This window comes from Streptomyces sp. NPDC002886, assembly GCF_042888445.1.
Classification (GTDB): domain Bacteria; phylum Actinomycetota; class Actinomycetes; order Streptomycetales; family Streptomycetaceae; genus Streptomyces.
Window position 1 is genome coordinate 1209462 of the sequence record NZ_JBIAPV010000002.1, and the last position, 54636, is coordinate 1264097.

Consider the following 54636-nt stretch of genomic DNA (forward strand, 5'->3'; position numbering starts at 1 on the left):
TGGGCTGTGCCGGGTGGGCCGGGTGCGTGGCCTGGCTGGCGGGTGTGGTTCGTGTGGTGCCTGTGGTGGGGTTCATGGGCGCGGTATGCCCTGTTCGAGGTGCTTGGACGCCCCGCTGGGCGATGTTTCGGAGCAGCCCGTGGGCGCCCTCACGGCCGTCCTCCGCCACCCTCGGCCGTCCTGCACGTCCGGTGACGCTTCGCGTCGCGCGACCCGTCGTTCCGGTGGCGGACAGGTTCGGTCGCGCCGGCGGTATGGAACACGACCGGAGCGCCAGGGCTCCCCGGATCCGGCCGGTGGGCGTGCCGGTCGGGCGATCGATGGCCCTGACGATGTGCCTGGCAGGCAGTCGAACGATGAGCCTGACGGTAGAGCCGTCGCTAGAGCCGTCGCTAGAGCCCTCGGTAGAGCCCTCGGTAGAGCCCTCGCTGAGCCGTCGGTAGAAGTGCCGGTAGGGCCGCCGGTGGGGCTGGTGGCCGGCTGGGGGTCTGTCGGGCCATCCGCCTGGCGGCCGGTCGGGTCGTCGGCCAGAGCCAAGTGCCCGCGGGGGTGCTCCGTGAGGGCGGGGGTATCTCTCAGCGGTCGGCGGCCGGTTGGACGGGTTCCCGGCAGGCGGCGGGCCCGTCCCAGCTGCGGGCGACCGCCCCCAGGCCCGCCCGCTCCTCCACCGAGGCCAGGCCGGAAGCACGGAGCCGCCTCCTGCCGACCCGTCGCAGCCGGGGCTGTACACGAGCGATCAAGTAGCCGAGGAGCACGCGCCGGGCAGGACGCCCGCGCAGAAGAGTGCGCAAGTTCTGTCGTCGACCGATGGTCCGGTCCCTAATCGGGTTGTGCCAGCGCTTCGTCCCAGACGTTGCCGCCGTCCGCCCAGGTCCACAGCCACTGGCGCAGTGATGGCGCCGCATACCGCAGGCCGTCATGAGGGTCCTGACCCCAGTCCGGTTCCCAGCCGTCGGCATCCCAGAGCAGCACCGGGTGATCAACCGCTATCAGGGAGACGTACCACTCCATCGTGCAGCCGCCGCCCGTCAAGAAGAACCACGACGCCGACGCCCCCCGCCCCGCCCGCTCGGCGTGGATGGTTGTCGCGCAATGCCAGTCCGGCACGTGCCAACGCGGAACATGGCGCGGCGTCAGCGACGCAAGGCCACCCTCCGGCCCGAACCCCCCGTCGCCCACCTCCGTGTAGATGCGGCGGAGCAATCCAGGCAGGGGATACCCGAGGCTGCGTTCGGCAAGGTCCACTTCCGCGTTCGTCAGAGGCGGGAACGGCTGATCCGGGAGGCACCCACGAGAGGCGGGCACGCTCTCCGAGCCCCACGCGAGGGCGTGCAGCCTCTCCAGAAGCGCGTCGTCGTCCGCAGCGGTGCGGTGCGCGGCATCGGTCACGAGCCGGGACTGTAGGCGTAGGCGGGTTAGGCCGCTCGGTTCGGGTGGTCCGGGGACAGGAAGACGATGACGCCCGTCTCCGTGCCGGGGAGGGGGGCTACCTCGTGCCAGCCCAGGCGGCGGTACGTGGCCACCGTGTTCTTGGCCAGGCGGCTGGTCAGCAGCCAGGCGCGGCGGTCCGGGGCGTCGGTGGTGATCTCGGCGAGGAGGTCCCGGGCGGTGCCGCGGCCGCGTGCGTAGGGGCGTACCGCGAGTTCGTCTATCTCCAGCGCCCCGGTGAGGAGTTCCTTCACCCGGGCCGACCCGAGCTGCGCCGCGACCTGGGCGTACGCACGGTTCTTCGGGAAGGCCGCCGGGGTGAGCCAGCCCGTCGCGAAGCCGTCGATGCCCGTGGCGGACTGGATGAATGCGGTACGGAAACCACGGCGCCTGGCGTCGGCCGGGAGGCGGGCGGCGAACTGGCGAATGGTTTCTTCGTCTTCGTTCCACGGCGGGGCGGAGAAGACGTCGGCGTAGGCGTCGACCAGTTCGTCCGCGAGGTCGAGGACGGCCTGTCCGTAGCAGATCACGATGTCCTGGCTCCTGATGTGGGTGGGGTGGGGCGGGCGGGTGGGGCCGGGGTGGTTTGCCCCTTTGGGTGGGAGATTGAATTTATGCCCATCGGGTTCCATCAGCAGACATCGCGCGGATCCGGCGAGTGTGCGACAAATCCCCTCGGTGCGGTCCGTGTCGGGCGGCCGGGCGGCCGCGTTGAGCAGCACGTGGACAGACTCCTTCGGGCCGTCGGCGGGTGCGGGCTCGCGTTTCTGCTCGTGTTGGGCGTGGTGGCGGTGCTGCCGCGCGGTGTGCGGGACGCGGTGCCGGATCCGGTGATCGGCGGTGCCGTACTGGTGTTGGCCGCGGTGGGGGCCCGGCGGGTGGTCAAGCGGTCGAGTTAGCCTCGGGGGCGAATAGGTGTGCGCGTATGAACCGATGAACCGATGAGGTGAGGGAGTTGGACAGCATGGCACGGGTACCGAGCTCTGTAGTGGCGGCCGCCGGTCTGGTCGGGGGTTACGCCGTCGCGCGGTGGACCAAGAAGCGGCCGCTCGGCGGTGTCGTCCTCGGTGCCGCGGGCGTCGTGGCCGGGCGGGAGTGGCACAAGCGCGGCGGCGTTCCGGCCGCCGCCGGGCTCGGCGCGCTGTACCTCGCCGGCTTCGCCGGTGCGCACCCGCTGGCCAAGAAGGTCGGCGCCTGGCCGGCGGTCATCGGCGCCGCGGGTGTGGTCGCCGCCGCGTCGTGGGCGGTTGCCGACCGGGGCTGAACCCCGGCCGGGGCCCCTGTCCGAAGTCCCTCGGACGAAGCCCGGGCCGGCCGCGCCGGGGCCTGCCCCGTCCCCCGCCCGGGTCACATCCGGTCCCGTCCGGCCCGCCCGCCGCGGTACGCGGCCCCGTGCGGGCATCCCCTTCGAGCAAGGAGCTCCGGCATGCCCGATCGTGCGCTGAGCTTCGGAGCGCGGGCGGAAACGTACGAGCGGTTCCGGCCGGGGTATCCCCCGGAGTTGTTCGACCTCGTGCGGGAGTACGCCGGCGGTCCGGTCACGAGCGCCCTCGAAATCGGGGCCGGGACCGGGAAAGCGACCCGGCTGTTCGCCGGACAGGGGGTCGCGGTCACCGCGACCGACCCGGACGGTGCCATGCTCGCCGAGCTGCGCAAGCACGTGCGGGCCGCCGGCGTCAGGACCGTACGGGCCTCCCTCGAGGACCTGCGGCCGGGCCTCCGGCGGTACGGGTTGGTCTACGCGGTGGCGGCGCTGCACTGGACCGATCCGGAGGGCCGGTGGGCGCGGGTGGCCGCCCTGCTGGAGCCGGCGGGGGTGTTCGCCTCGGCAGGCGGGCAGGTGCGGCCGGCCGACCCCGCCGTGACCGAAGCCGTTCGTGCGGCACGGGCTCCGTTCCTGGAGAGCGACGAGGTCCCGTCTCCGGACGGAACACCACCCGGGGACGCCATGCAGTGGCCGGGGACCGAACTGCGGCGGGCCGGCTCCGCCTGGTTCGGCGGTGTGCGGCAGGTCGTGATCGACCGCCGGCTGGCGATGAGCGCCGACGAGTACACCGGCTACCTCTCCACCGTCTCGGCCTATGCCGCGCTCCCGGCTCACGAGCGGGAGCAGGTGTTCCACCGGATCGCGCGGGTCCTGCCCGCCCGCGTCGAGATCGTGGCCGACTTGGTCGTCCATCTCGCCCGGCGCCGCTGACCACGCCCCGGGGGCCCGTACGGCGCCGCCCGCCATGCCCGGCCGGCGCGTCGCCCGGCCGGGGCGGGGCCGTCTCGGTCGCCGGACCCCGTCGCCCCGGCCCCGTAGCCGCCGGGCACTGCCCCGCCGCCCCGCCACCGGCGCCCCGCCCCGCCGAGGCGCCCTACGCCCCGAAGGCCCGTGACACCGTGTAGATCAGGAGGCCCGCCAAGGCGCCGACCACCGTGCCGTTGATGCGGATGAACTGGAGGTCGCGGCCGATGTGGGCCTCGATCTTGCGCGAGGTGTGCTCGGCGTCCCAGCCCGCCACCGTGTCCGTGATCAAGGAGGTGATCTCCTTGCGGTACGTGGTGACCACGTACACCACCGCGCCCTCGATCCAGCCCTCCACTTTGTCTTGGAGCCGGCCGTCCGTGGCCAGCCTCGAGCCCAGGGACATCAGCGAGGAACGGACCCGCAGGCGCAGCGCGCTGCGTTCGTCCTCCGCCGCGGAGATGATCATCGAGCGGACCGCCGTCCAGGTGGAGGCGATCACGTCCTGGATCTCCTCCCGCTGCAGGATCTCCGACTTCAGGCGCTCCACCCGCGCCCGCGTCTCCGTGTCCGACTGGAGGTCCGCCGCGAAGTCCGCGAGGAAGCGGTCCACCGCCCCGCGCGCCGGGTGCTCCGGCATGTCCCGCATCTCCTGGACGAAGCGGAGCAGTTCCTTGTAGACGCGGTCGCCGATCTTGCGGTCCACGAACCTCGGGGTCCAGCCCGGCGCCCCGCCCTGCACCGCCGCCTCGACCGACTCGGCGTGGGTGACCAGCCAGTCGTACGCCCGCGCGCACACCAGGTCCACGACCCGGCGGTGGCCGCCGTCCGCGACGACCTTCTCCAGCGTCTTGCCGATGCCCGGCGCGATCTCCGCCGTCTCCGCCCGCCGCGTGATCGCCTCGCCCACGACGGCCTGCACATCGGAGTCCCGCAGGACGGTCAGCGCCCCGCGCAGGGCCGTGGCCAGCTCCGCCGTGACCCGGTCGGCGTGCGCGGGCTCGGCCAGCCAGGCACCGAGCCGGCCGCCGATGCCGAGGGCGTGCAGCCTCGTACGGACCACGTCGGCGGAGAGGAAGTTCTCCCCGACGAACTCCCCGAGCGAGACCCCGAGCTGGTCCTTCTTCGTCGGGATGATCGCGGTGTGCGGGATGGGCAGGCCGAGCGGCCGCCGGAAGAGAGCGGTGACGGCGAACCAGTCCGCGAGCGCGCCGACCATGCCCGCCTCGGCGCCGGCTGCCACGTACCCGGCCCAGCCGCCCGCGCCCGCGTGCTCCGCCCACTTCGCCGCCACGTAGATCAGCGCGACGAGGATCAGCAGGCCGGTGGCGGTCCGCTTCATCCGGCGGACGCCGCGGCGGCGCTCCTCGTCCGCCTCGCTGAACACGAACCCGCCGCGCGCCGCGGCCGGCCCAGCCGGTGACGTCGTCGACGACTCCGACGACTTCGACGAAGAAGTCGGTGAAGACGTCGGCGAAGGCTCGGCCTCCTCCGTAGTCGTCGTGCTGCCCTGCTCCACGTGCTCCTGCCTTCCCCCGGGCGACGGTTTCGTCCGCAAAGCGTCCGACTCCATAGCATCCGACTCCCGGGGCGCCCGGGGAGTTCCCGGCGCGCCGTACTCGTCCCCCGGCTGAGGGACCCCGCGGGCCCCTCCAGGCAGCCGCCGGCCGCCTACAGCTCCTTGCGCGGCTTCTGCTTCGAGACCGACCGCTGCTTCGGCGGCTTCACCTTCACCTCGACCCCGCCCCAGAAGGCGAGGCCCGTCACCACCACCCGCGGAGCCCCCGCCTCGACGGGGCCGGGGCTGTCGCGCTGCTCGAAGCTGCCCATCACGCCGATGCCGCGTACGTCGACCTCGATGCCCGGCGGCACGATGATCTCGATGCCGCCCATGATGGCGACGCAGTTGATCACCACCTCCCGCTCCGCGAAGTTCGCCTCGCGCAGGTCGATCTCACCGCCGCCCCAGAACGCCACCGTGTGGAACCGCGCGGGCACGGTCCAGTTGCCCTTGCGCTGGAAGCCCGACATGACCGCCACGGCCATCGCCGGGCCGCCCGCCGCTCCTCCCCCGCCCACGATCCGGTCCGGCCAGGCGGCCACCGAACCCGCCGGCACCCCCTTCGTCAGCCCGACCGGACCCACCGGGGCGGCCGCGATCGGGGCCGTCGCGCCGGGCGCGGGCAGATCCCGGGTCAGCGGTTCGAGCTCCGCGTACGTGCGGGACCGGTACGCCGTGTCCAGCCGCTCCTCGAACTCGTCCATATCGAGCCGGCCCTCGGCGACGGCCTCCCGCAACCGGTCCACCACCCGCTCCCGGTCGGCGTCCGAGGCCCTCAGCTCGGGCAGCGGCGACTTCTCGGGCAACGGCGGCAACGGCGTCTCAGGTCGCTCATCACTCATACGGCCCAGCCTATGCAGTCACCCCCCGGAGCGGTACGGGCCGAACCCCGCTCCGGCTCAGGGTTGTCCCTGATTTAACCCCTGACCCGACCCGCCCACCTCCTACCCCCTACCCCTCTCCCCCCCTACCCCCGCCCCGCATACATCCGCGCGATCACGTCCTCGATGTCCGGCTCCCGCACCGACAGGTCCAGCAGCGGGTACTCCGCCGCCACCGCCGCCACCAGTGGAGCCGCCGAAGCCTTCGCCGGGAAGGCCAGCCACTGCCGCGCGCCCTCCACCTTCACCACGCGCGCCCCCGCCACCTCGATCGGCGGGAGCTCCCGCTCCAGGTCCACCACCAGCGTCCGCTCGCTCACCGCCGCACCGTCCGCGCCGTCCGCCGTGTGCAGTCCGCCCAGCGAGCCGTCGTACACCAGCCGCCCGTGGTCGATCACCATCACCCGTTCGCAGAGCTGCTCGATGTCCTGGAGGTCGTGGGTGGTCAGCAGCACCGTGGTGCCGAGCTCCTCGTTCAGCTGCCGCAGGAAGCCCCGTACGCTCGCCTTGCTCACCACGTCCAGCCCGATCGTCGGCTCGTCCAGGTACAGCACGTCGGGGTCGTGCAGCAGCGCCGCCGCGATGTCCCCGCGCATCCGCTGCCCCAGCGACAGCTGCCGTACGGGTACGTCGAGCAGCTCGGCGAGGTCGAGCCGGTCCACGCAGCGCTCCATGTTCTGCGCGAACCGCGCCGCCGGGATCCGGTACATCCGCCGCATCAGCGCGTACGAGTCCTTCAGCGGAAGGTCCCACCACAGCGTCGTGCGCTGCCCGAACACCACGCCGATCCGGTGCGCGAGGCGCATCCGCTCCCGGGCCGGGTCGATGCCGGCGACCCGCAGCCGGCCGCCGCTGGGGGTGAGGATGCCGGTCAGCATCTTGATGGTGGTGGACTTGCCGGCGCCGTTGGGCCCGATGTAGCCGACCATCTCGCCCCGGGCCACCTCGAAACTGATCCCGTCCACGGCCCTGACCTGCCGTTTCTCCCGGCGCACCAGGCCCACCCGGCGCCGTACGTCGAAGACCTTCTCGACCTCGTGCAGTGAAATCAGCGCTTCCGGATCCGACATGGCTAGCTCCCCGTGCTGCGGTACGAACGAACGCCCGCGCGCCAGGCCAGCGACGCGGGGAGGAACACCACGAAGGCCACCAGCGGGCTCGCGAACGCCACCCACCCCGGCAGCCCCAGCGGATCGGGCCGGCCCAGCACGTACAGCGCGGGCAGCCAGTTGACGAAGGCGAGCGGCACGATGAAGGTGACCCCGCGCAGCAGGTCCTTCGCGAAGACGGTCGGCGGGTACTGGAGCATGGTGCAGCCGCCGTAGGTGAAGCTGTTCTGCACCTCCGCGGCGTCCCCGGCGACGAACTGGAAGGCCGCGCCGGCCACCATCACCGCGCCGAAGATGGCCGCCCCGGCAATGATCATCACCGGCACCATCAGTGCCTTCCCGGCGGTCCAGTGCACCTGGTCCAGCTCCGAGACCGCCCACCCCAGCACCGCGAGCCCCTGCCCGATCCGCCCGAGCCGGCGCAGCGCGAAGCGGTCGGCCGCCACCTGCGCGAGCACCGGGACCGGGCGCACCAGCATGGTGTCGAGGGAGCCGTCGCGGATCCGGGTGCCGATCCGGTCGGTGTTGCCGAGCAGCAGGTCGGCCAGGCCCAGGGAGGCCGAGCAGGACCCGTACAGCAGGGCGATCTCGGGCAGCGTGAAGCCGCCCAGCTCGTCCACGTGCGAGAACATGATCATGATCGCGACGAAGTCGAGGAGCGTGACGGCCGCGTTGCCGAAGGCGGAGAGCAAGAAGGAGGTGCGGTACGTCATCGTCGACCGGATCCACATCGCGGCGATCAGCCCGTAGCCGCGCAGCCCTTCCAGGACCCGGCTCCGCCGCGGGACGACAAGCTCCGCCGCTGCCCTCGCAACGCTCACCCCGGCCCCGCCCTCCGCCACCCGCTCAACCACCCTGGACCACCACCTTCCGCGTCGCCGCCGACTGCACCAGCCGCCCCAGCCCGAGCAGCACCACCGCCCACGCGGCCTGGAAGCCCAGCGCCCCCGCCGTACGCGCGGCCCCCGCGCCCCCGCCGAGCAGGACGTCCACCGGGACCTGGAGCATCGCGGCCCAGGGCAGGACGCGGACGAACTCCCCGAAGCCGCCCGGGAACACGGTCAGCGGCAGCAGCATCCCGGAGCAGAAGATGGAGACGACGGTGGCCATCATGTTGATCCCGGCCCCGTCCATCAGCCAGAACGCCGCCAGCCCCAGCAGGTAGCGCAGCGCGAAGCTGACGACGAGCCCGAGGAGCACGGACACCAGGAAGAGCAGCCAGCGCAGCGGAGCGGTGGGCAGCGCCAGCTGGAAGGCGAGCCCCCCGATCACCAGCGGCACTACGCCGCGGCCCAGGAGTTGAAACCCCGCCCGGCCCAGATCACCCGCGAGCCACCACGCCTGGAGATCGGCCGGACGGTACAGGTCGACGGCGATGTCACCCCTACGGACGCGTTCCTGGAACTCCTCCTGGAAGCCGCCGCCGATCAGCGCCCCCGCGGAGAGCAGCGCCTGACTGACCCACATGAACGTCAGGGCTTCGGACTGGTCGTAGCCGCCGAGCCCGGGCCGCTCGTCCCAGAGCGCGATGTACGTGTAGGCGAGGATGAAACCGAACACGGTGTTGGTGAACACCCCGGCCGCGGTGGCCGTCCCGTAGGTGGCGTACCTGCGAAAGCCCCCGGCCGCGACCGCCCCGTAGAGCCCGGCTCGTCCCACTACCGGCTGGCGCACCTCGTCCCCTCCGTTTCCCAGGTCCTAGCTGCGTCGTTCCTACGTCGGCCAAAGCGCGCGAGCTTAGTGCGGAGGGGCGATCCACGCGAACGAATTACGCCCGTCCGGAGCGGAACCGGCGGCCATCGGGTAGACAGCATGAGGTACAGATGTGGATATTTCGTACGGCGCCGAGGAGTCCCGGAGATGAGCGACCCGTCACCACCGCCCGGCTGGACGCCTCGCGACCCCGACACCCCCGACGGACAGCCGGCTCCGGGCACCGGCGCGCCCCGGCCATCCGGAGCGCCACCCACGGCCAAGGAAGCGAAGAGGGCCCGGAAGGAGCAGGCCAAGGCCGCCAAGAAGGCCAAACGCAAGCGCACCGGCTGGCGCCGGCTCCTCCCGACCTGGCGCATGGTCCTGGGCACGTTCCTGCTGCTCGCCCTGCTCGTCTGCGGCGCCCTCGTGGCCGGCTACCTGCTCGTCCACATCCCGCCCGCCAACGCGGCCGCCACGGCGCAGTCCAACGTCTACCTCTACACCGACGGCACCCAGCTCGCCCGCGACGGCGAGGTCAACCGCGTCAACGTGCCGCTCTCCCAGATCCCCCTGACCGTCCAGGAAGCCGTACTGGCCGCCGAGGACCGCGACTTCCACTCCGAACGGGCCGTGGACCCCGCGGCGATGCTGCGCGCCGCCTGGAACACCGCGACCGGCAAGGGCACCCAGTCCGGGTCGACCATCACCCAGCAGTACGTCAAGAACTACTACCTGGGCCAGGAACAGACGATCAAGCGGAAGGTGAAGGAGTTCTTCATCGCGATCAAGCTCGGTCGTGAGAAGTCGAAGAACTACATCCTCGAGGGGTACCTGAACACCAGCTACTTCGGCCGCAACGCCTACGGCATCCAGGCCGCCTCCCAGGCCTACTACGGCAAGGACGTCGGCAAGCTCACCACCGCCGAGGGCGCCTACCTCGCCACCCTCCTCAACTCCCCCAGCGCCTTCGACGTCGTCGCCCACCCCCAGGGCCGCGGCCGCGCCACCGCCCGCTGGAACTACGTGCTCGACGGCATGGTCAAGAAGGGCTGGATGACGCCCGCCGAACGCGCGACCACCCAGTTCCCCGAGCCCGGCAAGGTCCGCCCGGCCGCCGGCCTCTCCGGACAGCGCGGCTACCTCGTCGAGGCCATCAAGGACTACATCGTCGAGAACAAGATCCTCGACGACAAGACCCTCGCCGAGGGCGGCTACCGCATCAACACGACCATCGACAAGACCCGTCAGACCGCCATGGTCGACGCCGTCAACGACAAGATGGTCAGCAAGCTCGACCCCGCCAAGCGCAAGGCGGACCGCGTCGTACGCACCGGTGCCGTCTCCATCGACCCGGCCACCGGCAAGGTCGTCGCCCTGTACGGCGGCATCGACTACACCAAGCAGTTCGTCAACAACGCCACCCGGCACGACTACCAAGTGGCCTCCACCTTCAAGCCGTTCGTCTTCGCCTCCGCCGTGCAGAACGACTCCCGCACCCAGGACGGCCGCACGATCACCCCGTACACGATCTACAACGGCGACAACAAGCGGCGCGTCGTCGGCACCCGCATCCCCTACGCGCCGGAGAACGAGGGGCAGGTCAGCTACGGCAACATCACCGTCAACGCCGCCACCGACCTCTCCGTCAACGCCGTCTTCGCCCAGATGGTCGTCGACGTCGGCACCGACAAGGTCAAGCAGACCGCCATCGCCCTCGGCATCCCCGAGAACACCCCGAACTTCGACGCGGGACCGGCCATGGCACTGGGCACCATGCAGGCCAGCGTCCTGGACATGACCCAGGCCTACGCGACCCTCGCCGCCCACGGCCGCCACACCCCGCACACCTTCGTCGAGAAGATCACCAAGGCCGGGGACACCGTCCCGCTCCCGCCCCGCGACCCGGCCCAGGCCGTCAGCCGCGAAGCCGCCGACACCACCACGTCCATGCTGGTCAGCGTCGTGGACAACGGCACCGGTACGGCCGCCCTGGCCGCCGGCCACCCGGCCGCCGGCAAGACGGGGACCGGCGAACTCGACCGCTCGGCCTGGTTCGCCGCGTACACCCCGAACCTGGTCACGGTCGTCTCGATGATGGGCCAGGACCCGGACACCGGCTCCCTGGAATCCCTCTACGGGGCCCTGGGCGAGGCCCGCATCGGAGGCGGCGGCTACCCGGCCCGGATCTGGGCCCAGTACACGAAGACGGCCCTGGCGGACAGCGACCCCGTGGACTTCGACCTGGAGCTCATGCCCGGCGCCAACCGGCCCCCGCCGCCCCCGCCCGTGGAGCCGAACCCGAGCCAGTCCGAGGAGGAGACCCCGGGCGACCGCCCCTCGGGCCGGCCGGGCCGCCCGACGCGGAGCCCTTCGACGGGCGGGCAGACGGACGGAGGCCGCACGACGGGCGGCCAGAACACCGGAGGCCGGACGGACGGGGGCCAGACCACGGGCGGCGAAACCACCGGAGGTCAGACCACCGGCGGCGAAACCACCGGAGGTCAGACCACGGGCGGCCAGACCGACGGCGGCACCACGAACGGCACCACGAACGGCACGACAACGGGCACCCAAGGCGGCGCCACCGAGGGCCTACGCCCACCGGCGGACCTACTGGAGTGACCCGGCCGACCCGGTCGACCCGGTCGCGGCGGTCGCAGCGGTCGACCGGGTCCTCACTCAGTGACCGGAGGTCGCCTTCAGCCCCACCACGGCGACCAGCAGCAGACAGATGAAGAAGATCCGGGCGGCGGTGACGGGCTCCCCCAGCACCGCCATACCGAGCACCGCCGCACCGGCGGCGCCGATACCGACCCAGACGCCGTACGCCGTACCGATCGGCAGGGTCTTCGCGGCGTACGACAGCAGCACCATGCTCGCCACGATGCCCGCGCCCGTGAACACGCTCGGCCACAGCCGCGTGAAGCCTTCGGTGAACTTCATGCCGATCGACCAGCCGACTTCGAGCAGACCGGCGAGAAGAAGCAGAACCCAGGCCATGACAGGCACCTCCGGGACGAGAGCGGAACGGGGTGCGTCGTCTTGTCATGCAGCCATCGGCAACAGCGCGACAGCCACCCGGTACGGCGCGTCTCGTCGGGGGTTCTCTCCTACCGTAGCAAAGCACAACGAAAAGGGCCGGTGACGATGGTCACCGGCCCTTCCCACACGCACACGCACACTCACACGCACGATCTAGAGATAAAGCCCCGTGGAGTCCTCCGACCCCTCCAGCCGCTCGGCGGCCACGGCGTGCAGGTCCCGCTCCCGCATCAGCAGGTACGTCGCCCCGCGGACCTCCACCTCGGCCCGCTCCTCGGGGTCGTACAGCACCCGGTCCCCGGGCTCGACGGTCCGTACGTTCTGCCCGACCGCGACCACCTCGGCCCAGGCCAGGCGCTTGCCGACGGCGGCCGTCGCCGGGATCAGGATGCCGCCGCCCGAGCGGCGCTCACCCTCCGGCGAATCGGATTTCACGAGCACGCGGTCGTGCAGCATGCGGATGGGCAGCTTGTCGTGGGTGGTGGTGTTCTCGCTCACGCACCGAACCTACCCGGCCACACCCGCCCCGCACCCCGCCGGGGCCTCAGCGCTTGCGTCGCGCCGAGATCACCAGCAGCCCCACGACACCGATCGCGAGCAGCGCGACCGGCACGATCCGCTCGACGCGCGGGGCGCCGTCCTCGTGACGCAGCCCGTCGCCGGCATCGGTCACCAGACGGTTCACCGTCGCCACGGCGCGACCGACGACGTGGTCGATGTTCCCGACCACCTTCGCCTTGGCGTCCCCGACGATCGTCTTGGGGTGCATGCGCACCCCGATCTCGTCGAGCGCCTCGGCGAGCTGCTCGCGGCGGCGGACGATGTCCGCCTCGATCTGTGCGGGGGTCCTGGCTTCCGGCACCGCGCTGCCTCCGTCGTCGTGGTCGGTCCCATGGCGGGCGTAGCCCGCCATGAACAGTCAGTCAGCAGCTTAGTCTCGACTTCGTACCGATCCCCTCTTGAGGAGACTGTTGAGCATGAGCGAGCGACTTGAGCCGGGCGACATCGCCCCCGCCTTCACCCTGCCCGACGCGGACGGCAACGAGATCTCGCTCGCCGACCACAAGGGCCGCAAGGTCATCGTCTACTTCTACCCGGCCGCGCTGACGCCTGGCTGCACGAAGCAGGCCTGCGACTTCACGGACAACCTGGCGGTGCTGGCCACGGCCGGCTACGACGTCATCGGCGTCTCGCCCGACAAGCCGGAGAAGCTGGCGAAGTTCCGCGAGCAGGAACACCTGAAGGTCACCCTGGTCGGCGACCCCTCGAAGGAGGTCCTGACGGCGTACGGGGCGTTCGGCGAGAAGAAGCTGTACGGCAAGACCGTCACCGGGGTCATCCGCTCCACGGTGATCGTCGACGAGGAGGGCAAGGTCGAACGCGCCCTCTACAACGTCAAGGCCACGGGCCACGTAGCCAAGATCATCAAGGACCTGGGCATCTGACCCGCCCGTCTCCTTACGCAGCGGCCCGCACCCACCCGGTGCGGGCCGTTCTGCATGCCGGACGAAACCGCCCGTAACTGTCCGACTATCGGTCCGTTACTCCGTACGAGGGCCGCACGCGCGGCCGATCCGGAGGAACCCATGACCGACCCGTACGACCGAGACACACTGGCAGCCGCCGTCGCCGCCTCGAAGGGCTGGGCAGACCTCATGCGACGACTCCACCTCAAGGAGAGCGGCGGACGACGCCGCACACTGCAGGAGAGGGTCGCCTCTTTCGGGATCGACAGCAGCCACTTCGCGAAGCGCAGTCCGTGGCGCAAGTACCCGGACGAGGCGATAGCGGCGGCCGCCGCGTCATCCAGCACACTGCGCGAGGTGGCCCTCAAGCTCGGCATACGCCCTGCCACCGGCGCCCTGTCGCACATCGTCCGACGCATGACGGCAGCGGGCATCGACACGAGCCACTTCACCGGCATGCGGCGTGAGGTGATCGAACTGCCATTCACCTCCACAGAGCTCGCCGAAGCGGCAGCCTGCGCTGACAGCATCCGCGGTACGGCTCGCGCGCTGGGCATGGCCGACGACAGTCGGTCCCGATCCGTTCTCGGGAGAATGCTCCGGACCTACGGCATCGACACCACACACTTCCGCAATGCCCGGCTGACCATCCCCGAGGAAGTCCTGCGCTCCGCCGCGCCGAAGGCGAACAGCTACGCGGACCTCATGCGCGCCCTCGGTCTCAAAGTCGACGACGTCAATCACCGCAGGGTACGCCGACGCGTCGCCCAACTCGGGCTCGACGTGGATCACTTCAAGCGGCGCCCCTGGGCTTCCGGCATAGCTGTGACGCCGAGAGCCGTCGCACCCGACACCCTCGGCGTCCTCCCAGAGGAGTCCACCCGGCTCAAGCGGCCCCGCCTCCACCGCGCACTCCAGGAGGTCGGAGTTCCCTGCACCTGCGCGAACTGCGGGAACCCCGGCGAATGGCTAGGGCGGCCGATCACGCTCCACATCGACCACATCAACGGGGACTGGCGCGACAACCGGCGCGAAAACCTCCGCTACCTGTGCCCCAACTGCCATGCGCTGACCGACACCTGGTGCCGCGGAGGCCGCGGCCGCAACGGTGTCGCCCGCCGGAGCCAGGCAGTCGTACACTAGCCGCAGCCGGCCAAGCCTGATGTCCGAATTGACCGGTTAGTCGCGGTCGTGGTGGAATTGGCCTACACGCAACTTTTAGGTAGTTGTGGGAGAAATCCCTTGAGGGTTCGAGTCCCTCCGACCGCACGTACACGAAGGCCCCCACGCAGCCGCGTAGGGGGCCTTCGGCATGGTCCGGGCGGCGTCAGCCCAGGAGTTCGCGGACCGCCGGGACCAGGGCTCGGAAGGCCTGGCCTCGGTGGGAGATGGCGTTCTTTTCGTCCGCCGTGAGTTCCGCGCAGGTGCGGGACTCGTTCAGGGGCTGGAGGATCGGGTCGTAGCCGAAGCCGCCCGTGCCCGCCGGGGTGTGGCGCAGGGTGCCCAGGAGGCGGCCCTCGACCACGCGTTCCGTGCCGTCCGGGAGGGCGAGGGCGGCCGCGCAGAAGAAGTGGGCGCCGCGGTGTTCGTCGTCGATGTCGCCGAGTTGGGCCAGGAGCAGGGCGAGGTTCGCGGCGTCGTCGCCGTGGGCGCCGGCCCAGCGGGCCGAGAAGATCCCCGGGGCGCCGTTCAGGACGTCCACGCAGAGCCCCGAGTCGTCGGCGACGGCCGGGAGCCCGGTGGCCTGGGCCAGGGCGTGTGCCTTGAGGAGGGCGTTCTCCGCGAAGGTGACGCCGGTCTCCTTGACGTCCGGGATCTGCGGGTACGCGTCCGCGCCGACCAGCTCGTGCGGCAGGCCGGCGGCGGACAGGATGGCGCGGAGTTCGGTGACCTTGCCCGCGTTGCGCGTGGCGAGGATCAGGCGGCTGGGCTGCGTGGAGGTCATGCGGCCATTATCCCGGGCCGCCCGGCGGCCTCCGGGCCGCGGGCTCAGCCCGGGGTGCAGACCTTCGAGATTTCCTTCGCCGCGTCCGCGACCGGGGTGACGTCGGGGGTCGTGGTGCCGCCCTCGATGGAGGTGCGGACGTTCTGGACGGCCGTGTTCATCGAGGAGATGGCCTTGCTCAGGTCGGCGTTGTCCGTCTGGTCGCCGACCTTCTTGAGGTTGGCCTCGATGGCGTTGAGCGCGTTCTGTGCGTCCTGCGGGCTGTTGCCGGCCTGCGAGACCGCCTGCTGGAGGTCGTTGGCGCCGTCCGTGATGGCGACCGCCGTGCTCGCGCAGTCCATCGCGGTCGAGATCGCGTCGCAGGAGGTGATCGCGGGTATGGCGAGCGCTGCCGTCAGGGCGACGGCTGCCAGGCGGTACTTCGGCTTCACTTCGGCCCCCAGGAGGATGATGCGGATGCGCGGATACGCGGATACATGGACGGGCGCACGGCTTCGACGCCGTGCACCCGTATGCCAAGAGACGCGCGGACGGGCCGCGCGGTTGCCGCCGACGTCAGAGCGTGAGTTCCAGGGCGCTGAGCTGGAGGGCTTCCAGGTCGGCGCAGCCGCCGGCGGCCAGGTCGAGGAGGGCGTTGAGTTCCTTGCGGTCGAAGGGCTCGCCCTCGGCCGTGCCCTGGACCTCGACGAAGCGGCCGTCGCCGGTGCAGACCACGTTCATGTCGGTCTCGGCGCGCACGTCCTCCTCGTAGCAGAGGTCGAGGAGCGGGACGCCGTCGACGATGCCGACGCTGACGGCGGCGACGGTGCCGGTCAGGGGCTTGCGGCCGGCCTTGATGAGCTTCTTGCCCTGGCCCCAGGCGATGGCGTCGGCCAGGGCCACGTAGGCGCCGGTGATGGCCGCGGTGCGGGTGCCGCCGTCGGCCTGGAGGACGTCGCAGTCCAGGACGATGGTGTTCTCGCCGAGGGCCTTGTAGTCGATGACGGCGCGCAGCGAGCGGCCGATCAGGCGGGAGATCTCGTGGGTGCGGCCGCCGATCTTGCCGCGTACGGATTCGCGGTCGCCGCGGGTGTTCGTGGCGCGGGGCAGCATCGAGTACTCGGAGGTGACCCAGCCTTCGCCGCTGCCCTTGCGCCAGCGCGGGACGCCTTCGCTGAAGGAGGCGGTGCAGAAGACCTTGGTGTCCCCGAAGGAGACGAGGACGGAGCCCTCTGCGTGCTTGCTCCATCCGCGTTCGATGGTGACCGGGCGGAGCTGTTCGGGCGTACGGCCGTCGATGCGAGACATGGCACCGAGCCTAGCCGGTGTGGGGGAACGAGAAGACCCCGTCCGGGTGCGTCCGGTCGGGGTCCTGTCGTACGTACGGGTGCGCGCGCGGGGCGCTCGTACGGGTGCGCGCAGGGGCGCGCGTGAGCCGGTGGGCTCAGCTCACATCATGTCTTCGATGTCGGCGGCGATCGGGTCGGCGTCGGTGCCGATGACGACCTGGATCGCGGTGCCCATCTTGACGACGCCGTGGGCGCCGGCGGCCTTCAGCGCGGCCTCGTCGACCTTGCTCGGGTCGATGACCTCGGTGCGCAGGCGGGTGATGCAGCCCTCGACCTCTTCGATGTTCTCGATGCCGCCGAGCCCGGCGACGATCTTCTCAGCCTTGGTGGCCATGTGTTTCTCCCTGAGTTCTACGAAGAACGAGTCCGACTGACATCCGGCGCCCGGCGTCTGCACGCCCGCCGCCCGACCGACCGACCAACAGGGGCGGTCCGCTTCGTCACGGTAGCCCACGATTGGCCCAGCTACGCGGGCACATGCCCGGTATCTGCCGAATGATGATGATCAGCACCAACCTGCCCTGAAGGCGGGTGAAATGCGACCGCAACACAAGTGGTCTACACCAGTGTGCCGCAAGTGTCGCGACTGCCAAAAACGGGCCGGTCAGGGAGGACGCGGATGAGCGCGAGCAGCGCCGCAGCAGTGCCACAGCCGAAGTGGTGGAACGGCTTGTTCCAAGGGCTGCAGAAGATGGGCCGGAGCCTGCAACTGCCGATCGCCGTGCTGCCCGCGGCCGGCATCCTGAACCGGTTCGGGCAGGACGACGTGTTCGGCAAGGACGGCTTGGGCTGGACGAACGTCGCGAAGGTCGTGGCCGCCGCGGGCGGCGCCCTGCTCAACGCCGACCTCGGTCTGCCCCTGCTCTTCTGCATCGGCGTCGCGATCGGCATGGCCAAGAAGGCGGACGGCTCGACCGCCCTCGCGGCGGTGGTCGGCTTCCTCGTCTACCGCAGCGTGCTGCGCGTCTTCCCCAAGGACTGCCCGTCGGGGACGAAGGACATCGGGGGCGGCTGCCTGGGCCCCGACCAGACCTTCGCCGAGTACACCTTCCAGAATCCGGGGGTCTTCGGCGGCATCATCATGGGCCTGCTGGCCGCCTGGTTCTGGCAGCGCTACCACCGCGTGAAGCTGGTCGACTGGCTCGGCTTCTTCAACGGCCGCCGCCTGGTGCCGATCATCATGACCGCCGTGGCGATCGTCTTCGCCGTCCTGTGCCTGTTGATCTGGCCGCCGATCGGCGACGCGCTGGAGAGCTTCTCGGACTGGCTGGTGGGTCTGGGCTCCCTGGGCGCAGGCATCTTCGGCATCGCGAACCGCGCACTGCTGGTGATCGGCCTGCACCAGTTCCTGAACGTGCCGGTGTGGTTCCAGTTCGGCAGCTACACCAAGCCGGACGGGCAGACGGTCCACGGTGACATCCCGATGTTCCTGGCGGGCGACCCGAGCGCGGGACAGTTCACCACCGGCTTCTTCCCCATCATGATGTTCGCCCTCCCGGCAGCGGCGCTGGCGATCACGCACTGCGCGAAGCCGGCCCGGCGCAAGGAGGTCGGCGGTCTGATGCTGTCGGTCGGCCTGACCTCCTTCGTCACCGGCATCACCGAGCCGCTGGAGTACTCGTTCCTCTTCCTGGCGCCGCTGCTGTACGCGGTCCACGCGGTGCTGACGGGCGTGTCGATGGCGGTGACCTGGGCGTTCGGCGTCAAGGACGGCTTCAGCTTCTCGGCCGGCCTGATCGACTACCTCATCAACTGGAGCCTGGCGACGAAGCCCTGGCTGATCATTCCGATCGGCCTCTGCTTCGCGGTCGTCTACTACGGCATCTTCCGCTTCGCGATCACCAAGTGGGACATCAAGACGCCCGGCCGGGAGTCGGACGAGGAGATCGCGGTGATGCAGGCGGAGAACACCAAGGCGTAGGCCCGAAGGGACTTCCGGCCCGTGCGCGGCGCCCGGCGGAGAGGGCCGGAAGTACCCCCGAGTCGCCGCGAAGGCCCCGCCGGGACCCTCCCGAGGCCCCCTCTCCGGGGTGGCCGAACGTCCTTCCGCGCGATGCCTTAAGCCCTCCCAGAACAGACAAATAAGAGACGAAGGCCTCCGGACCCACAGGGTCCGGAGGCCTTTGCCATGTATGTCCCGGTGTGTCTTCCACCACGGAATTGGTGGGTTCCTTACGCGGACCTCACCGTGCTACAACTGGTCTACACCACTGAGTGGTGTAGACCACGTAGGCCTTTCGGCCCGGGGTCCTCCCCTTTCCTGAGACGCCGCCATCCCCCCTTTTTGCCATGTCCCCAGGCAGCGTCTTGTCCACTGGAGGAAGTTGATGAGTACGGCCACCGCCGCTCCCGCCAAGAAGCGGGGCTCCGGCCTGATCCAGGGTCTGCAGAAGGTCGGCCGCAGCCTTCAGCTGCCGATCGCCGTTCTGCCGGCCGCGGGTATCCTGCTGCGCCTCGGCCAGCCCGACGTCTTCGGCAAGGACGGCCTCGGCTGGGGCAAGGTCGCCACGGTCTTCGCCACCGCCGGTGACGCGGTCTTCGCCAACCTGCCGCTGCTCTTCTGCATCGGTGTCGCGATCGGCTTCGCGAAGAAGTCCGACGGCTCCACCGCCCTCGCGGCCCTGGTCGGCTTCCTGGTCTACAAGAACGTCCTCACCGCCTTCCCGGTGACCGAGGCCGTCATCAACACCACCGAGAACAAGGGTGTGGACGTCGCCGCGACGTACAACAACCCCGGCGTCCTCGGCGGCATCATCATGGGTCTGCTCGCCGCGGTCCTGTGGCAGCGCTTCCACCGCACCAAGCTGGTGGACTGGCTCGGCTTCTTCAACGGCCGCCGCCTGGTCCCGATCATCATGGCCTTCGTCGGCGTCATCGTCGGTGTCTTCTTCGGCCTGGCCTGGGAGCCGATCGGTGAGGTCATCACCAACTTCGGCGAGTGGATGACCGGCCTCGGCTCCGTCGGTGCGGGCATCTTCGGCCTCATCAACCGCGCGCTGATCCCGATCGGCATGCACCAGTTCGTCAACGCCGTCGCCTGGTTCCAGATCGGTGACTTCACCGACGCCACCGGCGCCGTCGTCCACGGTGACCTGACCCGCTTCTTCGCCGGCGACCCGGACGCGGGCATGTTCATGACCGGCTTCTTCCCGATCATGATGTTCGGCCTCCCGGCCGCCGCCCTGGCCATCGCCCACAGCGCCCGTCCGGAGCGCCGCAAGGCGGTCACCGGCATGATGGTCTCGCTCGCCCTCACCTCGTTCGTCACGGGTGTCACCGAGCCGATCGAGTTCTCCTTCATGTTCATCGCGCCGGTCCTGTACGCCATCCACGCGGTCCTGACCGCCGTGTCCATGGCCGTCACCTGGGCGCTCGGGGTCCACGCGGGCTTCACCTTCTCCGCCGGCCTGATCGACCTGGGCCTCGGCTGGAACAAGGCCACGTCCCCCTGGCTGATCCTTCCGATCGGCCTGGTCTTCGCAGCGGTCTACTACTTCGGCTTCCGCTTCGCGATCACCAAGTTCAACCTCCCGACGCCGGGCCGCGAGTCCGACGAGGAGCTCGCGGAGATGGAGAAGGCCGAGGCCAAGTAGGTCTCCCGCCCCACACCACGGAAAAGCCCCCGCTCTCCCGGAAGGGAGGGCGGGGGCTTTCTCGTGTTCGGGGGGCGGGCTCGTCAGACCTCGTACACCGCGCCCGTGTACGCCAGCTCCACCGGGCCGTCGTAGACCGCGCGGGCGTCCGCCAGGTTGCGTTCGGCGTCCGTCCACGGCGGGATGTGGGTCAGGACGAGCCGGCCGGCACGGCCGGCGCGGGCGAACTCCCCGGCCTCGCGCCCGTTGAGGTGGAGGTCCGGGATGTCCTCCTTGCCGTGCGTGAAGGAGGCCTCGCACAGGAAGAGGTCGGTGTCCTCGGCGAGCAGGCCCAGCTCGGGGCAGACACCGGTGTCGCCGGAGTACGTCAGGGAGCGGCCGCCGTGCTCGACGCGGATCCCGTAGGACTCGACCGGGTGGCAGACCTTCTCCGTGCGGACCTGGAACGGCCCGATCTCGAAGGTGCCGGACTTCAGGGTCCGGAAGTCGAAGACCTCGCTCATGGAGCGCTCGTCGGGGACGTCCTCGTAGGCGGTGGACAGCCGCTTCTCGGTGCCCTCGGGGCCGTAGACGGGGATGGTGCCGCAGCGGCCGCCCTCGTGGCGGTAGAAGCGGGCGACGAAATACGCGCACATGTCGATGCAGTGATCGGCGTGCAGGTGGCTGAGGAAGATCGCGTCGAGGTCGTAGAGCCCGATGTGGCGCTGGAGCTCGCCGAGGGAGCCGTTGCCCATGTCGAGGAGCAGCCGGAAGCCGTCGGCCTCGACGAGGTAGCTCGAACAGGCCGATTCCGCGGACGGGAACGACCCCGAACAGCCGACGACGGTGAGCTTCATGGAGCGTGAACCTCCGTGGACGGTCCGTGGACGGAATGCGGGCCGTGCGTGGGTCGAGCGTAAGGCGCGAAAGGTCCGGTCGCTCCTCCGCGGCAGGCCGTTGTGGGGCGAATCACCTGAGCTGTCACCCGGGGGAGCGACGGGGCGGACCCGGGTTGCCGTTCGGGTGCCGTGTGGCGCGGCAGCGGCGGGTGTGCCGCTGCCGTGCCGGGGGCGTCGGGCAGGACTACGGTCGGAGTATGGACACGTCCTGGTGGCCGGCGGTCGCCGCCGTGGTGGTCGTGATCCTGCTGGTGCTCCTCCCCCGGCGGGCGCGGCCCCTGCGGCCGGCCGCGGATCCGCCGCACGGACCGGGACCGCTGCCGCGGCCGGAGGCCGGCGAGCTGTGGTCCCTGGAGGACGGACGGCCCGTCCTGGTGCTGGGCGTACGGGGCCACCGGGCGCGGATCGCGCGGATCACCGGGAAGTACGACGACCGGCGCGCCGGGGTGATCCCGCTGCCGCCGGGGGTGGTGGGGGCGCGGGGCGCGTTCCTGGAGGCGGACCGGGCGGTGGAGGTGTCGGTATGGGAGTTCGCGAGGGCGCGGCCGTTGGGGACGGTGGATCCGGCGGTGTGGGACGAGGTGAAGGGGCTCGGGGGGCCGGGGCCCGGGTGGCCCGGGTCGTCCGGCTGAAGCGGGTCTACGATCCCCCGGACCCGGAGCTGGACGGGGTCCGGGTGCTCGTGGACCGGCTGTGGCCGCGGGGGCTCTCGAAGGAGGCGGCGGGGGTCGACGCGTGGGCGAAGGCGGTCGCCCCGTCGGGGGAGCTGCGGAAGTGGTTCCACGGGGGCGGGTCCGTGGCGGAGTTCCGGGAGCGGTACGCGGTGGAGCTTCGCTCCGAGGAGGCGGAGGCCGAGCTGGCACGGCTGCGGGCCGTGGCGGCGGCCGGGCCGGTCACGCTGCTGACCGCCGTCAAGGATCCGGGGGGCAGCCATGCGGGGGTGCTGGCCGCACTGTTGGCGGGCCCGGCTCCCTCTTGACCCCCGGCACCCTTCGCTGCGGCGGACTCCGTCCGGCGGGGTGGTGCGGCTGGGTGGGCCCTGCGGGGGCTGTCCCCTACCCGCCCTTCCACCGTTCCCCGGGCTCCGCCCGGACCCCGGTCCTCAAACGCCGGACGGGCTGAAGAGCAGGGGTACCGGGCTGCGCCCGGACCCCCTGGGGCCCCGCCCCAGACCCCGCGCCTCAAACGCCGGCGGGGCTGGATATTCCCAGCCCCCGGCCCCGCAGGGCCAACCCCAGCCGCACCCGCCCCACGCCGGGACGGCAGTGGCGGCAGCCCCGGCCAGCCACCGCCGGACGGAGTCCGGCGCAGCGGCGCGAAGCCGGGGAGGCCCGCCAGGGCCGAGCCGCGCGAGCGGCGCGTCAAGAGGAAGCAGCTGCGGGCTACGCCCAGAGTTGGCCCTGGAGGACTTCGATGGCTTCTTCCGTGGTCGCCGCCGTGTAGACGCCCGTCGACAGGTACTTCCAGCCGCCGTCGGCCACGACGAAGACGATGTCGGCCGACTCGCCCGCCGCCACCGCCTTGCGGCCGACGCCGATCGCCGCGTGCAGGGCCGCGCCCGTGGAGACGCCCGCGAAGATGCCCTCCTGCTGGAGGAGCTCCCGGGTGCGGGTGACCGCGTCCGCCGAGCCCACCGAGAAGCGGGTCGTCAGGACCGAGGCGTCGTACAGCTCGGGGACGAAGCCCTCGTCGAGGTTGCGCAGGCCGTAGACGAGGTCGTCGTAGCGCGGCTCGGCCGCGACGATCTTGACGCCCGGGACGTGTTCGCGCAGGTAGCGGCCCACGCCCATGAGGGTTCCGGTGGTGCCGAGGCCCGCCACGAAGTGGGTGATCGAGGGGAGGTCCGCGAGGATCTCCGGGCCGGTCGTGGCGTAGTGGGCGCCCGCGTTGTCCGGGTTGCCGTACTGGTAGAGCATCACCCAGGAGGGGTTCTGCTCCGCCAGTTCCTTCGCGACGCGGACGGCCGTGTTCGAGCCGCCCGCCGCCGGCGACGGGATGATCTCGGCTCCCCACATGGCCAGCAGGTCGCGCCGCTCCTGAGAGGTGTTCTCGGGCATGACGCACACGATCTTGTAGCCCTTGAGCTTCGCGGCCATCGCGAGGGAGATGCCCGTGTTGCCGGAGGTGGGCTCCAGGATCGTGCAGCCGGGGTACAGCCGGCCGTCCTTCTCGGCCTGCTCGACCATGTGGAGCGCGGGGCGGTCCTTGATCGAGCCGGTCGGGTTGCGGTCCTCCAGCTTCGCCCAGATGCGGACGTCGTCCGAGGGCGAGAGCCGGGGCAGGCGTACCAGCGGCGTGTTGCCGACCGCGGCCAGGGGGGAGTCGTAGCGCATTACTTCGATCCGCCGGCTACGGCCGGGAGGATGGTGACGTTGTCGCCGTCCTTGAGCGCGGTGGAGATGCCGTCCAGGAAGCGGACGTCCTCGTCGTTGAGGTAGACGTTGACGAAGCGGCGCAGCTCGCCGCCCTTGCCCTCGTCGATGATGCGCTCCTGGATGCCCTTGTGGCGGGTCTCCAGGTCGGTGAAGAGGTCGGCCAGCGTGGCGCCCTCACCCGTGACGGCCTTCTCGCCGTTGGTGTAGGTGCGGAGGATGGTGGGGATGCGGACCTCGATGGCCATGGCAGGCTCCAGTCAGGATGGTGAAGGGAAGGCGGGCGAAGCGGAGCAGGCGTGAGCACGCGCGGCCCCGCGAGGGGGCCGCCGGGGGCTCAAGCGGCTGTACAGATGGCGCTGGCGAGGCGGCACAGGTCGACGTGCAGCCGCGCCACAAGCAGCAGCCTGCCGGGCGTCTCGATGCTCACGTCGTGGGAAACCATGCGGTCATGTTAACGATTCCCGGTCCCTGGTTTGGAGTGTGATCCCGCATGGTGGACGGATCTCGCTCACATACTGAGAAGTAGCCCTGTGGGGGCGCCTCAGTAGGCCGCTACGACCTGCACTTCTTCCTCCGTGATCACGCCTTCGACGATCCGGTACGACCGGAACTGGAACTCCCCGAGGCCGTCCTTGTCCGCCGTGGAGACCAGGACGTAGTGCGCTCCGGGCTCGTTCGCGTACGTGACGTCCGTGCGCGAGGGGTAGGCCTCGGTGGCGGTGTGCGAGTGGTAGACGATGACGGGCTCCTCGTCCCGGTCGTCCAGCTCGCGGTACAGCTTCAGCAGGTCCTTGGAGTCGAACTCGTAGAACGTGGGCGACCGGGCCGCGTTCAGCATCGGTACGAACCGCTCCGGGCGGTCCGTGCCGGCCGGGCCGGCCACCACGCCGCAGGCCTCGTCGGGGTGGTCCTGACGGGCGTGCGCGACGATCTGGTCGTACAGGTCCTGGGTGATGGTCAGCATGAGCGACAGGATAAGCAGACGGGCCCTCCCGTACCGAGGACTGGTACGGGAGGGCCCGGATGGTGGACACGGTCCCCCGCTCACAAGGGATCGCGCCCGAATGCCGCGCGGTTCCCGGCCGTGACAGGCGGCCGGGACCCACGGTTCGTGGAGGCCTTACGAGGCCCGGAAGGCGCTACGAGGCCTTGGTGAAGGCCGCGCCGCGCGGGTCGCGGGACTTCATCACCAGGTAGGAGACGCCGAGCAGCAGACCCCACAGGGGGGCGCAGTAGAGCGAGACCCGGGCGTCCTTGTCGATGCCCATCATCACGATGACCATGCCGATGAAGGCCAGGGCGAAGTAGCTCGTGAACGGGGCGCCGGGGGCGCGGAACGGGGACTTGGGGAGGTCGCCGCGGTCGGAGGCGGCGCGGTAGCGGATCTGGCAGACCAGGATCATGATCCAGGCCCACATGCCGGAGATGGTGGCGAAGGAGACGACGTAGTCGAAGGCCTTGCCCGGGGCGACGTAGTTGATCCAGACGCCCACCAGCATCAGCGCGGCGGAGAAGGTGGTGCCGACCAGCGGGGTGCCGCTCTTGGTGAGCTTGGTGAAGAACTTCGGGCCCTGGCCGTTGAGCGCGAGGTCGCGCAGCATGCGGCCGGTGGAGTACATGCCCGAGTTGCAGGAGGACAGGGCCGCGGTCAGGACGACGAAGTTGACGATCGCGGCGCCGACGCCGAGGCCCATCTTCTCGAAGGCGGCGACGAAGGGGCTGACGCCGGGCTGGAACTCGTGCCACGGGACGACCGACAGGATCATGATGAGCGCGCCGACGTAGAAGACGGCGATGCGCCACGGCACGGTGTTGATGGCCTTGGGCAGGGTCTTCTCGGGGTCCTTGGACTCGCCGGCGGTGACGCCGACGAGCTCGACGGCGAGGAAGGCGAACATCACGATCTGCAGGGTCATCAGCGTGCCGCCGAGGCCCTTGGGGAAGAAGCCGCCGTCGTTCCACAGGTTGGAGACGGTGGCGGTGTCGGCCGCGTCGGAGAAGCCGATGGTGAGGATGCCGGCGCAGATCAGGATCATGCCGACGATGGCGGTGACCTTGACCATGGAGAACCAGAACTCCAGCTCGCCGAAGAGCTTCACGGAGATCAGGTTGGCGCCGTAGAGGATGACGGTGAAGATCAGCGCGTACGCCCATTGCGGGAAGCTGTCATGGGTCCAGTACGACATGTACTGCGCCGCGGCGGTGACTTCGGTGATGCCGGTGACCACCCAGAAGAGCCAGTAGGTCCAGCCGGTCACGTACCCCCAGAAGGGGCCGAGGAACTCTCGGGCGTAGTCCGAGAAGGAGCCGGACACCGGGCGGTACATGAGCAGTTCGCCCAGCGCCCGCATGATGAAGAAGATGACCAGGCCCGCGATGGCGTAGGCCAGGATCAGGCTGGGGCCGGCCTTGGAGATGGCCTTGCCAGCGCCCAGGAAGAGGCCGGTGCCGATGGCGCCGCCGATCGCGATCATCTGGATCTGGCGGGCTCCGAGTGCGCGGTGGTAGCCGTCGCCCTCGCCCGTGTCGTGCTGCTGCTCGTCGACCTGTACGGAGGTCATGTCTTGGTGCGCCTTTCTCCACGCCGACCCGCGCCATGACTGGCAGCGGATCGGGTCCTCGATCCCCCCGGATACGGATGGAGTTGCACGCCGGCGGTCAGCCGGTTCAAGCAGGCCGGGGGGCATGGGTGGCGCCCCGTCGGCGGTCGTGAAGATTTATCACGGGCTTACGGGTGCGAGAGGGCGGAAAATGTGACGCAGGGCATAAAAAAATCAGGACAGAGGTCCTGAAATGGATCAGATCACCACATCGTGGTGATCTGATCGTTATCCGGATTTGAGCGTCCGCTGAGCGAACGGCGGACGTACTTGAGGATCTTCAGAGGGTTCCCCGGCGGGCTCCCCGGGAGTTCCTCAGAGGGCGTCGGCGAGCGTCTCGATCAAGGTCTCCTGGAGACCGCCGAGCCAGAGGTACGCCATCACCATCGGCTTGCGCGGGTCGTCGTCCGGGAGCCGGAACAGCACCGCGCTCTCGTCGTCCTCCGTGATGTCGAGGCGGGCCGCGATGGTGAGCCGCAGGTCGTTCAGGGCGCCCAGCCAGCGCAGGCGCAGCTCCCCGTCGACCTCCAGGACGGCCGCGCCGTCGCCTGCGGGGCTCAGCCCGTCCAGGCTCCGTACGACGGCCAGCGCGTCCTCCCGCTTGCGGGTGCGCAGGTCGTTCTCGGTGAAGCGGCGGAACTCGGCCGAGTGGGCCCGCAGCTCCTCCGTGTCGGCGTTCGCCGGGGTCTCCGGGCCGCCGTAGGCGTCGGGGAAGAGCCGGGCCAGTGCCGGGTCGGAGGGGGGCTCGGTGGGGCCGTCGGAGGCGGCGAAGAGCGCGGCCAGCGGGTCGGCGTCCGGTTCGGGCTCCGGCTCGCCGGGTCCGATGAGCTCCAGCAGCTGTACGGCCAGGGAGCGCAGGATCGAGATCTCGATCTCGTCGAGCGCGATGGCGGCCCCGCCGCCCTTCAGGGGTTCGAAGACGCCGCCCATCAGTTGCGGTCCTGGGACATGGTCGCCCAGAGGCCGTAGCCGTGCATGGCCTGCACGTCCCGTTCCATCTCCTCGCGGCTGCCGCTGGAGACGACCGCCCGACCCTTGTGGTGGACGTCCATCATCAGCTTGTTCGCCTTGTCCTTGGAGTAGCCGAAGTACGCCTGGAACACGTACGTCACGTAGCTCATGAGGTTGACCGGGTCGTTGTGCACCAGGGTCACCCACGGGACGTCGGGTTCGGGGACCGCGAAGGTCTCTTCGGCAGATTCGGTGCGTTCGATCTCAATGGGAGCAACACTCACTTGTCCCATGCTGCCACTGACGAGGGCCCGTCGCACAAACGGGCCCCTACATCTCGTCACTCTGACGAGATGTGCGCTAGCATCCGTCACATGAACCCTGCGGACCTGGGCCTGCCGGTGGACGTGCCGTCGACAGCGCTCTTCACGGACCATTACGAGCTCACGATGCTGCAGGCCGCGCTGGCCAACGGCACGGCCGACCGCCGCTCGGTCTTCGAGGTGTTCACCCGCCGGCTCCCCGAGGGGCGCCGCTACGGAGTGATCGCGGGGACCGGCCGGGTGCTCGACGCGGTGGAGAACTTCCGCTTCGACGGCGCCGTACTGGAGTTCCTGCGCGAGCGCAGCGTCGTCGACGCCCGCACCCTCGACTGGCTCGCCTCGTACCGCTTCTCCGGAGACATCTGGGGCTACCCGGAGGGCGAGGTCTACTTCCCCGGCTCCCCGGTCCTGCGCGTGGAGGGCAGCTTCGCCGAGTGCGTGCTGCTGGAGACCGTGATCCTGTCGATCCTCAACCACGACTCCGCGATCGCCGCGGCCGCCTCCCGGATGTCCTCGGCCGCCGGCGGCCGGCCGCTGATCGAGATGGGCGCCCGGCGCACGCACGAGCTGGCGGCCGTCGCCTCGGCCCGCGCCGCGTACGTCGGCGGTTTCACCTCGACCTCGGACCTGGCGGCCGGATTCCGGTACGGGATCCCGACGGTCGGCACCAGCGCCCACGCCTTCACCCTGCTGCACGACAGCGAGCGGGACGCCTTCACCGCCCAGGTGGCCTCGCTGGGCGGCTCCACCACGCTGCTGGTGGACACCTACGACGTGGCGGAGGCGGTCCGCACGGCCGTGGAGGTCGCCGGGACGGATCTGGGCGCCGTCCGCATCGACTCCGGGGACCTGCTGCTGGTCGCGCACCGGGTGCGGCAGCAGCTCGACGAGCTGGGGGCCACGGAGACGAAGATCGTGGTGACCTCGGACCTGGACGAGTACGCGATCGCCTCGCTGGCGGCCGCTCCGGTGGACGCGTACGGGGTCGGCACCCAGCTGGTGACGGGCAGCGGGCACCCGACGTGCTCGATGGTCTACAAGCTGGTGGCGCGGGCGGCCTCGGCCGATCCGAAGGCGCCGCTGGTGTCGGTGGCGAAGAAGTCCTCGGGCGGCAAGACCTCCGTCGGGGGACGCAAGTGGGCGGCCCGGCGGACCGACTCCGAGGGGATCGCGGAGGCGGAGGTCCTCGGGACCGGGCCGGTGCCGGCCGCTCTGGCCGACAAGCAGCTGCTCGTGGAGCTGGTCAAGGGCGGCGAGGTCGTGGCCCGCGAGTCCCTGGAGACGGCCCGGGACCGCCACCGCGAGGTCCTGGCGGGCCTGCCCCTGTCGGCCACGCAGCTGTCCCGCGGCGAGGCCGTGATCCCGACCGAGTACGCGTAGCGCCCAGCGGCGGGGCCGGAAGATCCGGCCCCGCCGGCGTTCGAGGCGCGGGGTGCGGGGCGGAGTGCGGGGCGGACCCCGCGAAGGGGGGCTGGGGGTGGAGCCCCCGGTTTCGGGAAGGGGCGGGGTGGGGGAAGAGCCCCCGCAGGGTCCCCGCCGAACACACACCAAGCCGAAGGGCACCGGACATGCACCGCGCACTGATCGTCGTCGACGTCCAGAACGACTTCTGCGAGGGCGGCAGCCTCGCGGTCACCGGCGGGGCCGACATCGCCGCCGCCATCACCGAGCTCATCGGCCAGGCCACCGCCGGGTACCGGCACGTCGTCGCCACCCGCGACCACCACGTCGACCCGGGGTCCCACTTCGCGCACCCCCCGGCCCAGCCGGACTACGAGACCTCCTGGCCGGTGCACTGCGTCGCCGGGACCGAGGGCGTGGGCTTCCACCCGAACTTCGCGCCCGCCGTCGCCTCGGGGGCCGTGGCCGCCGTCTTCGACAAGGGGGCGTACGAGGCCGCGTACAGCGGTTTCGAGGGCGCGGACGAGAACGGCCGCGGGCTCGCGGAGTGGCTGCGCGACCGGCAGGTCACCGAGGTCGACGTGGTCGGCATCGCCACCGACCACTGCGTGAAGGCCACCGCCCTGGACGCGGCCCGCGCGGGGTTCCGTACGCACGTGCTGCTGGACCTGACGGCCGGCGTGGCCCCGCACACCACGACCCGGGCGCTGGCCGAGCTCCGGGAAGCCGGCGTGGAGCTGAGCGGGACCCCCGTGGTGGCCGGCTGAGGCCTCGACTGAGGCCCGGCCTGAGGCCCGGCCCGGGGCCCCGCCCGAGGACCCGCCTGGACCCCGGTCGCGCCACCGGGGCCGCCCGGCCGCGGGCCGGGGGCGCTCAGGTCCCCCCGGTCACCCCAGCAGGGCCCTGATCGGGTGCCACAGCTCCGCCGCCCGGTCCGGGGCGGAGCGCCAGAGCAGGCCGTCGGGGTGGTGCAGGACGGCGGTGATCTCGTCCGGTGTGGGCGGCTGCGCGTTCCCGCGCAGGTAGACGGCGCGCAGTCCGAGGTTCCGCAGCCTGGTCAGGGCGCGGGCCCGGTTCACCGCGTGCACCAGCACGCGGACGTTCCCTCCTTCGGCGGCGCCCGCGACGCCGCCCGTGATGCCGCCCTTGACGGCGCCGACGGCGCCTTCCACGGACGGTCTGGGCAGCGTGAGCGCGACGACCACGCTGCCGCCTGGCAATCGGACGAAACCTCCACCGGGCATGTCTTCATCTCCCCCGTCAATAAGAAACTCAGCCCACGCATCTAAACGCGATCGGCCGCCGCCCGCTAGGGGGCGACGGCCGATCATGTTTTGACCTGCGGTTTTACCGAATTACTTGGTGGAGGGACCGACCTCGACCGTCATGACGAGACCGTCGTAGGTCTCCTTCACGATCTTGATCTTGGTGTTGGTGTCAGTGGTCTTCACCGAGCCGGTCGGGTTCTCGTCGTAGAAGTACTTGCCCTTGTGGTCGTCGAAGACGAGCTGCGCGGGCTTGGGCTTCAGGAAGAGCTCCTGGCCGTTCTTGTGCAGGGTGATCGCATCCGTCTTGTACGCGCTGAAGGCGGCGTCGTACGGCTGGATCTTGTTGCGCAGCAGGGTGCCGTCCGACCACTTCATCGGCTTGGCGTTGGCGTCGATCGGAAGGATCAGACCGGCGCCGGGGTGCTGGCTGGTGTTGTTGTCCTTCTGGGAGGTGTCCCACTGCCAGATCAGGAGGCCGTCCTGGTAGGCGTAGTGCTCGACCCAGTTCGGCTTCGTGTTGGCGAAGCCGAAGTTGTACGGACCGACCTTGAGGGTCTTGTCGTACGAGACGTAGCGGCGGTTCTCGGCCAGGTAGTACTGGGCGTACTCCTTGGTGAAACCGGAGCCGACGCGGGAGAAGCCCTTGCCGGTCCAGCCGTTGTCGCCGTTCTCCGCGCCGTCGGTGAAGACCGTGGCGCCGTCCGCCGTGATGGCGAGGGCGTCACCCGTGAAGCCCTTGCCGCCCGCGCCGCCGTCCGTCTGGTAGCGGAAGCGGAGGTCGACCTTCTTGCCCGCGTAGGCGTCCAGCGAGTAGGCCAGGTTCTTCCAGCCGCCCGAGACGCCGGTGAGCGACGGGCTGTTGGAAGCGTCGACCGGGATGGCCACGCCGTCGGCGGTGCCGGCGAGCGCGGTCCAGGTGGCGCCACCGTCGGTGGAGACCTCGGTGTACAGGAAGTCGTACTCCGCCTCGATGTCCCACCAGCCCTTGAGCGACAGGGCCGCGGAGGACTTGCCGGTCAGGTCGACCGAGCGGGTGAGGGTGTTCTTGAGGTCGTCACCCATGTTGCTCCACCACTGCGAAGCACCCTCGGCGGGAGCGACGATGTCGGTGGTGACCTTCTTCTTGGGAAGGTCGACGAGCAGGGCCTGCTTGTCCTTGGTGTTGTACTCCGAGACGCCCAGCTTGTGGGTGGACTTCGTCGCGGCCTTGGCCTTGTCGTAGTTCAGCCAGCCCAGCTGGAACTTGTCCCAGGCGGTCATGTCGCCCGGGAGGTCGCCTATGGAGTCCTTGCCGTTGCCGAGCCAGGAGCCCGCCGACATCAGGGACCAGAAGCCGACCGAGTTCTCGCCGCCACCGGAGGTGTCGTAGAGGTCCGGCAGGCCCAGGTCGTGGCCGTACTCGTGCGCGAAGACACCGAGGCCGCCGTTCTCGGGCTGCATCGTGTAGTCGCCGACCCAGATGCCGGTGTTGCCGATCTGGGTGCCGCCGGCCTTGTTGTTCGCGGGGCCGTTCTTGCCGGCCTCGGTCCCGTAGGCGTACCAGCGGTGGGCCCACAGGGCGTTGGTGCCCTGCACGCCGCCGCCGGCCGACTCGTCCTCGCCCGCGTGGACGATCTGGAAGTGGTCGATGTAGCCGTCGGGCTCGTTGAAGTTGCCGTCGCCGTCGAAGTCGTAGCGGTCCCAGAGGTCGTACTGGGCCAGCTGCGCCTTGATCTGCGCGTCGGTCTTCCCGGCCTTCTTCTGGCCCTCGGCCCAGGCGGTCACGCCGTCCTTGACCGTGTCCCAGACGTTGGCGCAGTTGCTCTGGCCGCAGTAGTTCGAGCCGTAACGGGCCTCGTTGTAAGGGACCTTGACCCAGTCGGCCACCTCGCCGTCGACCGAGTAACGGCCCGAGGAGGTCTTCTCGTAGTAGGTCTTCAGCGAGTTCTTGCCCTTGCCGGTACCGAAGTACAGGTCCTGGAAGTACGCGCGGTTGAAGTCCTTGCGCCAGGCCGTGCTGTTGTTCACAGTGCGGTCGGGCTGGGCGATCTGGTTGTGCTGCGGGCCCGGGTTGCCGCCGTACTTGGGCACCGGCGGCTTGGGGCCGGCGCCGTCCGGGTCGAACATGGTGGTGTTGTCCACCTGGTCGCCGAAGTCGACGAGGATCGTGAAGATCTTGTCGGTCTTCTCGCGGCCGAGCTCGACGTACTTCTTGTCGTCGAGCTTGACGACCTTGGAGGCGCCCTTCTGCTCGACGGCCTTCTTGCCGCTCAGCACCTGCTCCAGGGCAGCCTTGCGGGCCTGCTCCTGCTGCTTGCTGAACGGGCCTTCGAGGTTGTGCTTGACCTGCTCCTTCGAAGGAGCGGTCGGGTCCTGGCGGTCCGCGGCGGACACCTTCGCACCCGGGTCTGCCGTGGCCATCGTGAAGGCGGCGCCGGTGGCCGCCGTCGCTGCCAGGGTCACGCCGATTGCGGCGGCGCGCAGCGCTCGTCGTCTGGCCGAGTTGCTGGTCACTTGATGTCGTTCCCCTCCCGCGGCCGCGAAGTGGTGCGGAACTTCTCCGTAGGAGTTGGGGGGTTCCGTGCGGCGCGCGTCTCAAGTGACGACATTTGACCGGAGAGACGCGAGAAAAGACAGACCTTGACTTGTTCCTTACAACTGCACTATGCGGTCACCGAGTTCCGCTATACGGACGTTCGGCGGCCATAGGGGACGAAGGGGACTTCCGACCCCCATCGGACCGCCCCGGGCCCACCCCGGATCCGCCCCGGGTCCGCCCCCGACAGTCGTCGGCCCCCATCGAACCAAATCGAATCCCATCGGTCCCGTCCGCCCCTCCCCACCCCCCGAACCCCTACGGTGCCCCCCGTGCGCCCCCTGTGCTCCGCTGCCTCCCCTCACATGAGTGAGGTCACGCTTACCGACAGTTCCGCTCGGGCATCCACCGTCGTAGGGTCACTCGGCGCCAGCCCTGACCGAGCCGACCCACCCTCCCGCTTCGAGGACGGATATCGCCATGCCGCGTCCGACTGCCGCACAGCTCGCCTACGGGTCCGCCACCGTCATCGTCTCGACGATCGCCATGCTGCTGCTCTCGCAGACGAGTACGGGACTCGGCATCGCGGTCATCTCCGCCGCCGCCCTCGCCCTCGGGGTCCTCGTCGCCCTCACCGTTCCGCTGCCCCGCCGGCGCGGACGGCACGCGGCGACCCGCGCGAGGACCGCCTCGCCGGTGCCGGACACCGTCCCGCAGGACGTGCCGGCGGGCGCCCCGGCCGCGGCGCCGGTCGAGCACCCCGTGCACCACTGACGCGACGCCACCGCTCCGGCGCCACCGCTCCGCCCCGCGCACAGCGCGGCGCGGGCGGCCTCCCCCGTGGGGAGACCGCCCGCGCACACCGGACCGGGTACGTCTACGTGGCTTGGACCACCACGGTCTTGGCCACCTTGTCGTGCAGACCCTGCTTGTAGGGCTTGTCGACGAGCATCGAGATGACGAGCGCGATCGGCCACAGGCAGAAGCAGCAGATCAGCGTCGGCAGCCAGAGCACGGCGGCGCGGGAGAGGGCGGCGTTGGACTGCGGGACGCTGCCGTCGTTGAGCATCGCGACGCGCAGGCCCATCCACTTCTTGCCGAGGGTCTGGCCGTTCTTCTTGACGAACCACCAGTCGTAGCCCACGTACGCGACGATCGAGATCAGCGTCATGATCAGTCCGCTGCCGCTGTAGGACTTGGTGATGACCTCGGTGACGTCCTCGCCCTCGTTCGTCTTCACCGTGTAGCGGTTGCGGTCACCGGCGAAGAGCTGGATGACGAACAGCGGGACGGCGATGATCAGCAGGTCGATGACGCGGGCGGCGAGCCGCTTGCCGAAGTCGGCGAGCGGCGGCATCCCGGCGAGCGGGTCGGGCATGCCGTAGCCGCCCCCACCACCGCCGTACGGGTCGTTGCCGCCTCCGCCGTACGGGGGCGGCGGGGGCGGGTAGCCCCCTCCCCCGGGCGGGGGCGGCGGCGGGTAGCCCCCTCCGCCTCCGGGCGGGGGCGGCGGGAAGGCTCCGCCGGCGCCTGCGGGCGGTGAGCCGTACGGCGAACCACCCGACGGCGGAGGCGTCGGTTCCTGGGGCTTCTTGAGGAACGGGTCGTCCTCGGGCGGCTGGCCCGGCGGCGGCTGGTCGGTGCTCATGGCCCGAGTCGAACCCGGCCCGGAGCGGCCCGCAACGGGGACGCGTCCATTCGGGGGACACGGCGGTCCGGGACGGCCCGCAGGGGCCCTAGCGGGCCACGTACGTGCGTGCGGCGCGGTCGTGGAGGGTCCGGCGCCGTTGCCGGTCCGCGAGGGCCCACAGGGCCCCCGGGAGGCCCAGGAGGGCGTACACGAGCCAGCGGCGCAGCGCCGCGCCGAAGCGGGGCGGGCGCAGCGTGGCGGTGGCCAAGACCCGTACGCCGAGCAGCTTCTTGCCCGGGGTGCGGCCCCAACGGGCGGTGGGCAGGGCTTCGTAGAAGACGCCGAAGAGGAGGACGACTCCCAGCACGAGGCCCAGCGAGCCACCCGTGGTCCCGTCCAGCAGCCACACGGTGGTGGTCCGGCCGGCCGCCCGGGCGGCGTCCACCTTGGCCTCGAGGTGCGCGGTCGTCCCCGGCACGAGGGGCAGCGCCACCCCGGTCGCGACGGCGGCGTACACGAGGGAGTCCAGCAGCCGGGCGGTCGCGCGGCGCACGAGCCCGGCGGGGCGCACGGCCCGCTCCGCCATCCGCTCGAACACCGCGCGTCCGGTCCGCTCGGGACGCGGAGCCGCAGGCACGGCGGCCCCGGCCCGCTCCGCACGGTCGGCCTGCTCTACGGGGGCCGCGCGCCGGGCGGGCTCCGCCGGGGCGGCCGGGGCGGGGCGCTCCGGGCGCCGTACGCGCTCCGCCGGCTCCGGGTCCGCACCCGGAGCGCCGGGGCGCGCGGGAGCGGGGGCATGGGCCGCGACCGGGGAGGGCGCCGACAGGATGCCGAGCCCGCCCGGGGCGGCGGAGCCGGAGGCCTGCGCGGGCAGGGCGGCCGACACGGGGGCCGGGGCCGAGTGCCGGGCCGGGGCCGGGTCCTGAGCCGCTCGGTGGGCCGGGGCGGGGGCGGGGGCCGCCTGCGCCTGTGCCTGGAGCGGTGCCGGTGCTTGAGCCTGCGCCTGGAGCGGCGCCTGGGCCTGGAACTGTCCGGGCGCCTGGGCGCGTAGGGGTGCCGGTGCCGCTGCCTGGTGAGGAGCGGGGGCCGGTACCGACGGGCGGGCCAGGGAGATTCCGCCGGGGCGGGCGGCGGCTTCCTCCTCGTGGCCCCAGGACACCCGGCGGTCGCGCGGCCCGCCGAAGCCGGACTGGTGGAGCGGGTCGGCCTGCCATTCCGCGGCCGCGGACCCGGGCTCGGACCCCGACTCGGACCCGGACCCGTATCCGGACTCGGATCCGGACGCGTATCCGGGCTCGTATCCGCCCGCGTATCCCGACGCGTATCCGCCCGCGTCCCCCGCCGCGTCCGCGGCCCCCGCCGCCGGCCAGGACCCGAAGTCCGACCGCGCGGCGGACTCCGCCCAGGACTCCACCTCCGACCGCGCGGCCGGAGCCGCCGCGGAGCCCGCGGGCTCCGGCCAGGACGCCGGCGCGGGCGCCGGGGCGGGCCGGGGCCGCGGTCTGTGTTCAGCCCGTTCCGGCTCGCGCAGCGCCTCGCTCATGCCCGTCTGGTCGAGGAACACGGGACCCGTCTCGTCGGCAGGGGCCGCGGGGCGGCTCGTACCGGGAACCCAGTTCAGGCCGTTCCAGAACCTGACGTACCCGGGGATGGACGGATCGGGGTAGTAGCCCTCGCGGGCCGCGTGCTCGCCGTCACCAGGGGAGGCCGTCAATGTCCCCAACTCCGATCGTGGCTTGAGGCTTCTTGCAGGGGTGGACCATAGCCAAGAACCGCCCCCCGACAGGTCCGGTAACGGGAGAATCCAAGCGTTCGGGCGAACCCTGGCGAACCCCGACGGACGCGGCCCCGTACGTATGAATTCGGTCAGCCGATAGATTTCGGCCAATTCTCGATCCGCCTCGCGAAGTCGCGTCATACCCGGGCACTTCGGCGCTCTCTCCGGGTGTGGGCCGCTCCAGGGCCCCGCGCACCGCCCGAACACGCACCCCGTACCGAAGTGAGGCCGCCATGGAGCACCCCGTCGTCGAGCGCGAGCTGGAACTGAAGCTGGTCCTGTCCCCCGAGCGCAGCGTGCCCGTCCCCGCCCGCCTGCTGTACCTGACGGACGACCCGTACGCCGTCCACATCACCTTCCACACCGGCTCCAGCACCCCGGTCAACTGGACCTTCGCCCGGGAGCTGCTGGTCGAGGGGGTGTTCCGGCCGTGCGGCCACGGAGACGTGCGGATCTGGCCCACGAAGGTCGGCCAGCAGGCCGTCCTGTGCATGGCGCTCAGCTCCCCCGACGGCGACGCCCTGCTGGAGGCCCCCGCCGTGTCGGTGTCGGCCTGGCTGGAGCGGACCCTGAGGATCGTGCCGCCCGGCACCGAGGCCGACCGGCTCGGCCTGGACGCGGCGCTGGCCGAGCTGCTCGCCCCGACCCCGGCCGACGAGCTGTGGATGCGCGACCCGTGGCCGTCGGACGAGTCCGCGGACGGGGACCTGTGACTCAGAAGAGCTTGCCCGGGTTGAGCAGTCCCTCCGGGTCGAAGGCGTGCTTGACGGCGCGCTGCATCTCCAGGCCCACCGGGCCGAGTTCGCGGGCGAGCCACTCCTTCTTCAGGACGCCGACCCCGTGCTCCCCCGTGATGGTCCCGCCCAGTTCGAGTCCCAGCGCCATGATCTCCTCGAAGGACGCGCGGGCCCGCCGGGTCTCGTCCTCGTCGGCGGGGTCGAAGCAGACGATGGGGTGGGTGTTCCCGTCGCCGGCGTGCGCGCAGACCCCGATGAGCAGGTCGTGCGTACGGGCGATGGCGGCGGTCCCGTCCAGCATCTCGGCGAGCCGGGTCCGCGGTACGCACACGTCGTCGATCATCGTCGCGGGCCGCAGGGCCTCCAGGGCGGGCAGGGCCATCCGGCGGGCCTGGAGGAGCAGTTCGGACTCCGCCGCGTCCTCGGCCGGTACGACGGCGCTCGCCCCGGCGGCGGTGCACAGCTCCCCCACGGCGGCCAGGTCCTCGGGCGCGTGCGGGGTGTCGAAGGCGGCGAGCAGCAGGGCCTCGGTGGTCTCGGGCAGGCCCATCTTGCCGAGCGCGTTGACGGCGCGGACGGTCGTACGGTCCATCAGCTCCAGCAGCGAGGGCGTCAGACCGGCCTCCATGACGGCGCAGACGGCCGCGCAGGCGGCCGCGGCGGAGGGGAACTCGGCGGCCAGCGCGAGCTGGCGGGGCGGGGCCGGACGCAGGGCGAGGACGGCCCGGACGACGACGCCGAGGCTGCCTTCGGAGCCGACGAACAGGCGGGTGAGGTCGTACCCCGCGACGCCCTTGGCGGTGCGTCGGCCGGTCCGCAGGAGCCGGCCGTCGGCGAGGACCACGTCGAGGCCCAGCACGTACTCGGCGGTGACCCCGTACTTGACGCAGCACAGACCGCCGGCGGCGGTGCCGATGTTCCCGCCGATGGTGCACTGCTCCCAGCTGGAGGGGTCCGGCGGGTAGTGCAGGCCGCGCTCGGCGACGGCGCGCGAGAGGACGGCGTTGACGACGCCCGGTTCGACGACGGCGATCCGGTCGACGGTGTCGATCTCCAGGATCCGGTCCATCTTCACGAGGGACAGCACGACGCAGCCGTCGGAGGCGTTGGCCGCGCCCGACAGGCCCGTACGGGCCCCTTGGGGAACCACGGGCACGCGGAGCGCGTGGGCGGTGCGCATCACGTGCTGGACCTGTTCGACGGTCCGGGGCAGGACCACGGCGGCCGGGGTGCCTGCCGCGCAGAAGCTCGCCATGTCGGTGGAGTAGGAGGCGGTCACCTGGGGGTCCGTCAGCAGGGCCTCGGGCGGGAGGCCTTCCAGGAGCAGCGCGTGGAGCGTGCGTGAGCCATCGTCAACTTCGTCAGCCATGGTGCCAGCGTGACAGTCGGGGCCATCGGTGTGAACACGCCCGCGACGCTCTTCGGACACCTCGGCGAGCTCTTCATATTGACGCACAGTGACTCCATGGACCCTATGCGCGACGCATCCGTCTCTCAGGAGAGGCAGCAGCAGGCTGCCCCGCCCGTGACCTTCACCGGCCGCAAGACGCTCGTGGCGGCGGCGGCCCTGGTGGTCCTGATCGCCGGGGCCCTGGTGATCCGGCCGGCCCGTACGGACGACGACGCGCGCCCGCCGGGGCCCAGCGAGCGGGCCCGGGCGGCGGTCGGCATGGGTGCTCCGGCCGCGGCGGTGGACCTGTCGGCGCTGGTCGCCGACCGGGAGAAGTGGGTCGCGGAGCACCCGGACGACGAGGGCTCGTGGGCGGTGCTGGGACAGGCGTACCTGGAGCAGGCCCGGCGGACGGCCGATGCCGCCTGGTACCCGAAGGCGGAGGGCGCCCTGAAGCGCTCCCTGGAGCTGCGCCCGGCCGAGAAGGGCAACTTCGACGCGATGACGGGCATGGGCGCGCTGGCCAACGCCCGGCGGGACTTCGGGACCGGGAAGAAGTGGGGCGAGCTCGTACGGGCGCAGGCGCCGAAGCGGTGGACGGCGTACCCGGTGCTCGTGGACGCGTACGGCGGTCTCGGGGACTACAAGGCCGCGGAGAAGGCGATGGAGAGCCTGGTGGACCTGCGGCCGGGGCTGGCGGCCTTCACGAAGGCCTCGCAGGTGTACCGGGACCGGGGCTGGCGCGAGGACGCGGCCATGTCCATGGAGCACGCGGGGGGCGCGGCGAAGGCCCCGGCGGAGAAGGCGTACGTGCTGTTCCGGCTCGGGGAGCTGGCGTGGGAGCGCGGTGACGACGCGGAGGCGCTGAAGCAGTACGAGGCGGCGCTGCGCACCGATCCGGGCCAGGCGGCGGCGCTGGGCGGCCGGGCGCGGGTGCTGGCGGCGCTGGGCCGCGGCGGTGAGGCCGTACGGGACTACCGGCTGGCGCTGGGCCGGGCCGCGGTGCCGGCGCTGTCGCTGGAGCTGGGCGAGCTGCTGGAGTCGCTGGGCCGGGGCGAGGAGGCGAAGGCGGTGTACGACGGGCTGGCGGCGCAGGCCGCCCGGACCGGGGTGAACGAGGAGCTGGTTCTGGGCCGCTTCGAGGCGGACCACGGCGACCCGGGCGCGGCCGTACGGCGCCTCACGGCGGAGTGGGACCGGCACAAGAGCCTGCCGGTGGCGGACGCGCTGGGCTGGGCGCTGCACAAGACGGGCGACGACACGGCGGCGCTGGAGTACGCGAAGAAGGCCACGGAGCAGGGGCTGCGGCTCGCGGAGTTCTCCTACCACCGGGCGGTGATCGAGCGGGGCCTGGGCGACGAGGCGGGTGCGCGGCGGCACCTGGAGGAGGCGATGCGGACGAACCCGCACTTCTCGCCGGTACGCGGCCCCCTGGCGAAGGCGGCCCTGGCGTCGATCGGCAAGCCCCCGTCGGGCGGCCCGGAGAACATGCAGCCCACCACCCCGTGGGTGGCCCCGGAACTCCCGAAGGCGGCCAAGCCCGCGACGAAGCCCGCGGCGAAGGCCGCGACGAAGCCCGCGGCAACGGCCGCGACGAAGCCGAAGCCGTAGGGGCTCGCCCCGGACGCCGCCCGAATCCAGCCCCGCCCGGGGGCACCTCCCAGCGGTGCCGGGAGCGTTTGAGGCGCGGGGTCCGGGGCGGAGCCCCGGGAGCGGAGCCGCAGGGGCCCCGCCACCCGGTTCCGGCGAGCCGGTTCCCGCACCCTTCTAGAGGTTGCCCCGCTTCTCCTGCTCCCGCTCGATCGCCTCGAACAGGGCCTTGAAGTTGCCCTTGCCGAAGCCCATCGACCCGTGGCGCTCGATCATCTCGAAGAAGACCGTCGGCCGGTCCTGGACCGGCTTCGTGAAGATCTGCAGCAGGTAGCCGTCCTCGTCGCGGTCGACGAGGATCTTGAGCTCGCGCAGGATCTCGACGGGGACGCGGGTCTCGCCCGCCCACTCGCCGAGGGTGTCGTAGTAGGAGTCCGGGGTGTTCAGGAACTCCACGCCGGCCGCCCGCATCGCCCGCACGGTGCGGACGATGTCGTTCGTCGCGAGCGCGATGTGCTGGACGCCGGCGCCGCCGTAGAACTCCAGGTACTCGTCGATCTGCGACTTCTTCTTCGCGATCGCCGGCTCGTTGATCGGGAACTTCACCTTCAGGGTGCCGTCCGCGACGACCTTCGACATCAGCGCCGAGTACTCGGTCGCGATGTCGTCGCCCACGAACTCCTTCATGTTCGTGAAGCCCATGACCTTGTTGTAGAAGGCCACCCACTCGTTCATCCGGCCGAGCTCGACGTTGCCCACGCAGTGGTCGATGGCCTGGAAGGTGCGCTTGGCCGGGGGCTCGACCATCGGGGCGACGGAGACGAAGCCGGGCAGGTACGGGCCGGTGTAGTCGCCGCGCTCGACCAGGGTGTGCCGGGTCTGGCCGTAGGTGGCGATCGCCGCCAGCCGGACCGTGCCGTGCTCGTCGGTGAGCTCGTACGGCTCGTCCAGGCCGCGCGCGCCGTGCTCGACGGCGTAGGCGTAGGCCGCCTTCACGTCCGGGACCTCGATCGCCAGGTCGACGACGCCGTCGCCGTGGTCGGCGACGTGCTCGGCGAGGAAGCGGCCGCGGTCGGTGGAGGCCTTGATGACCGAGGTGAGGACGAACCGAGCGGCGCCGTTGGTGAGGACGTAGCTGGCCGTCTCGCGCGTGCCGTTCTCCGGTCCGGAGTAGGCGACGAGCTTCATGCCGAAGGCGGTCGAGTAGAAGTGCGCGGCCTGCTTGGCGTTGCCTACGGCGAAGACGACCGCGTCCATGCCCTTGACCGGGAAGGGATCGGCCTTGGCGGCGGTGGACGGCGCGATGTCGAGCGGCTGGGTCTCAGTCATGACGGCAGAGTCCCGCCGTTCCACAAGATGCGCAATAGTTCCCATTTTCGCTGTACATACTGACCATCCTGAGCCCACCATTGCTGGAATATCTGTGCACTATGACCACCGACCGACCGCCCGGGAGGCACCCATGGGAATCGACGAACTCGACGGCCGGCTCATCGTCCTGCTCGCCCGCGAGCCCCGGATCGGGGTCCTGGAGGTCTCGCGCCGGCTCGGCGTGGCGCGCGGCACGGCGCAGGCCCGGCTGGACCGGCTTCAGTCGAACGGAGTCATCCGGGGGTTCGGCCCGCAGGTGGATCCGGCGGCCCTGGGGTACCCGGTGACGGCCTTCGCCACGCTGGAGATCAAGCAGGGCCAAGGAGCCGACGTACGGGCCCACTTGGACGGGGTGCCGGAGGTGCTGGAGCTGCACACGACGACCGGGCACGGGGACATGCTGTGCCGGCTCGTGGCCCGGTCGAACGCGGATCTCCAGCGGGTGATCGACCGAGTTGTGGCGTTTGATGGCATCGTGAGGGCTTCGACGGCGATTGTCATGGAGAATCCCGTGCCTTTGCGGATCATCCCTCTGGTCGAACAAGCGGCCGAGGACGACTGACGACCGACGTGCGGCAACTACGGATGGGGTGACGCGGCGTGAGCTTCTGGGCCTACCTGTCCAACCGCCACCAGCAGCTCCTGACCGACGCCTTCCAGCACGCCAGCGCCGTCTTCCAGTGCATGGTGATCGCGACCGCCCTCGGCGTCGCCATCGGCGTCCTCACCTACCGCAGCGGCTGGGCCGGGAACCTCGCGGTCACCTCCACCTCCACGGTGCTGACCATCCCCTCCCTGGCCATGATCGGCCTGCTGATCCCGATCGTCGGCCTCGGCGTCGCGCCGACCGTGATCGCCCTGACGCTGTACGGGCTGCTGCCCATCGTCCGCAACTCCATCGTGGGGCTGCGCGGGGTGGACCCGGCCCTGGTCGACGCCGCCAAGGGCATCGGGATGTCGCGCTCCGCCCAGCTGCTGAAGGTGGAACTGCCGCTCGCCTGGCCGCCGATCCTGACCGGCATCCGGGTCTCCACACAGATGCTGATGGGCATCGCGGCCATCGCCGCCTACGCCTCCGGGCCGGGCCTGGGCAACGAGATCTTCCGCGGGATCGCCTCGCTCGGCAGCGCCAACGCCATCAACCAGGTCCTGGCGGGGACGCTCGGCGTCGTCATCCTCGCCCTGCTCTTCGACGCCGCGTACGTCCTGCTCGGCCGTCTCACCATCCCGAGGGGAATCCGTGTCTGAGCCGACGCCCGCGAGCCCGCCGACCGAGCACCCGCCCACCGAAGGCGTGCCGGCCTCCACCGCCGCCTCCGGCGCCACCATCCAGCTGGAGAACCTCACCAAGCGCTACCCCGGCAACCCCAACCCCTCCGTCGACGACGTCTCCATGGAGATCAAGGCGGGCGAGCTCGTGGTCTTCGTGGGCCCCTCCGGCTGCGGGAAGTCCACCACCCTCAAGATGATCAACCGGCTGATCGAGCCCACCTCCGGCCGGATCCGCATCGGCGACGAGGACGTCACCGACATGGACCCGGTCAAGCTCCGCCGCAAGATCGGGTACGCGATCCAGTCCTCGGGGCTCTTCCCGCACATGACGGTCGCCGAGAACATCGCCCTGGTCCCGAAGATGACCGGCTGGTCCAAGTCCCGCGTGAAGGACCGGGTGGAGGAGATGCTCGACCTGGTCGGCCTGGACCCGCGCGAGTTCCACGGCCGCTACCCGCGCCAGCTCTCCGGCGGCCAGCAGCAGCGCGTGGGCGTGGCCCGGGCGCTCGCAGCCGACCCGCCCGTCCTGCTGATGGACGAGCCCTTCGGCGCCGTCGACCCCATCACCCGCGACCACCTCCAGGACGAGCTGATCCGGCTCCAGCACGAGCTGCACAAGACGATCGTCTTCGTCACCCACGACTTCGACGAGGCCATCAAGCTGGGCGACCGGATCGCCGTCCTGCGCGAGCGCTCGCACATCGCGCAGTTCGACACCCCCGAGGCGATCCTCACCAATCCCGCCGACGACTTCGTCTCCGGCTTCGTCGGCGCAGGCGCCGCCCTCAAACGGCTCAACCTCACCCGCGTGCGGGACGTGGAGATCGCCGAGTTCCCGACCGTCTCCGTCGACGACCCGCTCCAGCAGATCTTCAACACCCTGCGCGCCGGCCAGGGCAACGAACTGCTGATGCTGGACCGGCGCGGCCGCCCGTACAAATGGCTGCGCCGCGGCGACCTGATGCGCGCCAAGGGCTCGCTGGCCCGGGCCGGACAGCTCGTGCACGACACGGTGACCCGGGACGCGACCCTGCACGACGCCCTGGAGGCCGTACTGACCGACAGCGGCGGCCGGGTGGCCGTCACCGGGCGGCGCGGCGAGTACATCGGCGTCGTGGACATGGAGACCCTGATGAACTCCGTGCACGAGATGCTGGAGGCCGACCGGCTGACGGCCGCCGAGCACGCGCACGACCTGGAGGAGCTGCGCCACCACCGCACCGAGCGGGACCTGGAGGGGCTCCGGGACGGTTCGGAGGGCTCATGAGCCCCCGGAACCCGGTCTCCCCCGAACGCCCGCCCGGCGAGCACGAGCTCAAGGGGCACGTCTTCCGGGATCCGGAGGAGCCCGCGCCCGACGAGACGGTGATGGCCTCCATCGCGCCGCCCCGCCCCGGGAGCCGGCTCACCTGGGCCCGGCTGGTGACCCTGCCCATCGTGCTGGCGCTGGTGCTGCTGGCCACGTACCTGTGGATCACCAACGCCACACTGGACACGATCGCGGAGAACTCCCTCAAGGACGGCAACGTCGAGCTCCGGCTGTGGCAGCACGTCAAACTCACCGCGATCTCCACCTTCTGGGTGCTGATCATCGCGATCCCCCTCGGCATCGCCCTGACCCGCCGCGGCCTGCGCCGGGCGGCCCCGCTGGTCACCGCGATCGCCAACATCGGCCAGGCCACCCCGGCCATCGGACTGCTGGCCCTGCTGGTCATCTGGCTCGGCATCGGCCCCTCGACGGCGATCATCGGCATGGTCGCCTACGCCGTCCTGCCCGTGCTGTCCAACACCGTCGCAGGGCTGCGCGGGATCGACCCCCAGCTGGTGGAGGCCTCGCGCGGGATCGGGATGTCCTCCATGGGCACCCTGATGAAGGTGGAACTCCCGCTGGCCGTCCCGCTGATCCTGGCGGGCGTACGGACGGCCCTCGTCCTCAACGTCGGCACCGCGACCCTGGCGACCTTCGGCGGCGGCGGGGGCCTCGGCGACCTGATCACCTCCGGGATCCAGACGCAGCGGATGCCGGTGCTGGTGCTGGGCTCGGTGCTGACGGTGGCGCTGGCGCTGTTCGTGGACTGGCTGGCCTCACTGGCCGAGACGGTCCTGACCCCGCGCGGGCTGGAGGCGTAGATGGACAAGCTCTCCCTCTCCGTGCGGACGGCCACGGCCTGCGCGGCCCTGCTGGCGCTGGGGCTGCCGCTCGCGGGCTGCGGGCTCAAGAGCGGGTCTCCGATGGTGGACGACGTCGTACCGGGCTCGGTGGGCCAGGGACTGCCCCTCAAGGGCGCCTCGCTCACGGTCACCTCGAAGAACTTCAGCGAGAACATCGTGCTCGGCCAGATGATCGGCCTGATCTTCAAGGCGGCCGGCGCGGAGGTCCTCGACCGCACCAACCTGCCGGGATCGATCAGCGCCCGCGAGGCGATCATCCAGGGCGACGCGGACGCCATGTACGAGTACACGGGCACGGCGTGGATCACCTACCTGGGCAACGACAAGCCGATCACGGACCCGTACGAACAGTGGAAGGCGGTGCGGGACGCGGACGTGAAGAACGGCGTGGCCTGGCTGCCGCCGTCCACGCTCAACAACACCTACACGCTGGCCATCAGCAAGAAGAACAACGCCAAGTACGGGCTGAAGACCATGTCGGACGTGGCGGCGCTGTCGCAGCGCGACCCCAAGGCGGTGACGGTCTGCGTGGAGAACGAGTTCGCCTCGCGGGAGGACGGGCTGCCCGGGATGGAGAAGGCCTATGGGATGAAGATCCCGGCGGGCAACGTCATGAAGATGGATGCCGGAATCATCTACACGCAGGTCTCCAAGTCCGATTCCTGCCTGCTGGGCGAGGCCTTCACCACGGACGGCCGGATCAAGGCCATGGATCTGGACACCCTCGCCGACGACCGGCACTTCTTCCCCAACTACAACGCGGCGCCGGAGCTGCACGCGAAGACCCTGGAGAAGTACCCGGCGATCGCGGGCCTGCTGGACCCCCTGTCGAAGCGGCTGACGACGGAGACGGCGCAGCGGCTCAACGCGCTGGTGGACGTGGAGGGGCAGGACCCGCACGAGGTGGCGAAGGACTGGCTGGTGGCGGAGGGGTTCATCAAGGAGGGCTGAGCCCCGCCTCACCCGGACGGGTGGATGCAAAGAAGTGGTTGCAAAGAAACCCTTGCATAGGGTTCTTTGCAACTCTACTGTTGAGGCATGCCCGAGAAGAACGCAGAGCCCTCGAAGCCGGAACAGTCCCGGAAGCCGGAGCCCCAGCTCCGCAAGCTCGACGCCAACTCCCTGCGCGGCCTGGCCCACCCGCTGCGCATCCGCCTGCTGGGCGACCTGCGCCTCCACGGGCCGGCCACCGCCTCGCAACTCGCCGAGCGTCTCGGGGAATCGAGCGGGGCCACCAGCTACCACCTGCGCCAGCTCGCCGCGTACGGGTTCGTCGAGGACGCCCCCGAGCACGGCAAGGGCCGCGAGCGCTGGTGGCGGCCCGCCCAGGACGGCACGATCTTCGACGAGGCGCTGATCTACGACACCGACCCGGCCACGCGCGGCGCCGCGGAGGTCTTCATGGCGGAGATCGTGAAGATCCACGAGCAGGAACTGTCCGGCTGGCTGGGCGAAGCCCACACCTGGTCGGTGGAGTGGCGCCGGAGTTCCGAACTCAGCGACTTCTCACTGCAGCTGACCCCCGCACAGAGCCACGAGCTGGTCCTCAAGGTCCACGACCTGATCAACAGCTACCGCGATCTGCCGCCCTCCGAAAGCACGGAAACGGTCCGCTTCCACACACACGCCTTCCCGGTCCGCACCAAGTAGCGCCCTCCACAACCCCTTTCGCAGAAGGAGCCCTGCCGTGCACGCCTTCAGCCATGCCCAGATCCACGCCGACACCCACACCATCCGCACCGCCGAGGCCGCCGCCTGGCGCCGTGCGCGGGAGGCCGCACCGCGCCTCCGCCGGCACCCCGCCTCCGCCCTGCGCAACCGGGTCGGCGAGGCCTTGATCTCCACCGGCATCCACCTGATCCAGCCCGCGCACCTGCACGCACGCATCGCCCGCAACACCCGGATCTCCCGCCCGCACGGCGGCATCGCGTGAACCGTCGCCCCTTCACCGCCGTCCTGGTCGCCAACACCATCTCGATAGCCGGGAGTTCGCTGACCCTCATCGGCGTCCCGTGGTTCGTGCTCCAGACCACCGGCAGCGCCGGCCGGGCCGGGATCGTCGCCTTCTGCGCCACCCTGCCCGTCGCGATCGCCGCCCTGGTCGGGGGCCCGGTCATCGACCGGCTCGGCCGCCGCCGGGTCTCCGCCGGCTCGGACCTGATCTGCGGACTGTCCGTGGGCGCCATCCCGCTGCTGCACTACGCGGGGCTGCTGGAGTTCTGGATGCTGTGCGCGCTGATGGCCGTCGGCGGCCTCGTGCACACCCCCGGACTGGCCTCGCGCTACGTGCTGCTCCCCCATCTCGCCGAGCACGCCGGCACCACCGTCGCCCGCGCCGCCAGCCTCTACGACGCCGTGTCGCGCGGAGCCCGCATGATCGGTGCCGCGCTGGCCGGCGTACTGATCGCCACGCTCGGCGCCGAGTCGGTGCTGCTCCTGGACGCCGCCACCTTCTGCGCCTCCGCGCTGCTGGTCGCCGCCTTCGTGCGCGGGATACCGGCCGCCGAGCCGCAGCGTGCCGCCGGGAAGGTGTCTCTGGCCGGCTACCGGGCGGAGCTCGCCGAGGGCTGGCGGTTCCTGATCCGCACGCGGCTGCTGCTCGGCGTCACGGTGATGGTGATGATGACCAACGGCCTCGACCAGGGCTGGTCCTCGGTCCTGCTGCCCGTGCACGGCCGCGACGCGCTCGGCGGGGCCACCGCCCTCGGCCTGATGGTCGCCCTCTTCGGCGGGTTCGCGCTGCTGGGCGCCCTGCTCTACGGAGCCTGGGGCGAGCGGTTCCCCCGTAGGACCGTGTTCGCGGCGGCGTTCCTGCTGTGCGGGGCCCCGCGCTACGCGGTCGCCGCCTTCACCGACACCTCGCTGCCGCTCGCGGTGACGATGGCACTGTCGGGGCTCGGCGCGGGCGTGCTCAACCCGATCCTGACCACGGTCATGCTGGAGAAGGTGCCCGACGAGCTGCGCAGCCGGGTCTCGGGCGTGACCCAGGCGGGCTGCGAGCTGACGATGCCGCTGGGCGGGCTGGCCGCGGGGCTGCTCATCGACGGTTTCGGGGTGACCACGGCGCTGCTGGTGTTCGGCGGGGTCTACTTCCTCGCCACGCTCTCCCCGCTGGTGTTCCCGTCCTGGCGGAGCATGGAGGCGGAGCCCCGGCTCAGCAGGACGGAACCGACGCGCCCTTCTGCAGAGCCCGCAGCGCGTCAACCGCATCCGTCAGTGAAGTGACGGGGACCAGCCGGAGCCCCTCGGGGAGTTCGGACTTCGCGTCCGAGCACTCCGCCTTCGGTACGAGGAACACGCTCGCCCCGTCGCGACGCGCGGCCTGAGTCTTCAAGGCCACCCCGCCGACCGCGCCGACCTCGCCGTCCGCGCTGATGGTGCCCGTACCGGCGATGCTGCGGCCCCCGGTGAGATCGCCGCCGCTGCCGTTCCCGTCGAGCTTGTCGACGATGCCCAGGGAGAAGAGCAGTCCGGCGCTCGGACCGCCGACGTCGGCGAGGTTCAGCTCGACCTTCACGTCCTTCGGGTCCTTGTGGAGGTAGCCGAGGGCGGCCTCGGAGGCCGTCGACTGCGACTTGGTCATCTCCTCCAGGTTGTGCTCCTCGATCTCCTTGTCGCTTCCGCCCGATCCGTACACCGACGCCCTGGGCATGACCGCCCGGGCGGTGTCGAACCAGTCGCCGACCAGTTCGGAGAGGGTGACGGAGGTGGAGGGACCGGTGGCCTGGATGGTGGTCATCCGCAGCTGGCCCGTGGTCTCGCGGGTGGGGGCCCCGGTGATGCTGATGACCTGCTTGCCGTCGCGGGAGCCGAGCACGTCGGCCGTGAGGCCCGGCTGCGCGATCACGAAGGGCAGCGGTGCGAAGGCCGCGACGGCGAACAGCGCGAGCACGGGCACGGCGCAGACGGCGAGGGCGGCGGGACGCGGCAGACGTGTGAGGCGAGAGAGCACCGGGCCAATCTAGCGCGGGTGCCCGGCAACGGGTCGAGCCGCGCCCCCGGTGATCGGGGACGCGGCTCGGTGTCCTGCTCCACATCCTGCCGCGCGGCTCAGCGCAGGGCGTCGGCCACCTCTCGGGCGGCGTCCACCACGCGCGGGCCGACCCGCTCGGGCACGGCGTCGGCCAGCATGACGACTCCCACGCTGCCCTCCAGCCCGGTGATGCCCACGAGGGGCGCGGCAGCGCCGCTGGCGCCCGCTTCGAGCTCACCGTGGGTGAGCGTGTACCCGGGCTCGATGAGCGTGCCCTGACGGGCGGCCAGGATGGCCCGGCCGGCCGCCCCGCGGTCCAGCGGATGCCGGAAGCCGGGCCGGTAGGCCACGTGGTAGTCGGTCCAGGTCGGCTCGACGACCGCCACGGCGAGCGCTTCGGTTCCGTCCACGAGGGTCAGGTGCGCGGTGGCGCCTATGTCCTCGGCGAGGGAGCGCAGCGCCGGCAGTGCCGCCTCGCGCACGAGGGGGTGCACCTGGCGGCCCAGGCGCAGCACTCCGAGCCCGACGCGGGCACGGCCGCCGAGGTCGCGGCGGACCAGGGCGTGCTGTTCGAGGGTGGCCAGGAGGCGGTAGACCACGGTGCGGTTCACACCGAGGCGGTTGGAGAGCTCGGTGACGGTCAGACCGTGGTCGGTGTCGGCGAGCAGTTTGAGAACTCGGAGTCCTCGGTCGAGAGTCTGGGAGGTTTCCGCGGTCACGACGCCTCTCCCTCTTTCGGTGGGCGGCGGTGACTCTCTGGGGATAGCGCCGCCGGTCCCTCGGCGACGCACGGAGAGGCCGCCGGTAGCGGCCATGGCACCGGCTGCGCTCCCGCGGCGGCGCTGCCACGGGGCGTTCGATGCCGGGACACTAGCGAGCGGGTTCGCTCAGCGGAAGGGCTCGTCCAGAATCCGGGCGCCTACTGGCGTTTTGTGCCGGTTGAAATCGCACATCGCCGCAGATTCGTGACCTTCGGCCCTCGGGTCGCCGCTCGTGTCCCCGGGCCGCCCGCGCGGCCCGCCTGGGCCTCCCACCACGGGTGCGGCGCCACCGCTACGACGGCCCGGGCGGGCGGAGACCGTACAAAACTCCCCGCACCGCCCGTGCCGCATTCCGTAGGAAATCACCGCATCCGGGTGGCCCACTCCTGGACCTTCTTGATCCGCTCCCGCAGCTGTCCCGCCGTGGCTTCCGCGCTCGGCGGTCCGCCGCACACGCGGCGCAGCTCGGTGTGGAGCACCCCGTGCGGTTTGCCGCTCTGGTGGACGTAGGCGCCCACCATCGTGTTGAGCGACTTCCTCAGCTCCAGCAGTTCCTTGTGCGAGACCACGGGCCGCCGGTCGGCCGGCAGCTCCAGCAGGTCCGCCTCGGAATCGGGCTTGCGCTTGCTGTGCGCGATCTGCCGCGACTGCCGCTTCTGGAGCAGCATCTGCACCTGGTCGGGCTCCAGCAGTCCCGGGATGCCGAGGTAGTCCTGCTCCTCTTCGCTTCCCGGGTGCGCCTGCATGCCGAACTCGGCGCCGTCGTAGAGCACCCGGTCGAAGACGGCGTCGGACTCCAGGGCCTCGAAGGACATCTGCTCCTCGTCGCCGGTGTCCTCGTCCTCCTGCTTGTTCGCCTCCTCCATCTCCTTCTCGGAGTCGGCGTACGGGTCTTCCTCGCCCTGCTTCTTCGGCTTGTCGAGGACGTGGTCGCGCTCGACCTCCATCTCGTTCGCGAAGCCCAGCAGGTAGGGAATCGTCGGCAGGAACACCGACGCCGTCTCGCCGCGCCGGCGCGAGCGCACGAAGCGCCCGACGGCCTGCGCGAAGAACAGCGGGGTCGAGATGGTGGTGGCGTACACGCCGACCGCGAGCCGCGGTACGTCGACGCCCTCGGACACCATGCGGACGGCGACCATCCACCGGTCGTTGCTCGCGGCGAACTCGTCGATCCGCTTCGAGGCACCGGTGTCGTCGGACAACACGACGGTGGCCTTGCTCCCGGTGATCTCCCGGATGAGCTTGGCGTAGGCCCGCGCCGAGTCCTGATCGGCGGCGATGACCAGCCCGCCCGCGTCCGGGATGCCCTTCCGGACCTCGGTCAGCCGCTGGTCGGCGGCGCGCAGCACGTTCGGCATCCAGTCGCCGCGCGCGTCGAGCGCCGTACGCCAGGCCTGCGAGATGGCGTCCTTGGTCATCGGCTCGCCGAGGCGCGCGGCGATCTCGTCGCCCGCCTTGGTGCGCCAGCGCATGTTGCCGCTGTAGGAAAGGAAGATGACGGGCCGCACGACCCCGTCCCCGAGCGCGTTCCCGTAGCCGTACGTGTAATCGGCGGAGGACCGCCGAATTCCGTCGTTCCCTTCCTCGTACGCCACGAAAGGAATGGGATTCGTGTCGGACCGGAAAGGCGTACCGGTAAGCGCGAGCCGCCGGGTCGCCGGGTCGAAGGCCTCCAGGCAGGCCTCGCCCCAGGACTTCGAGTCACCGGCATGGTGGATCTCGTCGAGAATGACCAGCGTCTTGCGCTGCTCGCAGCGGTTGCGGTGCAGCATCGGCCGCACGCCCACACCCGCGTACGTGACGGCGACCCCGTGGTAATCCTTGCTGAGCGGCCCCGCGGAGTAATCGGGATCCAGCCGGATCCCTATCCGGGCGGCGGCCTCCGCCCACTGCTTCTTCAGGTGCTCGGTGGGCGCGACGACGGTCACCTGCTGCACCACGTGGTGGTGGAGCAGCCAGGAGGCGAGGGTCAGCGCGAAGGTGGTCTTGCCGGCGCCGGGGGTGGCGACGGCGAGGAAGTCGCGCGGCTGGGTCTCCAGGTACCGGTCCAGCGCACCCTGCTGCCAAGCTCGCAGGGCGCTGGCGGTACCCCACGGCGCGCGGCCGGGGAAGGCGGGTGAGAGGTGGTGGGAGGCGGTAGTAGTCACGGTCTCCGGTTCGGTCTCTCGGCGGCGTATCCGTTGCGGGCACGCACTCCGGGCATCTTCCGGGGGTGCGGTCCGGGCATCGCTACGGCCGGCGGTACGGGCAGTCGTACGTAGGACAACCGGGCCACCTTACCGGCCCGGGCCCGTCCCTCGCGGAGGGACAGGCCCGTGACCTCGGCGCGTGCGGCGAGCGTCACATTCCTCGGGCCAGCGCGCGCAGCCGCTCCGCGATCCGCCCGATGTGCTCCTCGTTCCCCGCCGCCACGTCGATGACCAGGTCGTACGCGGAGTCCTGGTCGGCATCACCGAGATCGACCCCGTTCAGCGCGAGGAAGGTGACGGCGGCGAGCCATGCCGTCCGCTTGTTCCCGTCGACGAGGGGGTGGTTCGTCGCGATCGCGTGCAGCAGGGCGGCGGCCTGCTCGTAGGTGTCCGCGTACGCCGAGGTCCCGAACATCCGGGCCCGCGGCCGGTGCACGGCCGACTCCAGCAGCCCTGGGGCCCGCAGCTCGACGGGCTGGTCGTGGGCGAGGCAGGCGTGCCGCGCGAGGTCGAGGACCTCTGCCAGGGTGAGGTGCCTGGTGCTCATTCCCCGAGCCTCCTCAGGAGCCCGGCATGCCGCCCGGCCAACCGCGACGCCTCACGTCCGGCCCGCTCCCGCTCCCCCCCGCACCCAGCCCCGCACGGCGGCCAGCACGGCCTCCTCGACGCTCTGCCCGGTGGCATCGGCCAGATCGGCCAACTCCGCCCGCTCGGCCTCGCCCATCCCGATGATCAGCTCACTCATCCCCGGATGCTAGCCAGCCCACCCCGGGACCCGCGCCGCAATTCTCCGGGGGCCCGCCAGGCCGACCCCGCCCGGCAGGCCCGCACGCACGGGACCACCCCCGGCCGAATCCAGCCCCTCCGGCGCCTGAGGAGCGGGGGCCCGGGGGCCGACCCCGGCAACGGCGCCGCGCCGGACCACGGGCTCGCCCGGACCACGGGCCCGGCCAGACCACAGGCCCGCCCGGACTACAGGCTCGCCCGGACCACGGGCTCGGCCAGACCACGGGCTGGGCCGGAGCACAGGCCCGCCCAGACCACGGGCTCGACCGGACCACAGGCTCGACCAGGCCCCGGGCTCGGCCAAGCCACGAGCTCGCCCGGACCACGGGCCCAGCCGGATCACGGGCTCGGCAAGAGCACGGGCCCAGCCCGACCACGGGCTCGGCCGGAGCACAGGCTCGGCCAGGCCAATCGCCTCAGCCCCGCTGGGGCTCCGCGTCCAGCCGGGTGGCGACCCACGCCCCCACCAAGGCCACGCAGGCCATCGGCAGGAACACCACCACGAACGCACCGGGGTGCGAAGCCCCGGCCCCCTCCGCCACGGAGTGCGCCGCCCCCACCGCTCCCCCGCCCAGCGCGGCGAACGCCGCCCCGCCCGCCGCCAGCAGCACGACGTTCGCCAGCGCGTCCGAGATCTGCAGCGAGGCGGAGTTCGCCCCCGCCTCCGCCGGCGCCGACAGCTTCAGCAGCAGCACGCTGGTGGACCCGATGACGAGCCCCATCCCCAGGCACCCCAGCGCCCACACGAGCGCCATCGTCCACACCGGCACCCACTCCACGAGCACCGCGGGCGCCCCGGCGATGGCCACCGCGACCATGACCATGCCCAGCACGATCAACCGCTCCCGGTGCGGATCCATCCGCCCCTTCGACTGCACCCACGAGCCGAGCGCCCACGTCACCCCGCCGAGCGCGAGCGAGAACCCGGCCATGGTCGGGCTCAGACCCCGCTGGGTGACCAGCATCAGCGGTACGAAGCTCTCCGCCGCGATGAACGACCCCGCCGCCACACCGCGCAGCAGCACCACCGACGGCAGCCCGCGCCGCGCCCGGTAGGTCCCGCGCGGCAGCAGCCCCAGCACGGCGGGCACCAGCAGAGCCGCTCCAGCGATCCCCGGCAGCAACGACAGCCACCGCAGATCCTGCGCGGCGTACTGCAGCAGCCCCGCACCGGCCGAGATCCCGAGGGCGAGCCGGATCCGCCGCCGGTCGAACGCCACGGGCGGTGCCTCGGGGTCCACCGGCCCGGACGCGTTCCGCCGGATCGCGGGCAGCGCCACGGCCAGCGGTACGAAGACCAGCGCGGGGATCCCGAGGAACACCCAGCGCCACCCGAGGTGCTCGGTGACGGTCCCCGCGGCCAGCGGCCCGACGATCGACGGCACGACCCAGCTCGCGGCGAAGGCCGCCATGATCGCGGGCCGCAGCCGCTCCTCGTAGGCCCGGCTGACGACCACGTAGAGCGCGACGATGACCAGCCCGCCCCCGAAGCCCTGCACGGCCCGCCCGAGCAGGAACATCCACATCGCCCCGGCGGTCCCGGAACACACCAGCCCGGTGGCGAAGCACCCGATCCCCACGGTCAGCGGCCGCAGCGGCCCCTGCCGGTCGGCCCACTGCCCGGAGAGCACCATCCCGAAGAGGCTGGTCGTGAAGTAGGCGGAGAAGGCGAAGGCGTAGAGCGCGACCCCGTCCAGCTCCCGGGCGGCCACGGGCATGGCGGTCCCGACAGCGGTGGCCTCGAAGGCGATCAAGAAGACAACGGAAATGATCCCGATGCTGAGCGTCCGGTACGCGGGCCCGAGGACCCCGCCCTTCGGGTCGGGTATCGCTTCGGCCGGTGTGACAGCAGCTCGCTGGGGGAGGACGCTCATCGCCCCAGAGTAAGGCTCATACCTCTGTTTCGACCCTGTCATTCCGACCGATCCCACCCCCTCCTCCAGCCCTAGGCCAAAGGTCCCGCACCCCCTCACCCCCGCCCCCTCTGTGAACGCGGCATGGCAGTCACATTGCACGGCCCCCGTACCCCTTCCCCACCCTCCCTCCCCCTCGTACGGTCATACACATCACCACCACCCAGCCGTGTGCCCGAGTGGTTGAGGGACTCGCCTGCAAAGCGAGTTACGCCGGTTCGATTCCGGTCACGGCTTCTGATGGCCCGACCAGCCATGCCGAATGGGCGGCACCCCGCAGGGGGTGCCGCCCATTCGGCTGTTCGTCTCAGTTCCCGTCCCAGTTGGCCGGTACACGAAACGGCGGCCCCTTCCGGGTGCCGCCGTTTCGCGCTGCGCAGCCTGGTCAGCGGGCCCGACGCCGGACGACGACGGCGGTGACGGCTCCACCGATGAGCACACAGGCCCCAAGCCCGAGGGCCAGCCAGGGGAGGCTCCCGCCACCCT

Annotated in this window: 58 protein-coding genes and 2 tRNA genes (1 of these 60 cut by a window edge); 25 read left to right on the top strand and 35 right to left on the bottom strand. The window is 71.2% G+C overall.

Translation table 11 applies throughout. The features are described 5' to 3' along the window. Positions 1-819 precede the first annotated feature (819 nt). Both ACFYYB_RS11680 and ACFYYB_RS11685 read right to left on the bottom strand, forming a co-directional pair. A complete protein-coding gene (locus ACFYYB_RS11680) occupies positions 820-1389 on the bottom strand; it encodes a hypothetical protein (RefSeq protein WP_389434788.1) in 570 nt (189 codons plus the stop codon). 26 nt (positions 1390-1415) lie between these two features. After that, positions 1416-1958 (bottom strand): GNAT family N-acetyltransferase, encoded by a 543-nt coding sequence (locus tag ACFYYB_RS11685; protein WP_327306537.1) that lies wholly within the window; start codon positions 1956-1958, stop codon positions 1416-1418. Positions 1959-2150: 192 nt separating this feature from the next. On the opposite strand from ACFYYB_RS11685, the gene ACFYYB_RS11690 reads away from it, so the two are divergent. From ACFYYB_RS11690 to ACFYYB_RS11700, 3 genes are all read left to right on the top strand, one after another. Then, positions 2151-2327 carry a hypothetical protein gene (locus ACFYYB_RS11690; protein WP_389434790.1) on the top strand — a complete coding sequence of 59 codons (177 nt, stop codon included), beginning with the start codon at positions 2151-2153 and terminating at the stop codon, positions 2325-2327. Positions 2328-2392: 65 nt separating this feature from the next. Then, positions 2393-2692: a hypothetical protein gene (locus ACFYYB_RS11695; protein ID WP_243337221.1), complete on the top strand. Its 300-nt coding sequence runs from the start codon at positions 2393-2395 to the stop codon at positions 2690-2692. A gap of 162 nt (positions 2693-2854) precedes the next feature. Beyond that, on the top strand, positions 2855-3625 hold the full coding sequence (locus ACFYYB_RS11700) for a class I SAM-dependent methyltransferase (RefSeq protein WP_389434792.1): 771 nt from the start codon (positions 2855-2857) through the stop codon (positions 3623-3625). 163 nt (positions 3626-3788) lie between these two features. On the opposite strand, the gene ACFYYB_RS11705 is transcribed toward ACFYYB_RS11700, so the two are convergent. The 5 genes from ACFYYB_RS11705 to ACFYYB_RS11725 all read right to left on the bottom strand — a co-directional run bounded on the left by ACFYYB_RS11705 (position 3789) and on the right by ACFYYB_RS11725 (position 8883). After that, the gene (locus ACFYYB_RS11705; protein WP_389434793.1) at positions 3789-5231 is read right to left on the bottom strand and encodes a DUF445 domain-containing protein; all 1443 of its coding nucleotides are present in this window, start codon (positions 5229-5231) and stop codon (positions 3789-3791) included. A gap of 98 nt (positions 5232-5329) precedes the next feature. After that, positions 5330-6061 (bottom strand): DUF1707 domain-containing protein, encoded by a 732-nt coding sequence (locus ACFYYB_RS11710; protein ID WP_389434794.1) that lies wholly within the window; start codon positions 6059-6061, stop codon positions 5330-5332. Between the two features lie 125 nt (positions 6062-6186). After that, positions 6187-7170 carry an ATP-binding cassette domain-containing protein gene (locus ACFYYB_RS11715; RefSeq protein ID WP_389434796.1) on the bottom strand — a complete coding sequence of 328 codons (984 nt, stop codon included), beginning with the start codon at positions 7168-7170 and terminating at the stop codon, positions 6187-6189. A 2-nt stretch (positions 7171-7172) separates the two neighbouring features. Continuing rightward, entirely contained in the window at positions 7173-8030 is an 858-nt protein-coding gene (locus tag ACFYYB_RS11720) for an ABC transporter permease (protein WP_389434798.1), read from the bottom strand. Between the two features lie 25 nt (positions 8031-8055). Further along, the gene (locus tag ACFYYB_RS11725; RefSeq protein WP_389434799.1) at positions 8056-8883 is read right to left on the bottom strand and encodes an ABC transporter permease; all 828 of its coding nucleotides are present in this window, start codon (positions 8881-8883) and stop codon (positions 8056-8058) included. 186 nt (positions 8884-9069) lie between these two features. Here ACFYYB_RS11725 and ACFYYB_RS11730 point away from each other — a divergent pair, with 186 nt between their 5' ends. Next, complete coding sequence (locus ACFYYB_RS11730; RefSeq protein ID WP_389434801.1) at positions 9070-11526, top strand: transglycosylase domain-containing protein; 2457 nt, start codon at positions 9070-9072, stop codon at positions 11524-11526. Positions 11527-11583: 57 nt separating this feature from the next. On the opposite strand, the gene ACFYYB_RS11735 is transcribed toward ACFYYB_RS11730, so the two are convergent. The 3 genes from ACFYYB_RS11735 to ACFYYB_RS11745 form a co-directional block, all read right to left on the bottom strand. Further along, positions 11584-11904: a multidrug efflux SMR transporter gene (locus ACFYYB_RS11735; protein WP_030026576.1), complete on the bottom strand. Its 321-nt coding sequence runs from the start codon at positions 11902-11904 to the stop codon at positions 11584-11586. A 195-nt stretch (positions 11905-12099) separates the two neighbouring features. Then, positions 12100-12444 carry a co-chaperone GroES gene (locus ACFYYB_RS11740; RefSeq protein WP_243337241.1) on the bottom strand — a complete coding sequence of 115 codons (345 nt, stop codon included), beginning with the start codon at positions 12442-12444 and terminating at the stop codon, positions 12100-12102. Positions 12445-12490: 46 nt separating this feature from the next. Then, positions 12491-12859: a DUF3618 domain-containing protein gene (locus ACFYYB_RS11745; protein ID WP_389434803.1), complete on the bottom strand. Its 369-nt coding sequence runs from the start codon at positions 12857-12859 to the stop codon at positions 12491-12493. Positions 12860-12923: 64 nt separating this feature from the next. Between ACFYYB_RS11745 and bcp the strand changes: the two genes are divergently transcribed. The 3 genes from bcp to ACFYYB_RS11760 all read left to right on the top strand — a co-directional run bounded on the left by bcp (position 12924) and on the right by ACFYYB_RS11760 (position 14681). Continuing rightward, on the top strand, positions 12924-13391 hold the full coding sequence (gene bcp, locus ACFYYB_RS11750; RefSeq protein WP_250741149.1) for a thioredoxin-dependent thiol peroxidase: 468 nt from the start codon (positions 12924-12926) through the stop codon (positions 13389-13391). A 141-nt stretch (positions 13392-13532) separates the two neighbouring features. Continuing rightward, on the top strand, positions 13533-14555 hold the full coding sequence (locus ACFYYB_RS11755; protein WP_389434804.1) for an HNH endonuclease: 1023 nt from the start codon (positions 13533-13535) through the stop codon (positions 14553-14555). A gap of 42 nt (positions 14556-14597) precedes the next feature. Beyond that, positions 14598-14681 (top strand) — tRNA-Leu (locus ACFYYB_RS11760). Between the two features lie 58 nt (positions 14682-14739). Here ACFYYB_RS11760 and rdgB read toward each other — a convergent pair. The 4 genes from rdgB to ACFYYB_RS11780 all read right to left on the bottom strand — a co-directional run bounded on the left by rdgB (position 14740) and on the right by ACFYYB_RS11780 (position 17139). Beyond that, positions 14740-15357, bottom strand: a complete 618-nt coding sequence (gene rdgB / locus ACFYYB_RS11765; RefSeq protein WP_389434805.1) for an RdgB/HAM1 family non-canonical purine NTP pyrophosphatase — start codon at positions 15355-15357, stop codon at positions 14740-14742. Positions 15358-15401: 44 nt separating this feature from the next. Further along, positions 15402-15788 carry a hypothetical protein gene (locus ACFYYB_RS11770; protein WP_389434806.1) on the bottom strand — a complete coding sequence of 129 codons (387 nt, stop codon included), beginning with the start codon at positions 15786-15788 and terminating at the stop codon, positions 15402-15404. Between the two features lie 124 nt (positions 15789-15912). Continuing rightward, the gene (gene rph / locus ACFYYB_RS11775) at positions 15913-16644 is read right to left on the bottom strand and encodes a ribonuclease PH (RefSeq protein ID WP_266877871.1); all 732 of its coding nucleotides are present in this window, start codon (positions 16642-16644) and stop codon (positions 15913-15915) included. 141 nt (positions 16645-16785) lie between these two features. After that, a complete protein-coding gene (locus tag ACFYYB_RS11780) occupies positions 16786-17139 on the bottom strand; it encodes a glucose PTS transporter subunit EIIB (RefSeq protein WP_389434808.1) in 354 nt (117 codons plus the stop codon). Positions 17140-17304: 165 nt separating this feature from the next. On the opposite strand from ACFYYB_RS11780, the gene ACFYYB_RS11785 reads away from it, so the two are divergent. Together ACFYYB_RS11785 and ACFYYB_RS11790 are read left to right on the top strand one after the other, a co-directional pair. Next, entirely contained in the window at positions 17305-18606 is a 1302-nt protein-coding gene (locus tag ACFYYB_RS11785) for a PTS transporter subunit EIIC (protein ID WP_389434809.1), read from the top strand. 406 nt (positions 18607-19012) lie between these two features. Continuing rightward, positions 19013-20278 (top strand): PTS transporter subunit EIIC, encoded by a 1266-nt coding sequence (locus tag ACFYYB_RS11790; RefSeq protein ID WP_389434810.1) that lies wholly within the window; start codon positions 19013-19015, stop codon positions 20276-20278. An 83-nt stretch (positions 20279-20361) separates the two neighbouring features. On the opposite strand, the gene ACFYYB_RS11795 is transcribed toward ACFYYB_RS11790, so the two are convergent. After that, positions 20362-21114, bottom strand: a complete 753-nt coding sequence (locus ACFYYB_RS11795; protein ID WP_389434812.1) for an MBL fold metallo-hydrolase — start codon at positions 21112-21114, stop codon at positions 20362-20364. A gap of 239 nt (positions 21115-21353) precedes the next feature. Between ACFYYB_RS11795 and ACFYYB_RS11800 the strand changes: the two genes are divergently transcribed. Together ACFYYB_RS11800 and ACFYYB_RS11805 are read left to right on the top strand one after the other, a co-directional pair. Next, a complete protein-coding gene (locus ACFYYB_RS11800) occupies positions 21354-21788 on the top strand; it encodes a hypothetical protein (protein ID WP_389434813.1) in 435 nt (144 codons plus the stop codon). Continuing rightward, positions 21767-22135 carry a DUF488 domain-containing protein gene (locus ACFYYB_RS11805; protein ID WP_389434815.1) on the top strand — a complete coding sequence of 123 codons (369 nt, stop codon included), beginning with the start codon at positions 21767-21769 and terminating at the stop codon, positions 22133-22135. The genes ACFYYB_RS11800 and ACFYYB_RS11805 overlap by 22 nt, the downstream gene beginning before the upstream one ends. A 403-nt stretch (positions 22136-22538) precedes the next feature. On the opposite strand, the gene ACFYYB_RS11810 is transcribed toward ACFYYB_RS11805, so the two are convergent. The 7 genes from ACFYYB_RS11810 to clpS all read right to left on the bottom strand — a co-directional run bounded on the left by ACFYYB_RS11810 (position 22539) and on the right by clpS (position 27375). Further along, positions 22539-23489 (bottom strand): cysteine synthase, encoded by a 951-nt coding sequence (locus ACFYYB_RS11810; protein ID WP_327306517.1) that lies wholly within the window; start codon positions 23487-23489, stop codon positions 22539-22541. After that, positions 23489-23776, bottom strand: a complete 288-nt coding sequence (locus tag ACFYYB_RS11815; RefSeq protein ID WP_327306516.1) for a MoaD/ThiS family protein — start codon at positions 23774-23776, stop codon at positions 23489-23491. The genes ACFYYB_RS11810 and ACFYYB_RS11815 overlap by 1 nt, the downstream gene beginning before the upstream one ends. Positions 23777-23865: 89 nt before the next feature. After that, positions 23866-23973, bottom strand: coding sequence for a putative leader peptide (locus ACFYYB_RS11820; RefSeq protein WP_323182362.1), 108 nt, complete (start codon positions 23971-23973; stop codon positions 23866-23868). A 99-nt stretch (positions 23974-24072) separates the two neighbouring features. Further along, positions 24073-24495 (bottom strand): Mov34/MPN/PAD-1 family protein, encoded by a 423-nt coding sequence (locus tag ACFYYB_RS11825; protein WP_389434817.1) that lies wholly within the window; start codon positions 24493-24495, stop codon positions 24073-24075. A 175-nt stretch (positions 24496-24670) separates the two neighbouring features. Next, positions 24671-26092: an amino acid permease gene (locus ACFYYB_RS11830; protein ID WP_389434819.1), complete on the bottom strand. Its 1422-nt coding sequence runs from the start codon at positions 26090-26092 to the stop codon at positions 24671-24673. A gap of 354 nt (positions 26093-26446) precedes the next feature. Then, positions 26447-27061, bottom strand: coding sequence for a DUF2017 domain-containing protein (locus ACFYYB_RS11835; protein WP_389434821.1), 615 nt, complete (start codon positions 27059-27061; stop codon positions 26447-26449). After that, complete coding sequence (clpS, locus tag ACFYYB_RS11840) at positions 27061-27375, bottom strand: ATP-dependent Clp protease adapter ClpS (protein WP_243337276.1); 315 nt, start codon at positions 27373-27375, stop codon at positions 27061-27063. The genes ACFYYB_RS11835 and clpS overlap by 1 nt, the downstream gene beginning before the upstream one ends. An 81-nt stretch (positions 27376-27456) precedes the next feature. Here clpS and ACFYYB_RS11845 point away from each other — a divergent pair, with 81 nt between their 5' ends. Both ACFYYB_RS11845 and ACFYYB_RS11850 read left to right on the top strand, forming a co-directional pair. After that, positions 27457-28785 carry a nicotinate phosphoribosyltransferase gene (locus ACFYYB_RS11845; RefSeq protein WP_389434823.1) on the top strand — a complete coding sequence of 443 codons (1329 nt, stop codon included), beginning with the start codon at positions 27457-27459 and terminating at the stop codon, positions 28783-28785. 188 nt (positions 28786-28973) lie between these two features. Further along, positions 28974-29573 (top strand): nicotinamidase, encoded by a 600-nt coding sequence (locus ACFYYB_RS11850; RefSeq protein ID WP_389434824.1) that lies wholly within the window; start codon positions 28974-28976, stop codon positions 29571-29573. A gap of 120 nt (positions 29574-29693) precedes the next feature. Here the strand turns inward: ACFYYB_RS11850 and ACFYYB_RS11855 are convergent, their stop codons facing one another. Then, positions 29694-30050 (bottom strand): hypothetical protein, encoded by a 357-nt coding sequence (locus tag ACFYYB_RS11855; RefSeq protein WP_389434825.1) that lies wholly within the window; start codon positions 30048-30050, stop codon positions 29694-29696. A 111-nt stretch (positions 30051-30161) separates the two neighbouring features. Further along, positions 30162-32567 (bottom strand): immune inhibitor A domain-containing protein, encoded by a 2406-nt coding sequence (locus ACFYYB_RS11860; protein ID WP_389434827.1) that lies wholly within the window; start codon positions 32565-32567, stop codon positions 30162-30164. A 502-nt stretch (positions 32568-33069) separates the two neighbouring features. Here ACFYYB_RS11860 and ACFYYB_RS11865 point away from each other — a divergent pair. Then, positions 33070-33363, top strand: coding sequence for a hypothetical protein (locus ACFYYB_RS11865; protein WP_389434829.1), 294 nt, complete (start codon positions 33070-33072; stop codon positions 33361-33363). A 103-nt stretch (positions 33364-33466) separates the two neighbouring features. Here ACFYYB_RS11865 and ACFYYB_RS11870 read toward each other — a convergent pair whose 3' ends face one another. Both ACFYYB_RS11870 and ACFYYB_RS11875 read right to left on the bottom strand, forming a co-directional pair. Further along, a complete protein-coding gene (locus tag ACFYYB_RS11870; RefSeq protein ID WP_389434830.1) occupies positions 33467-34237 on the bottom strand; it encodes an RDD family protein in 771 nt (256 codons plus the stop codon). A gap of 88 nt (positions 34238-34325) precedes the next feature. Beyond that, on the bottom strand, positions 34326-35933 hold the full coding sequence (locus ACFYYB_RS11875; protein WP_389434832.1) for an RDD family protein: 1608 nt from the start codon (positions 35931-35933) through the stop codon (positions 34326-34328). Between the two features lie 296 nt (positions 35934-36229). On the opposite strand from ACFYYB_RS11875, the gene ACFYYB_RS11880 reads away from it, so the two are divergent. Beyond that, positions 36230-36709 (top strand): SsgA family sporulation/cell division regulator, encoded by a 480-nt coding sequence (locus tag ACFYYB_RS11880; protein ID WP_389434833.1) that lies wholly within the window; start codon positions 36230-36232, stop codon positions 36707-36709. Position 36710: 1 nt separating this feature from the next. On the opposite strand, the gene ACFYYB_RS11885 is transcribed toward ACFYYB_RS11880, so the two are convergent. Then, positions 36711-38102: an FAD-binding oxidoreductase gene (locus ACFYYB_RS11885; RefSeq protein ID WP_389434835.1), complete on the bottom strand. Its 1392-nt coding sequence runs from the start codon at positions 38100-38102 to the stop codon at positions 36711-36713. 96 nt (positions 38103-38198) lie between these two features. Here ACFYYB_RS11885 and ACFYYB_RS11890 point away from each other — a divergent pair, with 96 nt between their 5' ends. Beyond that, positions 38199-39734 carry a tetratricopeptide repeat protein gene (locus tag ACFYYB_RS11890; RefSeq protein WP_389434836.1) on the top strand — a complete coding sequence of 512 codons (1536 nt, stop codon included), beginning with the start codon at positions 38199-38201 and terminating at the stop codon, positions 39732-39734. A 156-nt stretch (positions 39735-39890) separates the two neighbouring features. On the opposite strand, the gene hppD is transcribed toward ACFYYB_RS11890, so the two are convergent. Next, entirely contained in the window at positions 39891-41042 is a 1152-nt protein-coding gene (hppD, locus tag ACFYYB_RS11895) for a 4-hydroxyphenylpyruvate dioxygenase (protein WP_327306502.1), read from the bottom strand. A gap of 133 nt (positions 41043-41175) precedes the next feature. On the opposite strand from hppD, the gene ACFYYB_RS11900 reads away from it, so the two are divergent. The 8 genes from ACFYYB_RS11900 (at position 41176) to ACFYYB_RS11935 (ending at position 47753) form a co-directional block, all read left to right on the top strand. Continuing rightward, a complete protein-coding gene (locus ACFYYB_RS11900; protein WP_112448141.1) occupies positions 41176-41646 on the top strand; it encodes an Lrp/AsnC family transcriptional regulator in 471 nt (156 codons plus the stop codon). A 38-nt stretch (positions 41647-41684) separates the two neighbouring features. Then, positions 41685-42332: an ABC transporter permease gene (locus ACFYYB_RS11905; protein ID WP_250741110.1), complete on the top strand. Its 648-nt coding sequence runs from the start codon at positions 41685-41687 to the stop codon at positions 42330-42332. A 46-nt stretch (positions 42333-42378) separates the two neighbouring features. After that, a complete protein-coding gene (locus ACFYYB_RS11910; protein ID WP_389435001.1) occupies positions 42379-43623 on the top strand; it encodes a betaine/proline/choline family ABC transporter ATP-binding protein in 1245 nt (414 codons plus the stop codon). Continuing rightward, positions 43620-44486 carry an ABC transporter permease gene (locus tag ACFYYB_RS11915; protein WP_389434839.1) on the top strand — a complete coding sequence of 289 codons (867 nt, stop codon included), beginning with the start codon at positions 43620-43622 and terminating at the stop codon, positions 44484-44486. The genes ACFYYB_RS11910 and ACFYYB_RS11915 overlap by 4 nt, the downstream gene beginning before the upstream one ends. Then, positions 44487-45479, top strand: a complete 993-nt coding sequence (locus tag ACFYYB_RS11920) for a glycine betaine ABC transporter substrate-binding protein (protein ID WP_389434841.1) — start codon at positions 44487-44489, stop codon at positions 45477-45479. A gap of 87 nt (positions 45480-45566) precedes the next feature. Next, entirely contained in the window at positions 45567-46178 is a 612-nt protein-coding gene (locus ACFYYB_RS11925) for an ArsR/SmtB family transcription factor (RefSeq protein WP_389434843.1), read from the top strand. Positions 46179-46215: 37 nt separating this feature from the next. After that, a complete protein-coding gene (locus tag ACFYYB_RS11930) occupies positions 46216-46461 on the top strand; it encodes a hypothetical protein (protein WP_389434845.1) in 246 nt (81 codons plus the stop codon). Next, positions 46458-47753, top strand: a complete 1296-nt coding sequence (locus ACFYYB_RS11935; protein WP_389434846.1) for an MFS transporter — start codon at positions 46458-46460, stop codon at positions 47751-47753. Before ACFYYB_RS11930 ends, ACFYYB_RS11935 begins: the two co-directional genes overlap by 4 nt. Here ACFYYB_RS11935 and ACFYYB_RS11940 read toward each other — a convergent pair. The 6 genes from ACFYYB_RS11940 to ACFYYB_RS11965 all read right to left on the bottom strand — a co-directional run bounded on the left by ACFYYB_RS11940 (position 47683) and on the right by ACFYYB_RS11965 (position 54111). Next, positions 47683-48480 (bottom strand): S16 family serine protease, encoded by a 798-nt coding sequence (locus ACFYYB_RS11940; protein ID WP_389434848.1) that lies wholly within the window; start codon positions 48478-48480, stop codon positions 47683-47685. The two genes, ACFYYB_RS11935 and ACFYYB_RS11940, sit on opposite strands and share 71 nt — an antisense overlap. Before the next feature lie 98 nt (positions 48481-48578). Continuing rightward, entirely contained in the window at positions 48579-49220 is a 642-nt protein-coding gene (locus ACFYYB_RS11945; RefSeq protein WP_054222485.1) for an IclR family transcriptional regulator, read from the bottom strand. Between the two features lie 404 nt (positions 49221-49624). Next, positions 49625-51409 carry a DEAD/DEAH box helicase gene (locus tag ACFYYB_RS11950; protein WP_266877913.1) on the bottom strand — a complete coding sequence of 595 codons (1785 nt, stop codon included), beginning with the start codon at positions 51407-51409 and terminating at the stop codon, positions 49625-49627. Between the two features lie 193 nt (positions 51410-51602). After that, a complete protein-coding gene (locus tag ACFYYB_RS11955; protein WP_389434850.1) occupies positions 51603-51998 on the bottom strand; it encodes a type II toxin-antitoxin system death-on-curing family toxin in 396 nt (131 codons plus the stop codon). Positions 51999-52049: 51 nt separating this feature from the next. Continuing rightward, positions 52050-52196: a hypothetical protein gene (locus tag ACFYYB_RS11960; RefSeq protein WP_389434852.1), complete on the bottom strand. Its 147-nt coding sequence runs from the start codon at positions 52194-52196 to the stop codon at positions 52050-52052. A gap of 457 nt (positions 52197-52653) precedes the next feature. Next, positions 52654-54111: an MFS transporter gene (locus ACFYYB_RS11965; protein ID WP_389434854.1), complete on the bottom strand. Its 1458-nt coding sequence runs from the start codon at positions 54109-54111 to the stop codon at positions 52654-52656. A 204-nt stretch (positions 54112-54315) separates the two neighbouring features. On the opposite strand from ACFYYB_RS11965, the gene ACFYYB_RS11970 reads away from it, so the two are divergent. Further along, positions 54316-54387, top strand: a tRNA-Cys gene (locus ACFYYB_RS11970). Positions 54388-54535: 148 nt separating this feature from the next. On the opposite strand, the gene mycP is transcribed toward ACFYYB_RS11970, so the two are convergent. Next, positions 54536-54636, bottom strand: the 3' portion of a protein-coding gene (gene mycP / locus ACFYYB_RS11975) for a type VII secretion-associated serine protease mycosin (protein ID WP_389434855.1). 967 nt of this gene lie beyond the right edge of the window; only the last 101 of its 1068 coding nucleotides appear in the window; the start codon falls outside the window, past its right edge; the stop codon is at positions 54536-54538.

Excerpts from the sequence above, each read along its gene's own strand:
- ACFYYB_RS11695 (WP_243337221.1), top strand. The coding sequence starts at position 2,393 with ATGGCACGGGTACCGAGCTCTGTAGTGGCGGCCGCCGGTCTGGTCGGG.
- ACFYYB_RS11700 (WP_389434792.1), top strand. The coding sequence starts at position 2,855 with ATGCCCGATCGTGCGCTGAGCTTCGGAGCGCGGGCGGAAACGTACGAG.
- ACFYYB_RS11705 (WP_389434793.1), bottom strand. The coding sequence starts at position 5,231 with ATGGAGTCGGACGCTTTGCGGACGAAACCGTCGCCCGGGGGAAGGCAG.
- ACFYYB_RS11710 (WP_389434794.1), bottom strand. The coding sequence starts at position 6,061 with ATGAGTGATGAGCGACCTGAGACGCCGTTGCCGCCGTTGCCCGAGAAG.
- ACFYYB_RS11715 (WP_389434796.1), bottom strand. The coding sequence starts at position 7,170 with ATGTCGGATCCGGAAGCGCTGATTTCACTGCACGAGGTCGAGAAGGTC.
- ACFYYB_RS11730 (WP_389434801.1), top strand. The coding sequence starts at position 9,070 with ATGAGCGACCCGTCACCACCGCCCGGCTGGACGCCTCGCGACCCCGAC.
- ACFYYB_RS11735 (WP_030026576.1), bottom strand. The coding sequence starts at position 11,904 with ATGGCCTGGGTTCTGCTTCTTCTCGCCGGTCTGCTCGAAGTCGGCTGG.
- ACFYYB_RS11745 (WP_389434803.1), bottom strand. The coding sequence starts at position 12,859 with ATGGCGGGCTACGCCCGCCATGGGACCGACCACGACGACGGAGGCAGC.
- bcp (WP_250741149.1), top strand. The coding sequence starts at position 12,924 with ATGAGCGAGCGACTTGAGCCGGGCGACATCGCCCCCGCCTTCACCCTG.
- ACFYYB_RS11755 (WP_389434804.1), top strand. The coding sequence starts at position 13,533 with ATGACCGACCCGTACGACCGAGACACACTGGCAGCCGCCGTCGCCGCC.
- rdgB (WP_389434805.1), bottom strand. The coding sequence starts at position 15,357 with ATGACCTCCACGCAGCCCAGCCGCCTGATCCTCGCCACGCGCAACGCG.
- rph (WP_266877871.1), bottom strand. The coding sequence starts at position 16,644 with ATGTCTCGCATCGACGGCCGTACGCCCGAACAGCTCCGCCCGGTCACC.
- ACFYYB_RS11785 (WP_389434809.1), top strand. The coding sequence starts at position 17,305 with ATGAGCGCGAGCAGCGCCGCAGCAGTGCCACAGCCGAAGTGGTGGAAC.
- ACFYYB_RS11790 (WP_389434810.1), top strand. The coding sequence starts at position 19,013 with ATGAGTACGGCCACCGCCGCTCCCGCCAAGAAGCGGGGCTCCGGCCTG.
- ACFYYB_RS11795 (WP_389434812.1), bottom strand. The coding sequence starts at position 21,114 with ATGAAGCTCACCGTCGTCGGCTGTTCGGGGTCGTTCCCGTCCGCGGAA.
- ACFYYB_RS11800 (WP_389434813.1), top strand. The coding sequence starts at position 21,354 with ATGGACACGTCCTGGTGGCCGGCGGTCGCCGCCGTGGTGGTCGTGATC.
- ACFYYB_RS11810 (WP_327306517.1), bottom strand. The coding sequence starts at position 23,489 with ATGCGCTACGACTCCCCCCTGGCCGCGGTCGGCAACACGCCGCTGGTA.
- ACFYYB_RS11815 (WP_327306516.1), bottom strand. The coding sequence starts at position 23,776 with ATGGCCATCGAGGTCCGCATCCCCACCATCCTCCGCACCTACACCAAC.
- ACFYYB_RS11820 (WP_323182362.1), bottom strand. The coding sequence starts at position 23,973 with ATGGTTTCCCACGACGTGAGCATCGAGACGCCCGGCAGGCTGCTGCTT.
- ACFYYB_RS11825 (WP_389434817.1), bottom strand. The coding sequence starts at position 24,495 with ATGCTGACCATCACCCAGGACCTGTACGACCAGATCGTCGCGCACGCC.
- ACFYYB_RS11830 (WP_389434819.1), bottom strand. The coding sequence starts at position 26,092 with ATGACCTCCGTACAGGTCGACGAGCAGCAGCACGACACGGGCGAGGGC.
- ACFYYB_RS11835 (WP_389434821.1), bottom strand. The coding sequence starts at position 27,061 with ATGGGCGGCGTCTTCGAACCCCTGAAGGGCGGCGGGGCCGCCATCGCG.
- clpS (WP_243337276.1), bottom strand. The coding sequence starts at position 27,375 with ATGGGACAAGTGAGTGTTGCTCCCATTGAGATCGAACGCACCGAATCT.
- ACFYYB_RS11845 (WP_389434823.1), top strand. The coding sequence starts at position 27,457 with ATGAACCCTGCGGACCTGGGCCTGCCGGTGGACGTGCCGTCGACAGCG.
- ACFYYB_RS11850 (WP_389434824.1), top strand. The coding sequence starts at position 28,974 with ATGCACCGCGCACTGATCGTCGTCGACGTCCAGAACGACTTCTGCGAG.
- ACFYYB_RS11855 (WP_389434825.1), bottom strand. The coding sequence starts at position 30,050 with ATGCCCGGTGGAGGTTTCGTCCGATTGCCAGGCGGCAGCGTGGTCGTC.
- ACFYYB_RS11865 (WP_389434829.1), top strand. The coding sequence starts at position 33,070 with ATGCCGCGTCCGACTGCCGCACAGCTCGCCTACGGGTCCGCCACCGTC.
- ACFYYB_RS11870 (WP_389434830.1), bottom strand. The coding sequence starts at position 34,237 with ATGAGCACCGACCAGCCGCCGCCGGGCCAGCCGCCCGAGGACGACCCG.
- ACFYYB_RS11880 (WP_389434833.1), top strand. The coding sequence starts at position 36,230 with ATGGAGCACCCCGTCGTCGAGCGCGAGCTGGAACTGAAGCTGGTCCTG.
- ACFYYB_RS11885 (WP_389434835.1), bottom strand. The coding sequence starts at position 38,102 with ATGGCTGACGAAGTTGACGATGGCTCACGCACGCTCCACGCGCTGCTC.
- ACFYYB_RS11890 (WP_389434836.1), top strand. The coding sequence starts at position 38,199 with ATGGACCCTATGCGCGACGCATCCGTCTCTCAGGAGAGGCAGCAGCAG.
- hppD (WP_327306502.1), bottom strand. The coding sequence starts at position 41,042 with ATGACTGAGACCCAGCCGCTCGACATCGCGCCGTCCACCGCCGCCAAG.
- ACFYYB_RS11900 (WP_112448141.1), top strand. The coding sequence starts at position 41,176 with ATGGGAATCGACGAACTCGACGGCCGGCTCATCGTCCTGCTCGCCCGC.
- ACFYYB_RS11915 (WP_389434839.1), top strand. The coding sequence starts at position 43,620 with ATGAGCCCCCGGAACCCGGTCTCCCCCGAACGCCCGCCCGGCGAGCAC.
- ACFYYB_RS11920 (WP_389434841.1), top strand. The coding sequence starts at position 44,487 with ATGGACAAGCTCTCCCTCTCCGTGCGGACGGCCACGGCCTGCGCGGCC.
- ACFYYB_RS11925 (WP_389434843.1), top strand. The coding sequence starts at position 45,567 with ATGCCCGAGAAGAACGCAGAGCCCTCGAAGCCGGAACAGTCCCGGAAG.
- ACFYYB_RS11955 (WP_389434850.1), bottom strand. The coding sequence starts at position 51,998 with ATGAGCACCAGGCACCTCACCCTGGCAGAGGTCCTCGACCTCGCGCGG.
- ACFYYB_RS11960 (WP_389434852.1), bottom strand. The coding sequence starts at position 52,196 with ATGAGTGAGCTGATCATCGGGATGGGCGAGGCCGAGCGGGCGGAGTTG.
- ACFYYB_RS11965 (WP_389434854.1), bottom strand. The coding sequence starts at position 54,111 with ATGAGCGTCCTCCCCCAGCGAGCTGCTGTCACACCGGCCGAAGCGATA.